The 47,702-nt window shown below is 56.7% G+C and carries 48 protein-coding genes and 2 pseudogenes; 24 read left to right on the top strand and 26 right to left on the bottom strand.

What is annotated here, in order from left to right:
- Positions 1-290 precede the first annotated feature (290 nt).
- Positions 291-695 carry a DUF3768 domain-containing protein gene (locus AC2FPW_RS04480; protein ID WP_496812687.1) on the bottom strand — a complete coding sequence of 135 codons (405 nt, stop codon included), beginning with the start codon at positions 693-695 and terminating at the stop codon, positions 291-293.
- Positions 696-1,220: 525 nt separating this feature from the next.
- Entirely contained in the window at positions 1,221-1,565 is a 345-nt protein-coding gene (locus AC2FPW_RS04475) for a WGR domain-containing protein (RefSeq protein ID WP_496812686.1), read from the bottom strand.
- A gap of 61 nt (positions 1,566-1,626) precedes the next feature.
- On the opposite strand from AC2FPW_RS04475, the gene AC2FPW_RS04470 reads away from it, so the two are divergent.
- The gene (locus tag AC2FPW_RS04470) at positions 1,627-2,304 is read left to right on the top strand and encodes an ankyrin repeat domain-containing protein (protein ID WP_496812685.1); all 678 of its coding nucleotides are present in this window, start codon (positions 1,627-1,629) and stop codon (positions 2,302-2,304) included.
- A gap of 373 nt (positions 2,305-2,677) precedes the next feature.
- On the top strand, positions 2,678-3,172 hold the full coding sequence (locus AC2FPW_RS04465; RefSeq protein WP_496812684.1) for a DUF6714 family protein: 495 nt from the start codon (positions 2,678-2,680) through the stop codon (positions 3,170-3,172).
- A gap of 196 nt (positions 3,173-3,368) precedes the next feature.
- Here AC2FPW_RS04465 and AC2FPW_RS04460 read toward each other — a convergent pair whose 3' ends face one another.
- The 3 genes from AC2FPW_RS04460 to AC2FPW_RS04450 all read right to left on the bottom strand — a co-directional run bounded on the left by AC2FPW_RS04460 (position 3,369) and on the right by AC2FPW_RS04450 (position 4,676).
- The gene (locus AC2FPW_RS04460; protein ID WP_496812683.1) at positions 3,369-3,923 is read right to left on the bottom strand and encodes a class I SAM-dependent methyltransferase; all 555 of its coding nucleotides are present in this window, start codon (positions 3,921-3,923) and stop codon (positions 3,369-3,371) included.
- A 74-nt stretch (positions 3,924-3,997) separates the two neighbouring features.
- Positions 3,998-4,222 (bottom strand): hypothetical protein, encoded by a 225-nt coding sequence (locus tag AC2FPW_RS04455; protein WP_496812682.1) that lies wholly within the window; start codon positions 4,220-4,222, stop codon positions 3,998-4,000.
- Between the two features lies 1 nt (position 4,223).
- Entirely contained in the window at positions 4,224-4,676 is a 453-nt protein-coding gene (locus tag AC2FPW_RS04450) for a MarR family winged helix-turn-helix transcriptional regulator (protein WP_496812681.1), read from the bottom strand.
- 81 nt (positions 4,677-4,757) lie between these two features.
- On the opposite strand from AC2FPW_RS04450, the gene AC2FPW_RS04445 reads away from it, so the two are divergent.
- Complete coding sequence (locus tag AC2FPW_RS04445; protein WP_496812680.1) at positions 4,758-5,450, top strand: hypothetical protein; 693 nt, start codon at positions 4,758-4,760, stop codon at positions 5,448-5,450.
- A gap of 121 nt (positions 5,451-5,571) precedes the next feature.
- Here the strand turns inward: AC2FPW_RS04445 and AC2FPW_RS04440 are convergent, their stop codons facing one another.
- On the bottom strand, positions 5,572-5,748 hold the full coding sequence (locus AC2FPW_RS04440; protein WP_496812679.1) for a hypothetical protein: 177 nt from the start codon (positions 5,746-5,748) through the stop codon (positions 5,572-5,574).
- Between the two features lie 393 nt (positions 5,749-6,141).
- Between AC2FPW_RS04440 and AC2FPW_RS04435 the strand changes: the two genes are divergently transcribed.
- Positions 6,142-7,023, top strand: a complete 882-nt coding sequence (locus AC2FPW_RS04435; RefSeq protein ID WP_496812678.1) for a sterol desaturase family protein — start codon at positions 6,142-6,144, stop codon at positions 7,021-7,023.
- A 163-nt stretch (positions 7,024-7,186) separates the two neighbouring features.
- On the opposite strand, the gene AC2FPW_RS04430 is transcribed toward AC2FPW_RS04435, so the two are convergent.
- On the bottom strand, positions 7,187-8,185 hold the full coding sequence (locus AC2FPW_RS04430) for a hypothetical protein (protein WP_102859880.1): 999 nt from the start codon (positions 8,183-8,185) through the stop codon (positions 7,187-7,189).
- A 142-nt stretch (positions 8,186-8,327) separates the two neighbouring features.
- On the opposite strand from AC2FPW_RS04430, the gene eruA reads away from it, so the two are divergent.
- A complete protein-coding gene (gene eruA, locus AC2FPW_RS04425; RefSeq protein ID WP_496812677.1) occupies positions 8,328-12,443 on the top strand; it encodes an NACHT domain-containing antiphage protein EruA in 4,116 nt (1,371 codons plus the stop codon).
- Between the two features lie 191 nt (positions 12,444-12,634).
- Here eruA and AC2FPW_RS04420 read toward each other — a convergent pair whose 3' ends face one another.
- The 6 genes from AC2FPW_RS04420 to AC2FPW_RS04395 form a co-directional block, all read right to left on the bottom strand.
- The gene (locus AC2FPW_RS04420; protein WP_170724935.1) at positions 12,635-12,916 is read right to left on the bottom strand and encodes a type II toxin-antitoxin system RelE/ParE family toxin; all 282 of its coding nucleotides are present in this window, start codon (positions 12,914-12,916) and stop codon (positions 12,635-12,637) included.
- Positions 12,913-13,197 (bottom strand): CopG family ribbon-helix-helix protein, encoded by a 285-nt coding sequence (locus AC2FPW_RS04415; RefSeq protein WP_480472954.1) that lies wholly within the window; start codon positions 13,195-13,197, stop codon positions 12,913-12,915. Before AC2FPW_RS04415 ends, AC2FPW_RS04420 begins: the two co-directional genes overlap by 4 nt.
- 141 nt (positions 13,198-13,338) lie before the next feature.
- Positions 13,339-14,388 carry a helix-turn-helix domain-containing protein gene (locus tag AC2FPW_RS04410; RefSeq protein WP_496812676.1) on the bottom strand — a complete coding sequence of 350 codons (1,050 nt, stop codon included), beginning with the start codon at positions 14,386-14,388 and terminating at the stop codon, positions 13,339-13,341.
- A gap of 177 nt (positions 14,389-14,565) precedes the next feature.
- Positions 14,566-15,534 carry a plasmid partitioning protein RepB gene (gene repB, locus AC2FPW_RS04405; RefSeq protein ID WP_170724939.1) on the bottom strand — a complete coding sequence of 323 codons (969 nt, stop codon included), beginning with the start codon at positions 15,532-15,534 and terminating at the stop codon, positions 14,566-14,568.
- The gene (repA, locus tag AC2FPW_RS04400) at positions 15,534-16,718 is read right to left on the bottom strand and encodes a plasmid partitioning protein RepA (RefSeq protein ID WP_170724940.1); all 1,185 of its coding nucleotides are present in this window, start codon (positions 16,716-16,718) and stop codon (positions 15,534-15,536) included. The genes repB and repA overlap by 1 nt, the downstream gene beginning before the upstream one ends.
- A 366-nt stretch (positions 16,719-17,084) precedes the next feature.
- On the bottom strand, positions 17,085-18,140 hold the full coding sequence (locus AC2FPW_RS04395) for a tyrosine-type recombinase/integrase (RefSeq protein WP_170724941.1): 1,056 nt from the start codon (positions 18,138-18,140) through the stop codon (positions 17,085-17,087).
- Between the two features lie 386 nt (positions 18,141-18,526).
- Here AC2FPW_RS04395 and AC2FPW_RS04390 point away from each other — a divergent pair, with 386 nt between their 5' ends.
- From AC2FPW_RS04390 to speB, 7 genes are all read left to right on the top strand, one after another.
- Entirely contained in the window at positions 18,527-19,399 is an 873-nt protein-coding gene (locus AC2FPW_RS04390; protein ID WP_496812675.1) for a DUF1403 family protein, read from the top strand.
- Positions 19,400-19,480: 81 nt separating this feature from the next.
- Positions 19,481-19,999: an SMC-Scp complex subunit ScpB gene (gene scpB, locus AC2FPW_RS04385; protein WP_496812688.1), complete on the top strand. Its 519-nt coding sequence runs from the start codon at positions 19,481-19,483 to the stop codon at positions 19,997-19,999.
- 131 nt (positions 20,000-20,130) lie between these two features.
- Positions 20,131-21,183, top strand: coding sequence for a histone deacetylase family protein (locus AC2FPW_RS04380; RefSeq protein WP_496812674.1), 1,053 nt, complete (start codon positions 20,131-20,133; stop codon positions 21,181-21,183).
- Entirely contained in the window at positions 21,180-22,310 is a 1,131-nt protein-coding gene (locus AC2FPW_RS04375) for a M20 family metallopeptidase (RefSeq protein ID WP_480489405.1), read from the top strand. Before AC2FPW_RS04380 ends, AC2FPW_RS04375 begins: the two co-directional genes overlap by 4 nt.
- Positions 22,307-23,035, top strand: a complete 729-nt coding sequence (locus AC2FPW_RS04370) for a gamma-glutamyl-gamma-aminobutyrate hydrolase family protein (RefSeq protein ID WP_480489403.1) — start codon at positions 22,307-22,309, stop codon at positions 23,033-23,035. Before AC2FPW_RS04375 ends, AC2FPW_RS04370 begins: the two co-directional genes overlap by 4 nt.
- A complete protein-coding gene (locus AC2FPW_RS04365; protein WP_496812673.1) occupies positions 23,032-23,790 on the top strand; it encodes a maleate cis-trans isomerase family protein in 759 nt (252 codons plus the stop codon). Before AC2FPW_RS04370 ends, AC2FPW_RS04365 begins: the two co-directional genes overlap by 4 nt.
- A 35-nt stretch (positions 23,791-23,825) precedes the next feature.
- Positions 23,826-24,734, top strand: a complete 909-nt coding sequence (speB, locus tag AC2FPW_RS04360) for an agmatinase (RefSeq protein WP_480489399.1) — start codon at positions 23,826-23,828, stop codon at positions 24,732-24,734.
- Here speB and AC2FPW_RS04355 read toward each other — a convergent pair.
- Positions 24,729-25,592, bottom strand: a complete 864-nt coding sequence (locus AC2FPW_RS04355) for a helix-turn-helix transcriptional regulator (protein ID WP_496812672.1) — start codon at positions 25,590-25,592, stop codon at positions 24,729-24,731. The two genes, speB and AC2FPW_RS04355, sit on opposite strands and share 6 nt — an antisense overlap.
- A gap of 190 nt (positions 25,593-25,782) precedes the next feature.
- Between AC2FPW_RS04355 and AC2FPW_RS04350 the strand changes: the two genes are divergently transcribed.
- The 6 genes from AC2FPW_RS04350 (at position 25,783) to AC2FPW_RS04325 (ending at position 33,869) form a co-directional block, all read left to right on the top strand.
- Positions 25,783-26,745: an ABC transporter substrate-binding protein gene (locus AC2FPW_RS04350; protein WP_496812671.1), complete on the top strand. Its 963-nt coding sequence runs from the start codon at positions 25,783-25,785 to the stop codon at positions 26,743-26,745.
- Between the two features lie 65 nt (positions 26,746-26,810).
- The gene (locus tag AC2FPW_RS04345) at positions 26,811-27,848 is read left to right on the top strand and encodes a quaternary amine ABC transporter ATP-binding protein (protein WP_496812670.1); all 1,038 of its coding nucleotides are present in this window, start codon (positions 26,811-26,813) and stop codon (positions 27,846-27,848) included.
- Between the two features lie 9 nt (positions 27,849-27,857).
- The gene (locus AC2FPW_RS04340; RefSeq protein ID WP_496812669.1) at positions 27,858-29,867 is read left to right on the top strand and encodes an ABC transporter permease; all 2,010 of its coding nucleotides are present in this window, start codon (positions 27,858-27,860) and stop codon (positions 29,865-29,867) included.
- 92 nt (positions 29,868-29,959) lie between these two features.
- On the top strand, positions 29,960-31,570 hold the full coding sequence (locus AC2FPW_RS04335; RefSeq protein WP_496812668.1) for a GMC family oxidoreductase: 1,611 nt from the start codon (positions 29,960-29,962) through the stop codon (positions 31,568-31,570).
- A gap of 14 nt (positions 31,571-31,584) precedes the next feature.
- Positions 31,585-33,087, top strand: coding sequence for an aldehyde dehydrogenase family protein (locus AC2FPW_RS04330; RefSeq protein ID WP_496812667.1), 1,503 nt, complete (start codon positions 31,585-31,587; stop codon positions 33,085-33,087).
- Positions 33,088-33,113: 26 nt separating this feature from the next.
- On the top strand, positions 33,114-33,869 hold the full coding sequence (locus AC2FPW_RS04325; RefSeq protein WP_496812666.1) for a type 1 glutamine amidotransferase: 756 nt from the start codon (positions 33,114-33,116) through the stop codon (positions 33,867-33,869).
- On the opposite strand, the pseudogene AC2FPW_RS04320 reads toward AC2FPW_RS04325, so the two are convergent.
- The 7 genes and pseudogenes from AC2FPW_RS04320 to AC2FPW_RS04290 form a co-directional block, all read right to left on the bottom strand.
- Positions 33,784-34,067, bottom strand: a pseudogene (locus AC2FPW_RS04320) (integrase catalytic domain-containing protein); the annotation flags it as partial. The gene AC2FPW_RS04325 and the pseudogene AC2FPW_RS04320 sit on opposite strands and share 86 nt — an antisense overlap.
- A gap of 313 nt (positions 34,068-34,380) precedes the next feature.
- The gene (gene hflC / locus AC2FPW_RS04315; RefSeq protein WP_496812665.1) at positions 34,381-35,400 is read right to left on the bottom strand and encodes a protease modulator HflC; all 1,020 of its coding nucleotides are present in this window, start codon (positions 35,398-35,400) and stop codon (positions 34,381-34,383) included.
- Positions 35,397-36,464: an FtsH protease activity modulator HflK gene (hflK, locus tag AC2FPW_RS04310; protein WP_496812664.1), complete on the bottom strand. Its 1,068-nt coding sequence runs from the start codon at positions 36,462-36,464 to the stop codon at positions 35,397-35,399. Before hflK ends, hflC begins: the two co-directional genes overlap by 4 nt.
- 75 nt (positions 36,465-36,539) lie before the next feature.
- The gene (locus AC2FPW_RS04305) at positions 36,540-37,031 is read right to left on the bottom strand and encodes a hypothetical protein (protein WP_496809054.1); all 492 of its coding nucleotides are present in this window, start codon (positions 37,029-37,031) and stop codon (positions 36,540-36,542) included.
- Positions 37,032-37,047: 16 nt separating this feature from the next.
- A complete protein-coding gene (locus AC2FPW_RS04300) occupies positions 37,048-37,506 on the bottom strand; it encodes a hypothetical protein (RefSeq protein WP_496809055.1) in 459 nt (152 codons plus the stop codon).
- Positions 37,507-37,514: 8 nt separating this feature from the next.
- Positions 37,515-37,901, bottom strand: coding sequence for a hypothetical protein (locus AC2FPW_RS04295; RefSeq protein WP_496809056.1), 387 nt, complete (start codon positions 37,899-37,901; stop codon positions 37,515-37,517).
- Positions 37,902-37,939: 38 nt separating this feature from the next.
- Positions 37,940-38,206 carry a hypothetical protein gene (locus AC2FPW_RS04290; protein ID WP_496812663.1) on the bottom strand — a complete coding sequence of 89 codons (267 nt, stop codon included), beginning with the start codon at positions 38,204-38,206 and terminating at the stop codon, positions 37,940-37,942.
- A gap of 245 nt (positions 38,207-38,451) precedes the next feature.
- Here AC2FPW_RS04290 and AC2FPW_RS04285 point away from each other — a divergent pair, with 245 nt between their 5' ends.
- The 3 genes from AC2FPW_RS04285 (at position 38,452) to AC2FPW_RS04275 (ending at position 39,883) form a co-directional block, all read left to right on the top strand.
- Complete coding sequence (locus tag AC2FPW_RS04285; protein ID WP_496812662.1) at positions 38,452-38,976, top strand: hypothetical protein; 525 nt, start codon at positions 38,452-38,454, stop codon at positions 38,974-38,976.
- Complete coding sequence (locus tag AC2FPW_RS04280) at positions 38,973-39,371, top strand: hypothetical protein (protein ID WP_496812661.1); 399 nt, start codon at positions 38,973-38,975, stop codon at positions 39,369-39,371. The genes AC2FPW_RS04285 and AC2FPW_RS04280 overlap by 4 nt, the downstream gene beginning before the upstream one ends.
- A gap of 323 nt (positions 39,372-39,694) precedes the next feature.
- Positions 39,695-39,883, top strand: a complete 189-nt coding sequence (locus AC2FPW_RS04275) for a hypothetical protein (RefSeq protein ID WP_496812660.1) — start codon at positions 39,695-39,697, stop codon at positions 39,881-39,883.
- 58 nt (positions 39,884-39,941) lie between these two features.
- Here the strand turns inward: AC2FPW_RS04275 and AC2FPW_RS04270 are convergent, their stop codons facing one another.
- The gene (locus AC2FPW_RS04270) at positions 39,942-40,676 is read right to left on the bottom strand and encodes a Crp/Fnr family transcriptional regulator (protein ID WP_496812659.1); all 735 of its coding nucleotides are present in this window, start codon (positions 40,674-40,676) and stop codon (positions 39,942-39,944) included.
- A 154-nt stretch (positions 40,677-40,830) separates the two neighbouring features.
- Between AC2FPW_RS04270 and AC2FPW_RS04265 the strand changes: the two genes are divergently transcribed.
- The 3 genes from AC2FPW_RS04265 (at position 40,831) to AC2FPW_RS04255 (ending at position 44,356) form a co-directional block, all read left to right on the top strand.
- Positions 40,831-41,073 carry a hypothetical protein gene (locus tag AC2FPW_RS04265; RefSeq protein WP_010442275.1) on the top strand — a complete coding sequence of 81 codons (243 nt, stop codon included), beginning with the start codon at positions 40,831-40,833 and terminating at the stop codon, positions 41,071-41,073.
- Between the two features lie 296 nt (positions 41,074-41,369).
- On the top strand, positions 41,370-42,335 hold the full coding sequence (locus tag AC2FPW_RS04260; protein ID WP_037321711.1) for a fatty acid desaturase: 966 nt from the start codon (positions 41,370-41,372) through the stop codon (positions 42,333-42,335).
- Positions 42,336-42,556: 221 nt separating this feature from the next.
- A complete protein-coding gene (locus AC2FPW_RS04255; RefSeq protein WP_496812658.1) occupies positions 42,557-44,356 on the top strand; it encodes an SLC13 family permease in 1,800 nt (599 codons plus the stop codon).
- On the opposite strand, the gene nhaA is transcribed toward AC2FPW_RS04255, so the two are convergent.
- The 4 genes and pseudogenes from nhaA to AC2FPW_RS04235 all read right to left on the bottom strand — a co-directional run.
- Positions 44,353-45,708 (bottom strand): Na+/H+ antiporter NhaA, encoded by a 1,356-nt coding sequence (nhaA, locus tag AC2FPW_RS04250; protein WP_496812657.1) that lies wholly within the window; start codon positions 45,706-45,708, stop codon positions 44,353-44,355. The genes AC2FPW_RS04255 and nhaA overlap by 4 nt on opposite strands.
- A 350-nt stretch (positions 45,709-46,058) precedes the next feature.
- Positions 46,059-46,415 (bottom strand): class I SAM-dependent methyltransferase, encoded by a 357-nt coding sequence (locus tag AC2FPW_RS04245; protein WP_496812656.1) that lies wholly within the window; start codon positions 46,413-46,415, stop codon positions 46,059-46,061.
- 60 nt (positions 46,416-46,475) lie between these two features.
- A complete protein-coding gene (locus tag AC2FPW_RS04240; protein WP_260027330.1) occupies positions 46,476-47,027 on the bottom strand; it encodes a recombinase family protein in 552 nt (183 codons plus the stop codon).
- A gap of 130 nt (positions 47,028-47,157) precedes the next feature.
- Positions 47,158-47,625: pseudogene (locus AC2FPW_RS04235) on the bottom strand (Tn3 family transposase); the annotation flags it as partial.
- Positions 47,626-47,702 lie beyond the last annotated feature (77 nt).

The following is a 47,702-nucleotide window of genomic DNA, read 5'->3' as shown; positions in this document are numbered from 1 at the left end:
ATGTTGTCCCATTCGGTGCCCCTTTCATGGACAGGGGTAAAGTACCCCAGTGTCCGGAAACAGGGACGAAGTCCAAATCCTTGTTTGAGTGTGTCGCTTCGTGTTAAGGGTGCCCTACCCCTTCCGGGGTAGAGCGGGGCCGCTTAGGCGGCTGCGTGTTGTTTCAAGAAGGCGAGGCCGATCTTGGCGGAGAGACCTCCCTTCTTGACCAGCTCGACGGCTTCGCGCCGTCGTTGCTGCAAGGTTTCCTGACTTATTTTCATCACCCCCTTTCTGAGCTGCGTTGGAAATCAGTATTCGCTGGGGCACATGATGGTCAGGACGCGACGCGTCACTGACGTGTCAAACGGGCGGTCGGAGCCGTATCTGTAATCCGCGTCATACAGATCGATTTTCCAGAACAGCTTTTGACCGCTGACTGTCACCGTTCCGAACGTGTGATCGCCATAAGGGTCATTGCCTTCATCAAACTGGTCATCCGACGCCACTGCAGCCAAAGCCGCAGTCTGAAATTCAATCCCTTCGCCGGACACGCCGGGCGTGACAAAAACCTGGCCCTGAATGCCTTTGGAGTGCATCTCAATGGCCGCAGTCGGATCGATCAGGGCTTTCCGAAACAGATCATTCTGTCCTGCGATCTTTGTCGCCTGAAGGCAGGTGTCGTTCTCGATGTCTGTTGTTGCTTCACTGTCCAAAACCGTCTCTCCTTTTGTGGTGCGACCTCCGGGGTTGATCCCCTTTGGTGCTGGTTTTGAGCCGAGCCCTGAAAGGACGTCGTCTCTAAAACCTGCCTCGTGGCGAACGCGGAGAGGGGCGAGACAGGACAAATCGACAAGAGTGGTGCGGCCCGCAGCGCACCGCGCGAGGACACGGTCTTGTCTATTTGTCTTGTCCGAGGGGGGAGGCCGCGCCTTCCCCCTGACGTCGAGTGGCGTTTGGCTTGTCCAAATCCCGCCTGACCAACAAAAGAAGCCAAAGGATCTTCGATCCTGCGGGAGCGCAAAAGGGATCGGCACCCGAACGGGCGGATCACCGCGGCATGGACCGAACATGAACCAAAGCCCCTGCCCCGGCTCGCATGAGACGGTTCAGGGGCTACTGGAAAGGGAGATCATGTCGGGGTGTTCTGGGTGGAAGCCGGCATGCCGGCTGAAACCTGGAGCCCGGTCACGAGGCGACAGGCTCGGGATTTGCCAAGGGACAAAGGCTGCAGCCCGAAATCACTCACCGACCGGGACATACCCTCGGCGGCGCTTTTGCTTTTCGAGTTTTTGGAGTGCAACAGTGGCCTGGGCTTCGTTGTCATATGTCACCATCATGGCCTGCCCGTTTGTGCCGATACGTCCCCAGGTCCGCAGGACGGACACTTCGCCAAACAGCGTCGGCTGCAATTCTATTCCATAGAACCGCGCCATGTTGACGTCCGGGGCCATATGGATCAGGTGGACAGGTGTGGTCGCTGACAGCTCCATGACGCGATTGTCGGTCAATTCAGCTCGTCTGTCCAATGACTTTGCAAGATCCATTCGTCGGAATGGATTCTGATCCTGAATGGAAAAGGACATCGAATAGATCCGCTGTTATTATCCCACCGTCCTGATCAATATGCAGGTAAGAGGATTGGCCATGTTTCGTCTTTTACTATTTTCGCTCGTAACAGGTCTTACTGCCAACGCGGGCACAGCGCAGACGCCGCCTTCGGTTGGAGAGATCGCGGATTACGAAGGTCTCTTCGCAGCCGCACACACCGGCAACGTAGAAATAATCCGGCAGCTGGTGGCGGCGGGGGCAAACGTCAACGCGCGGGACCTCCAAGGTCGCACCCCAGCCCATGTTGCAGCCTTCGCCTCGGAGGACGAAGCGTTGCGTGCACTCGCTGAGGCCGGTGCCGACATGAACGCACTCGAAGATCAGGCCTACGACGTTGTCACGATTGCGGCCGTTGCAAACGATCCAGAACTGATGGCGCTCGCAATCGAGTTGGGCAACGATCCCGGCCTGACGACCAGCCCTTATGAAGGAACGGCTCTTATAGCAGCCGCGCATCTTGGTCATGTCGAGATTGTCCGACGGCTGATCGCCGCTGGCGCGCCTTTGGACCATGTGAACAATCTGCACTGGACAGCAGTTATGGAAGCCGTTGTGCTTGGTGACGGCGGCCCAAATCACCTTGCAGTTCTGGATGCACTGTTGACAGCGGGTGCTGACCGATCGCTTGCCGATCGAAATGGAACTACACCACTCGAACACGCTGAACTACGCGGATTTGCTAAGATGGCAGAGCGGCTCAGAAAAGAGGACTGAAGCCCATCCAACATGCGGAAGCGGTAAGTTTCACCTTAAAGGCACCGATAGCAGCTTGGTTATCGAAGTGTCACACATGACCCAAAAAGGCCAATTTACGCCCGGACTCTGTCCGTTCAAACAATTCGCTGAGTTGACTGCCTAGTTTCGTTGCAATCGCCAGGAGTGTTCTGTCAGCTTCAAACCTTGCAACAGAGTCCAGTCATCATTGACCGGGTCGGGTGAAATCAGTTCAAGGGTGTGGATAGAGGCATCGTGGAACTCCTGATGGATATCCGAAAAAGCCTATGTTTGGACTCCATGGCACTTACTCAAATTCGGGTTGCGGCCAAAACGCTCGCTTTCAGGATGTCGGCCATATTAATATTTGGTCATGCCAAAGGATATTATAACTACAAAAGCTTTCATAACCCAGATCAAAGCTGCATTTGACGGATTTGACCCTCCCCTCAATGATGAACTTTTACATCCCGACTGCATGGACGATGTGGATATTCTTGAATTTTACGGAGGCGTCAGGTGGCCGGAGATGACCGATCAGATGATCATTCACGGATACGCTGCCCCCACAGCTTTCAGCGCAAAGGCATTTCAATACTACTTGCCCGCTTATCTGATCTGGACGCTTCGCAATTCGGGCAGCCCGGAATATGCCAATGAAAGCCATCTTCTGGCGCTGAATCCCGGTAGGTCAAAGGAAATGCTGCACGAGTTCAGGAAGTCCAAGTTCAGCCTTTTAACACCAGTTCAAGAGGAAGTAGTGGCACGGATTATGCATTATTTCACCGATCACCCCGATCTCGGTGAATTTGTGGAAATGGCATTGATGAACCACTGGATGGATGTCGAATTGCTGGAACCGGATTGATGGTCGCATCAAAACTGGGTTGCGATTTCGAAGTGTAATCTGCGATATCCGTCATCAAATCAGCTGTGTCAGCCATCCGTGTTTAATTGCGGAGGCCAGGTCGGATATTTCCCTATACTGCGCCAGGTCTGTCGCAAGTCGCCTTCAAAACTCCGTTTCGTGCCTTTGATATCAATCTTCTTTGGCTTGTTCCGCGTTAGCTTTGGTGAGGATCATTTTTTTGGCCAACGACACATGTCGCCGGAACGGCACCGTCAATGATTTTGATTTCTCTCACGTTCTCGTACCCGACAGCATGGAGCGCGTCCTCGATGCCGGAAATCATGCGGCGTGCGGCCGCAGAGGCATTCGCGTCAAGCCGCGGTTGATAAGTGGTCAGACAGAGGCCGCCCGGTGCCAGAGTATCAAACAGGGCACGAAAAAAACCGGATTTGTCGCTTTGAAACTGGATGACATTCAGCGAGTAAACGCGGTCGAATGTCTCCGGCCAAGCGGTGAGCAGGTCGATCCCCCCTTCTAATAAATCAACTCGGTTTGCGACGCCCTGTCTGCGCAGTCGATTACGGGCCTGACGGATCATCACTCCGGAATGATCAAGACCGACCACCCGGCCAGACGTCACGAGAGAGGCGCATCGCGACAGGGCGAGGCCAGGGCCACAACCAATTTCAAGCACCTGGCTGTGAGGGCGAAGATCCATTATCTCGACGGTCTTTTCATTTCGAAAGCGGTTCGACTTCCGCGCCGCCATGATCCGACCAGCCAGAGCACCCAACGGACCCGATGGATGACCGAACTGCGCTACGATCTTAGACTTCACTGACACTAGGAGTTGCCTGCCCGAGAAATCCACAGAGGCAACACCAGCAATGCGCCAGCCGAAAGGACGAGAATGCCGATGGCAATCGCATGGCGATACGCCATCTCAGGAAGACCCAAAAGCTCCACCGCAAAGATATTCCAGGACCAAAGGGCAACGACGCCCCAGACCAGCAGCGCGAAAAAGGCGATCCCGAAGGTCTTCCCGTGCCGTTTCGATTGCTGTGCCATGTCAGATTCCTTTCTCCATCATGGTTTCAATCGCTTCATTGAGGCGGGCCAGCAGGTGAACAGAAGCAGCGACGTCATACGTGGCCAGGGCCTCAGCCAACTCGGCCATCGGTGCTTCTTCCCGGGTTTGAATCTCTGCAAAGAGCTTTTTGCCCGCGGGTGTTGGAAGGTAGACTCCCGACCGCTTGTGATCCGGATTATCTTGCGCTTGGATAAGACGCTTCTCCAGCAAGGCGTTCATGTTCTTTTGGACATGTTGACGCGAGACACCTTTTGCCTTGGCGATTTCAGGAACCGTTTGCGGTGCCTTGATAACCAGCGCCTGAAGGACCGCCCGCATCGACGGGTTGATTTCCAGATCGCTGTGCAGGATTTCAGCGACGGATTTGAGCCGGTTGAATCCGGTCCGGATTTCTCTGATCAGCGCGACAAGCTCTTCTTGTCTTTCCGTCATACAAGGCTCCGAGCTTCCAATTGACAACTTGGGTGTCATAATTGAATATGACAACCTAGATGTCAAGTAGTGGAGGTGATAGTGTTCACCCAAACCCATCTTCTGGTCGGGGCTGCTGTCTTCGCCAGGCCGGGGAATCGTACAGTCGCGCTGGCAGGCCTGATAGGCGCGCTAGTGCCGGATACCGACGTGTGGGCGATGTTTGTCATCGAGCGGTTGCGGGGGGCCAGCGGATGCGAAGTGTTCCACTATCGTTACTGGGAACAGCCATGGACGACGCTTCAAATTCTGCTGAACTCGATCCCTGCATATCTCACCCTCATCACCCTGAGCGTCGTCTGTCTGCTCGTACCTACATTGTTGCCCCGCAAAGTAGTTTTGATTGTGATGGTATTTGCCAGCTCCGCGCTTTTGCATGTCGGGGCTGACTTCCTGCTGCACCATGAAGATGCGCGCGCGCAATGGATGCCGTTCACAAATTGGATCTTCCGCTCGCCAGTGTCCTATTGGGATCCACGCCATTACGGCCAGTATTTCCTGATCTTCGAGATCGGTTTGGGTCTAGCCCTCGCCATACCGATCGGTCTGCGTTTCCGGTCGAAGCGGGTATGTGTGGCGGTTACAATTCTGTCGCTTGGATACCTGGGTTCGATTACCGCTGGTCTGATGTCTGGTGGCGATCACCTTCGAGGCCCCGGGTCTTGCGAAATTCTTGAGAGCAATGCCGTCGCAAAGCGAGCGACTTCAACAAGCGAGTCGAATGCCGCTCCATGAAGGGATGACTATACCTGAAAAACAGTTCGTGCCGGTGTTTGGCGAAGCGTGGAGTGTATAGGGCGCCTTTGGACCATCCTGATTAGAAGTGCGGGGCACACGACACGCCCCGCACCAGTCTCTAACGACTGCCCGCTTTTCCGGGCATGTTCATCCGTTTGGACGCACGCGATGGTGTCTTCACACGCAGATCGCGCTGCGGCTTGGCTTTGGCTTTCACCAGCTTAGGGGATTTCGGTGTATCCTCCACAGCAGGAAGGGTCCGCCCGAAGGTGGTTTTTGGTGGTTTGAAGGGCATGATGCACCTCATGACAAAAGGAAGCTGAAGTCGCGCAGATGCTCGACTGCGAACGCCCACGATGGGCTAGCGCCGTATGTCCATTGTCAGAGTCCTCCGCAGGGGCGTTTCAATGCGCATTCTGCCAATCAAGGTCAGCGCGCGGCGGGATCAGAAAGTATGCTGGTCCATTGTTAGAATCTCCCTTGCGAATGTTGGGAACGTCTCAGACCAGGGATCATCTGTCAAACCTGCTCAATGAACGGCAGCAGTTGTTGGTAGGCAGTTGGGTGCTGGATAAAGCTGCCCTCAGATGATTTCACGTGAATATCTGCTATTTCTTACAAAGGACCAATCGTCACTAAGAAATGATGGCAGACCCGCCGCGACCGACAACCCGGAAAGACACGCTCCATGTCTGACACCATTCTTGCAGCTGAGCCGACCATCCGCCTTGTTGCCTTTCTGGGCATTCTGGCGGTCATGGCACTATGGGAAGTTGCAGCACCCCGGCGACGACGGGAATTACCACGCGTTGTGCGATGGACAAACAACCTGGCGCTCGTTGTGCTCGACACCGCGATCCTGCGGCTGACCTTTCCGATCCTCGCAGTTGGTCTTGCGGTGATGGCCGAAGACCGCGGATGGGGGCTCTTCAACAACATAGATGTACCGGTTTGGGTTGCCACCGCGGTCTCAATGCTGCTTCTCGATCTTGCGATCTATCTTCAGCACGTGATGTTCCACGCAGTACCGGGGCTTTGGCGGTTGCACCGGATGCATCACGCAGATCTTGATTTCGACGCGACCACAGGCTTGCGGTTCCACCCGGTAGAAATCCTCATCTCGATGGCGATCAAGCTGGCGGTTGTTGCAGCCTTAGGGCCCCCCGCTGTCGCCGTGCTCTTGTTCGAGGTCATCTTGAACGCGACCGCGCTTTTTAATCACGCCAACATTGATCTTCCGCGCCCGATAGATCGTTTCCTCAGATGGATCATCGTCACCCCGGACATGCACCGAGTGCACCATTCCATTGATCCACGCGAAACCAACTCGAACTTCGGCTTTTATCTACCCTGGTGGGATCGGCTCCTGGGAACTTACGTCGCGCAGCCTGCGAAAGGGCACAAGGGTATGGTGGTCGGCATCAAGCAGTTTCGCACGCGCCGCGACCTCTGGCTCGACCGGATGTTGATTCAACCCTTTCTCGGCCCAGCAAGTGGAGGTGCGCTTGATGCCCGCAGCCATCGGAAGCAATCTTCATCCATCTCATCCAAGCCGGGCGCCGACAAATAGATCCAAAGATGTGAACCGATGATCTTTTGCGGCCCTTACCGGACTTTCGACCTTGCTCTCGGATGCTGCGGTCGCACTCCGTATCGCCGCCATTCGCTGCAGATACGAAATCTTGGCCCTGGCAAACTCACATATCGCGGGCAACGCTAGCCTTTGTTTTTGTCTATGCGAGCGCACATCGTTTCATGATTTCATTGCCCAGTTTTTCAATCAAGCCAGCAAAATCCAAAACTGCCGCTTCACGGATTATGAGACGTTGACCGATTGTATATTGGGTGTCTTGACTGCGTGTTAAGTAATCCGCATCCACAATCCCCTGTTGATGCGCCAGAAGATGTCTTTGCTGATAATAGATCACCAGCCGATTCATAGCGTCGATACCTAGGATGCTTTCATAACTCGCGCCCAACTCGGCCTCCCACAACTCTGAACCTGTGTCGAGACGTTGGAAAGCGTTACGCTTAGCGGCGCGACCTGTCCGCCGTTCATAAAACTGCTCCGAGACTCTTTGGAACGACATGACGGTGTCCTGCATGGCCTTTTCAAGCAGCGTTTGCGCAATCACCTCCGCCTCATCTCGCGCCAATGTCTGTCTAAGCTGTGCTCTGAGCCCTGCTGCTGTCCGGATAGTTTCAAGCGTCTGCAAAAACGTATGGCTGGCAGAATTATTTCCACAGCTTGGACAAAAATATGCGGCGCCTACGTAGGAATATCTACACTCGCACTCCTCGCAGGTCGTTCTAAGTCTCATTGGGTTTGCGGCTGCTACCGGCAGCAAAACAGCGTCGCGACCGCCTGTCGCCTCCAAAGTTATGCTAACAAATGAATTTCGCTTGGCCCGGCGTTTAGATTCTGCCGCATCTGCCCGCATGGCAGAGTTGATACTGTTGGTAATCTGACCAAGTGCATACTCCTTGGCTGCTTCTATCTGCTCTCTGGTAAACCAAGATTGCGCATTGGCAGAATGCCCGCATGAAGGGCAAAAAACCTCTTCATCGCGAACAATATTTTTCCAATCCTCTTCAGCCACTTTGAATTGGAACAAGCAAGTTTCAGACGGGCATTCCTTGTCAAGAAACCCATCTGCGTCAGCCTCAAGAGGCACAGATATTTCTGTCGTTTCCGATAAGGCGCGTAATTGACGTTGCAGGTGCTCAAACATGTTTTACTCTTTGGCGGCTTTTAGATCTTGGCGCGAGGAGGGCATCCTTGAATTTAATCGCCTTGACAGTCCCTTACCTCAGATCCTCCTTGCTATCAAAACAGGATAGCTGACGAGCGTAGACAAGGGAAAGATCCAATGATTGATTGGCATTACTACTGTGCTGGAAATTGGTCGATCAGATCAAAAATTAGCTACTCTTGGAGCCGAACAACGAGTATGGATTAGTTCTAAGACACTAGATTTATTAGAAAACAATCCAGAACGAGAGCTGAAAATTCCAGGCGAACTTCATATTCCCCGCAGACTTCGCCATGGAGACCTGATCCTGCCGGAAGCTGAGCTTCTGGCAGCGCCTGGAGTTGTGATCCTGCTAGCTGAACCCGGTGCGGGGAAAACTGCGCTGCTGAATAGCATCGCTGACCGGGTCGGCGTTAATCGCGTCCGAGCCAGTGCTTTCCGCCTCGGGGCAGGCAGCTCGACCTTGGTGGTCGACGCCTTTGATGAAGTGGCGCGTATCGGTGATGCGCGCGTTCTAGACATTATGCATCAGATACGCGATGCGGAACCGGATCGTGTCCTGCTCTCCAGCCGATCAGGCGAATGGGAAGATGCGAAGACCCGGCTCATCGGCGATCTTTTTGGGGTTGAGCCCCAAGTGTTCCGTCTCGTCCCGCTGGCGACAGACGAACAGCGGCTGCTCTTTGATCATCTTCATTCTGATTGGTCGTTCGACGCATTCGCAGAAGACATCAGCCGGTTTGACCTCCATCACCTTCTCGGCAATCCGGAGTTTCTGCGCCTGTTCGCAGGAGCCTATGTCGAAGCCGATGGTCACCTTCCCTCACGCTCAGACGTCTTCACTCTGGCAATCGAACACCTAGCCAGGGAAGCGAACCCAAACGTGGTCACCGCAGGTGCGCCCGCCCGGCACAGACGGATATCTTGGGCAAACGAGATCTTCGCAAAACTGCTCCTGTCAGGAGCAGACGGTGTCGCAGTCGGAGACATCGCCGAAGACGACCTGCATCCGCAATTTGAAACCATTGGGCTCGATGTTGACGGTCCGGCATCCACCCTATCAACTAAGCTCTTTCGGCCCGGAACCGCAGCCAATCAGCACGAACCTGTGCATAGGATCGTTGCCGAATATGGTGCGGCGCAGCACTTGGTTGGTCTCATCGATGACCCTGCTGCGCGGCTTAATCTATCTCGCTCCATGGCGCTCATCGCCCCGAACGGCGTGGTTCGCGACGACCTGCGAGGTCTTCTTGGATGGATGGCGGCGCTTGGATCGCAGGCGGTTCAGGACGCCGCCATCGAACTCGATGCCTACGCGGTTTTGTCGAATGGCGATCCGTCCAGACTGACATCGGCCTCACGCATTTTGCTCCTTGACGCGCTCGCAGAGCTGAATGCAGACGACCCCTACTTTCGGCGAAGCGACAGATGGCGCACGTTTCGCGCATCGGGCTTCTTCACGCCAGATATACTGGAAGCACTTCGGCCAATCCTTGCCCAAGAAGGTGACGGGCATCTGCGAGGGCTTTTACTCGAACTGCTGGTCGGTTCTCCGGTCGTGCGCGATCTGCGCACCGAGCTCGAAACGGTTCTATTTGATGCAGACGCAGGCATTGGTCCACGTCTCGATGTCCTATCCTGCGTCTTAAATGATAACGGCTACGACTCCACCGGTGCTCTTCGAAGGCTCATCGCCGACGGCACAGGCGACGCGCTGAGGCTGGCATCAGAAATTCTAATGTTTCTTGGGTTCAGAGCCCCTTATGATGAAGCCCTCGCCACTCTAGGAGCCGCAGCTTCGCTCTATCCGACCGAGAATGGGCGTCGTCGTTCGGGGACCTTTGAAGAGCGGTACTTCCTGAAGCGTCTTACGCGTTCGCTTGATCAGGCGACCTGTGTCCGGCTGCTCGATGATCTGACAGCAGAATTGCAGTGCACATGCGGCAACGACCGACATGCCTGCCATTGCCGGGATGGCGTGAGCAAGATTGTCGGAATGCTCCTCGACCGCTATTTCGAGCTGTCTCCAGGTCCCTACGACCCGGACCAAATCTGGGGTTGGGTCCGCAGTCTGCATTACCACAATCAGTTGGGTACGGGGCAAAGCCGCGCGGTCGAAGTGCTACAGAGAGACGACAACTTGAGGCGGGCGCTGCATGAGCGTGCCTTCGCAGGGCTCACCGACCGAGACCAGATATTCAATGTGCTGTTCGATGTGATCGGACACTATGGGCACTCAGGCTTGAGTTTGTGTGAAGGCGACGACCGCCATCTGGTGGACCTCGCTTTTCAGAACGACAATTCGGCATTGTGGGGTCGTTTCGTGAGCGGCCACCGCTACTATGGGGAAACGTCAACCCGGGGCCCTGACGATTTTCGGCGCTACTGCCGCGAACAGGCGCTTGAGAAGCCTGCGTTCATGAGAGAATGGGCTTGGATGAACCGTGCAAGGAGAGAGAGTTGGCGGGAACAACGACCTAGGCGTTATAGATTCGAGGCGAGTCGCCAACGACGCGAGCGGCGGATCGAGGCGGCAAACACGGCGTTCTTTTTCGAAAACAGGGACTCAATTGAACGTGGCGAAAACGTTGGGTGGACCCAAAGTGTTGCCCGGGCCTACCTTATTCAACCCGACAACCTGCCTAGGGTGACCCATGGTTTGTTCGATCCGGAAACCACCCTCCGTCAATGCCTTGTAAGCCTTTCCGATCGCTGCCCAACGATTAGAGAAGTTGGTTCGGGAGATGCCAGAGCTCGGGTTCAGATCTTTCTTGCCGGTGCTCTCGCCGAATATCGGGCTTCTGGCACGCTGGATGCGGTGGCGCCGGAGGTTTTGCTTGCAATACTTCCGGACACTGGCGGCTATAACACCTATGAAGAAGGCGAGCACGAAGCGTTTCATGCCGAAGTGCAGCGACAGGTCCAGCTCTCTCCAGAAGAAAGCGAAGCCTATGCCCGGGCGTATCTTGAACCTGCGCTAGAAGCGTCTAGCGAGTTTTGTGATCTTCACATCCTCCACCGCGAGTCTGTGCTCAGTCATCTTAGGGCCACACTTCCGCTCGAATGGCTTCAGCGATTTCCTGAGCTCCCGATCCAAACCCTCGAGTCTTTATTCGATATGGCTGCGAGTTTTGGGGATCGCGACGCCCTCTTGGCACTTATCCGTGACCGCTGTGTTATCCTGGACAGAGGGGTTTTGCCTCACAGGCTCGAAGAGCAGCGCCAATTCTGGTTCTTGCGCGATTTCTGGTTTGCCGATGACATCAATCCGGAGGTCTGGGCCTACATGGCTCGTAATCCAGACCTTGTCTTTTGGTTGGAGCACCGTCGGGACCGCGGTCGAGACGGGGACGGAATTTGGTCGACGTTGTCCGCCGTAAAGATTGAACGGATACAGCTTTCCTATCGGCCTCATTGGCCTGTCGTCCCTCTTCCATCGAGCTGGGGCACCGGCAGCCCGAGAGGCGAGACGGCCTATCGCTTCCTCCGAGATTGCGTTTGGCAAATCGGTCGTGATGAGCCGAACGCTGCTTTGCCGGTTATCGAGAGACTTCTCGCACAAGACATCATGGCTCCCTCCTACAATGATCTTCGCAGCATCCGAGCAGAGCTTCGCCGCAGATCGGCAATGGCGACAACGCGTCCGGGACCGGCCGAAGTCGCACGCTTTATCGACGCAGGCTTGCCAGCCAGTGTCGAGCAAGCGCGCACTCTGGTTATGGAGCTCTTCCAAGAGCTGCAGAGAGATGTTCTGGCGGGTCACACCGGGCTCAGAGACCAGTTTTACGACGGCGGTGTTCGGCTGAATGAAATCCGGGGAATGGCGCGCGTCGCGGCATGGCTGCGACCTCGCTTGGCACCTATGGATATCCACGACGTGGTGGAGCATCAGCTCGAAGAGCGAAACAGGTGTGATCTCACAGCCACGCGCATGGTCAATGGTGCCCCGCGGATGCTCGTCATTGAGGGCAAAGGCCAATGGCACCGAGATCTATTTGGGGCAGCTGCTACGCAATTGGCGGATCGTTACGCCATGCATCCGGACGCTGATGAACAGGGTATTTACCTTGTTCTTTGGTATGGTCCCGGAGAGGTTGTTGCCGGATCAAGCCGTCACGGTTTTCAGTCTGCCGAAGACCTTCGGGCTGCGATCAAAACGCAATTGCCGGATGACTTGCGTGGCCGCATAGATGTGTATGTGCTCGATGTCTCGCCTGCAAGCGACATACCCGCTTGAGCTAGCCAACAAGGCCGAGAACGGCGGCCACTGAATGTCCACTTCTGCAGTCAGCTGCTATGTCTGTCGCAACTGCAGCTAACGGCAGCTTCCCGCCCTCTGTGCAGAAGCTAGAGGTCGAATAGCAGAATAAGTTCGATTTCTTACCCCCTACGCTGCCTGGCTGATGCCGCCAGTTTAGACTCCGGGTTTTAATAGTCTGCGCCCTGCCGGGTATCCCAGAGACGCAGAATTTCTATCTGAGTGGGCATTACACGATAGATTAGCGTAAATGGGGTTCGCGGTACTGAAAGCTCCCGTACGTCTTGGCGTGTGTCACTTGGGTGACCTGCATACGGGTTTGCTGCAAGAGTAAGCTGAATGGCTTTGAGCTGTGCTCGTGCCTTTTCGCTGCCTTCAGGAAAAACAGACGTGTAGTAGTAGCGGAACCATTGAATGTCCCGGGCCGTATCTTCGAGAAATACAATTTTCATTGGCTATTGGATTGCCCGCTTGCGACCGGAGCAGAGAGCTCATTCTCGGTATCCCAGCTGTCTATCCAGGCATTCATTTCGTCTGCCGTGATGAACTTACCTAGATCTGCTTTTTCGACAGCTGCATCAATGGCTGCTCGCTTTGCGGCCTTGGATTCCAACATCATTCTAATTGCTCGTACAGCGAGCTGCGCAGGCGGCCGATCTTCTATCGCAGCTTCTCGTTCCAGAGACTTTCTCAAGTCTTCATCAAGACGGATTGAATATGGGCTGGTTCTCATCGCAATCACCTGTTTCCGCTGTGTAGTACAATGTAATACATCCGCATTCTATTCACAATAGATCGATGGGATGAACTTCATCTGTTGCTCTGAACTCATAAGCGAGATGGGAATTCATAAGTACGGCCTGCTCGTCCGCGGTTATTTTGAGTTTTGCGCCAACAATGCGGTTGGCTGCATGTCTCCCCGATCGATCTTTGACATCAGAGAAATCAGATAAGCCCCTGGAGACTGTATGTTCTCAGCACGCTGAAAGATGTACCCGAGAACGATGAAGCGAATAGCTGGGCCAAACGTTGATTTCATTGCATACCAGGTTTGGCCAAGCCGTAGATACTCGGCGATATCATCCATAAGCCGATCACAGTGGTGCTGATCTTTTGCAAAGCGTAGCTCTGAGCATAGCCGTGGAAAACTGCGCTCCATTTGGTCTGGAGAAACTTGAATCTGATAAAGTTTTTCTTTCTTAACTTCCGGATTCAAAGAGTCCTCTTTGTGCCCCTCAATTTCATTGTCACTGTCCCTCAAATTTTCTGTATCTGTCTGTGTTACTTCTGAGATTTCCACAGAGATTTCTGCCAATAGCTCGCAGAGTACATTCGCATCTGGTTTGCGACGCAGAGCATTGCGGACGGTGGTCATCAAATCAGAGATCGCGGTGTCATTTGCTACGAGGTCCCTAAGGCGCGCCAGAGCGGCGGAAACCTTGTCGCGGAGTACAGTGAACTCGAGAACGCGATCAGCATGCCGCTGGGCTTCTTGGATGAACTCAGCGTGCCGTTCACACAAAGGCATTATGGAGAGCCCAGTTGCAGTGACCACCCTGCCCTGTCGATCCCGGCGCGCCCATCTCTTGCCGTTTGCGCTCATTACGCGGCGGATAAGTCCAAGCTCAACCAGCGTCGAGATATGACGCTCAACTGTCTGCACGCTGACATGGGTTCGTTTGGCGATCGCCGCGTTGGAAGCGAAGCAGATGTGATGATCATCTTGGTCCGCAGTAATCTGATCACCGCCCACAAAAGAAATCATGGCTCTCAGGACATTGAGAGTTGTGGATTTCAACCCAAGAGGTTCTCTGGCCTCTTCAACGGCGCGAAGAAGTATCCATTTTTTGGGCGTACTACTCCCCTGCCCTGCCGTCCCCGACAAGTTTGCTCCATTTGGAGCCAATGCTGCTACTGTTTTCATGATTATCTATCGGCAGACAAAAATTACCCGTTCGCTCAAGAGCGTTTTTTCTTGTGTGGCGATTCGGGTGCTGCTAGATTCTAGGTGTCTAATCTAAGAATTGCGCTTTGCGCAGCAGCCCTCGAAGCTCCGGTTTCGGGGGTTTTGTTTGTTTGCCTTCCTCCTTTCTGCTCGTCCTCAGTTCTTTTTCTCGGCGTTTACAGCTGTAAACTCAGCGTGTGAGCGCTTGATGATTTCAGCCATGTTTTTGTCCAACCAGCTAGCGAAGTCAGCGTTAGCTCCGGTCCTTTTGACCGAAACAGTTAGTGATCCGTTGGTGGATTTGATTGTAACTCCTTCAATTGGGCTGACTTCGGCTGCACTTTCTCTTTGTCGTGCACCACGTTTGGCAGCTGCTTTTAGGAGCATTTCCAGCCGATCATCTGACGACATTGATGGCTCAATGGTTGCAAGCAGGTTTGCCGCTTCATCTCCCGCCAGCTTGCCTGCAACGAAGTGTTCTGCAAGCATGGTCCATTTTGGGCGGCCTGATTTTGGGGCTGCGCCGATCATGTCACCAATCTTTGCAGGAACATGTTGCGTAACTTTTGTCAGGTGAGACAGCCCTGATTTCGAAAGGTTCAATACTTGCCGCACCGTTGCAGAGTCATGCCCGGAAGTCAGGATCGCCTCGGCGAAACGTGCTTTCTCGTAGAAGGAAAGATTGCGCCTCGCAGCATTCTCAAGCCCCTTGGCGAGTAGCGCCGAGGCATCGTCGATATCCTGAACATTGGCGCGGACCTTAATGCCAAGTTCACGACAGGCTTTCAGCCGCCTCCTCCCATAAATTGCCTCGTATCGACCGTCGGATTTCGATTTTCTGACAAGAATGGGAACTTGTTGGCCGCCGTCTCGGATACTCGATATCAAGCTTTCAAAGCTATCGTCTTCTTCGTCAGTGTTTACAGCTGTAAACTCACCAAGCCTATCGGCTGGCCCCCAATCGTCGATCAGAGCAGGGTCAATTTCCCTGATTGCAGCCAGAGAGCCTTGAAGCGCACCAAGTGCAGGGGCATTGGGTTTTGGGGTTTTGTCGATGGCCTTGGGGCTAGAGCGCGCGATGGTGTTTGCGATCCCTGACATCTCCTGAAGCGATTTTCTAGCCATTAGCTGCGTCCCCACGCTTGATGGATCATTTGCTCTACCTCGGAGCCGATCGCATCCATTGAGTTCTTTGCCCGATCATAAGTTGCGCGTGTCATTTCCGACCGCACGACCTCGTAAATTGATTGTTTGAGCATTGTGGCGTCACTGATTGCAGTGCTTTTGAGGGCCGTAGCTGACATAACGCGATCCTGAAACAGTGCTCGCATGAACGAAGCCAGTTGTTGAGACGGCACGTCTGTCGGCTCGTCACGCGTTATCAGGAACTTGAAGTTATCGTATTCGAGCGTAGCGCCAGCATCTTCAATGACTGCCATGTAAGCACCAGCGAGTTCGAGGAATTGAGCCGTCGAAGACACGTCCAGCATCGAAGGTGTCAGTGGCACAAGCAATGAACTAGCGGCGGCCATCCCGGCTATTGTCAAGAATCCGAGTTGAGGTGGGCTATCAATCAGAACTAGGTCAAAATCGCCTTCTACCTGGGCCAAGGCATTCCGTATTCTCGTAAAGAACGGATGGTCCGGGTTGGAGTGAACGGCAGATTCTGTCTCAAACTCGGAAAGAACAAGCCGAGACGGTGCCACAGACAGACCGGGGAAGTATGTCGGAAGCACAACGTCCGCCATATCTACCGGATCTTCATACCGAATAGCATCGTAGATCGTCAGTCCGTCAAACTCAATTTCCGGGCTGATGCCGCACATGGATGTAAGCGAGCCTTGTGGATCCAGGTCAACGGCCAATACACGGTAACCGCGAAGCGCAAAATAATGGGCCAGGTGAATTGTTGTGGTGCTTTTGCTGCTGCCACCTTTGAAGTTCATCAACTGCCAGACTTGGAGTTTCTCTCCTTCAGTCCGACGAGGGATATAGCGCCCCTTTTTGCGAGAGGTTTTCTCAAGCGTTTCGCGAGCCTCCCAAAGCTCATGGGCGGTATAGTAGCGTCGACCGCTACGCACGTCTTTTGGTTCAGGAATCGTTCCTTCTGCGTGGACCTTACGCATGAATTGACCTGAGACACCTAAGAGTTCGGCCGCTTCTGGGGCTGCAAAGTTGCGTAGTGATTTGGTGTTGTCAGGGGCAAATGCCGCAAGAAGATGTTCCCGGATGGCCGAGTTTAATCTCTCAGAAATTTCCGTGGCGAGAGCCGATGGTCGTTCTGCCGTAAGTGGTGTCACGGGAATCATGTAGTTGCCTCAAATTAAAGAATGTGGTCATTTTTGCGCCACTTGAGACAAACAGGCGTGATTCATTGTCCTAAGTCAAGGATTTTCGCTTATATTGTGGGTTCTACAAAGCTGTGAACTACATACGCTTTGCATCAAAGCAAAGTGGTTTACAGCTGTAAACCTCGTTGAAGCGGTTCCCGGGCTTTTATAGCTGATGAAGTTCTGCTGTGCAAAAAGTAGGCATACACACAAAACTCTTCCGAATGCTCCGCCTCGAGTTGAGCTTTTCATAACGAGCAGTTGGCACAAAAGAAGAAACGGCTTGCGCACCAAGACAAGAAATAGGGAAGGGCAGGGGGCCAATTGAGCTGATTGCGTATTTCCTCACCCCAACAGGTCCGTTGCCGGGTTTTCTGCGATATCGACGTCGTCATAGTACTTCTGCGCCTGGGCCATGGAGCGGTGTAGCGAGAGGCGCATGGCAGCTTGGATTGGTGCGCCGTCCAGTGCGGCTTGGGTTAGGAACCCAGAACGCAGACCGTGCGGCGAGGCGAAGTCCTCCGGCAACCCCGCCAACTGGAGGCGATGTTTGACGATCTGATAGATAGCGTCCGGCGAAAGCCGACGTTTCAGCACACGATCCGCTTTTGAGACTGGTCTGAACAGTGGCCCGTTCTTAATCTGTCCAACCTCCATCCAATGGACCAGCGCCTGGGCCGCGCGGCCTTTCAGCACCAGCCGCGGCGTTTCACCTTTGGTTGTCGTCTTGGTCTCCAGAAGTGAAATCCAAACCAGGCTTTTCTCGTCGAACTCCTTCAGCGAGACGTCTTCAAACATCAACCCGGTGATCTCCGAGCGCCGTCTACCACCAGAAGCCCAACCCAGCATCAAGATGGCGCGGTCGCGGCAATCCCGCCGGGACCCCCGACAGGTGGACAGCAACTGCTCGAGCACATCGCGGGTAATCGGGTGCTGCGATTTTGGGGCAGGGGGCCGGGCTGCAGCCCGGCGCGCCTTGGCACGGGCCTGCTTCACCTGCGGCGCCCCGAAAGGGCTGGTCAGGTTCTTCATTCGATGAAAGGCAAGCCAGGAGGCGATGCGCCGGTCCAGCGTCGAAGGGGCAGGGCAGGCGAGGGACTTGCGCAGCCCCTGAGCAATTAGCGCTTCTGCGGTTTCGCGCGCCACATCCGTTTCTGGTGCGTCATTCAGATCGCGGGCGTGATCGAGAATGAAGGCGAGGGCGGTGGCCTCAGATTCCGGCCAGTCCAGCGTCGCTGCGAACCGCGCGGACTTCCAGGCGGTGACATAAAGTAAATCCCGTTCATATGCCCGCAGCGTGTTTTCCGGTGTGCCGCGCACATAAAGATCAGTGAGCGCCTCCTGATCTGTTTCCGAGAGGGCAGGGGCGGCGGCGGGGAGGTATGGGGCAGGGGGCTTCATGTGTCGATTTTCCCTAACCTGTAGACTGTTCTTGCTTGTTTTCACCATGTTTCATGGTTGGCCTTACGCTGAGTTGTTCCTTTAAGTGTAGATGCGGACCAGATTTGTGCCGGTATTTGTTTACAAAATTGCAGGTTACTGTGCTGCATCTAATATGGTTTGCTGCCGGATCGGGGCAGGGGTCTACGGGTTACGGACCAATGCCGTCGCGAGTCCATTGGTTAAGGAAAACCGACACTTCATGGCCCGCATTCTGCGCCCATTCCCCGGTAAAATCAATCAAGCATGATAAGGGGTACTTATTGGACATAGCGGAGACCAGCGAAGCGGGGCGGTTTCTACATCATATTGTGGACGAAAGCGCCGTGGCGAGATAGTGTTGTAGCATGACATACGCCCGCAACGACTTCGAGAGCCTACCCCGGGTGCCGGCCTGGGTCACTTCTGCACGGCCCGAAACCCCAGAAGATGTGGCGTTTTTGTCGGGTGCGGCGCTCAGCCATCTGCATCTGGTGTTGAGCCAGCACAAGGTCCCCCAGACCTTGCTGCGCGAACGTCTGGCACTGCGCGCGGCTGAGGCCTGCGTAGCACGTACAGGAAGACTAGAAAGGGCAAGGGAGTTGCGGGACGCGATTGCGTTCCTGCAACCGGGCGACAGTCCCGGCCCGGCGGGAGAAACCTACCTTTCCTGGCGCCGCGCGGTGGAACGACCGGTCTCGGTCAAAGCTCTGAACCGGGCTTTGCCCAGGATCGAGGCGGGGCGGCTCGCTGAGTGGCTGGATGCGGGGCAGGGGACGCCAGTGGCTTGGGCCGCCGCGGTGTTGGAAACCGTTTTGACTGAGGCGCCGCGACAGGATGTGCCGGCGTTGATCCTTGCGGACACGGCGTTGGCACAAGCGCTCGGTTGGAAGCAAATTGTGCCTTTGCTGGCTGCGGGCCTGAAACGCGCCGACCTACACAAACGGGACGACGCGTTGCAGCTGGCCTGCCATCGTGCCGTGACGACATCCGCCATCGAGGCTTCACGCCTGGCGGTAGACCTAGTGCGCCGGACTGCACATTTGAAAGCGGTTGCGCCTAAGCTCAGGGCCAAGGGGGCCGGGGAGGCCGTTGACATGTTCTTGAGCCGCGATGCCGTGGCCCCTTCAGCCTTGCCCTTGCCGGATCGCGCCGCGCGGCGTTTGTGCGATCGGCTGGTTGATCTCGGCGCGGTCCATGAACTTACGGATCGCGATACCTTCCGGCTCTACGGGGTGTAGCGATGGCCAAGGACCAATGCCGAACCCGACCTAGATAGAGAGCTCGAGGAATTGCCCACTGAGTTGCGCTGGCGCGAATGGATGCGCCGGATCGAAGCGGTGCTGTTTGCCAGTGCCTCGCCAGTATCACGCGAGGATCTGGCGCGTGTGGTGGGGCAGGGGGCTTCGGTCGATCTGTTGGTCGAGGATCTCGCCGCTGATCTGGAAGGTCGCGCCTTTGAGATCGCCGAGGGCTCCGGCGGTTGGGTGTTCAGAACGCGGGCCAGCTATGCCCCTGCGATCCGCGCCGCGGCAGATGTGGGTGATCAGGTTCTGGACCTCAGCGAGTTCGATGTCGCGGTACTGGCGGCGATCGCATATCACCAGCCGGTCGCCCGCGACGGCCTGAAGGACATCTTCGGCAAAGAGATCAGCCGCGATCTGATCGGCCGGCTGCATGCGCGCGGCTTGATCGGGACTGGACCGCGCGCTCCCAAACGTGGGGCGCCATATACCTTTGTGACGACAGAGCAGTTCCTCGTCGCCTTTGGTCTCGAAAGCCTGCAAGATCTACCTGATCGCGAGCAGCTGCTGGATGCGGGCATGAAGTGCACCTTATAAGACTGACAAAAACGCCGATTTGTAAGCCGCGACTGTCATGAGCGTCTCAGGCATGTCCCGTTTGGGATATATCGCCACTGGTTTGTCGATCCTATCTTCGCCCCAAACTATGATTTCAAATGGGGCGATGTATGAAGGTCTTTTTTACCAAACGTCACCAAGAGCACAGGCCCCGGCACGAATTTACCGGTGGCGCGCTTATTCCCGCATTTGACTCGCCCGAGAGAGCAGATCTGATTGCGGATGCGCTGCAACAGGCGGGCGGGTTTCAGTTGACTGAGCCCAAAGACCACGGGACAGAACCTATTCTCGCGGTGCATGACAAAGACTATGTCGCCTTTCTGCAAACCGCCATGGATGTGTGGAAGACGGCGGGCATGATCGGGAGCCCGATGGCTTCGAATGTCGCAGGTCGCCCGAAAGGGGTGGAGCCGGAATCAATCGAGGGGCGTGTCGGGTATTTTGCCAATGCCTGTGATACGACCATTGACCGCGGAACATGGCAGGCAGCCTACGCCAGTGCCCAGGTAGCTGTCAGCGCAGCGCAATATGTCGGTTCGGGCAAGGCCAACACGGCCTTTGCGTTGTGTCGTCCTCCGGGCCATCATTGCGAGTCCGATCGCTTCGGGGGCTACTGCTATCTGAACAACGCGGCGATTGCCGCACAGAGCCTACGCGACATGGGGCTGTCGAGGGTCGGCATACTTGATCTGGATTTCCACCATGGCAATGGCACCCAAGAGATTTTCTGGGCGCGCAACGATGTCTGGTACGGGTCAGTGCACGGTGATCCACGTCATTGCTATCCGTTTTTCGCCGGGCACGCCGATGAGCGCGGAGGCGGTGAAGGGGTTGGCAGCACGCTCAATCTCCCGTTACCGCCGGGAAGTAAGAATGATGCCTGGCTGTCTGCGGTGGCGCAGTTGATTTGGTCCCTCGGGGATTTTGAGGCCGAGGCGGTTGTCGTCTCTCTGGGTGTGGACCCTCATCATGACGATCCACAATCCTTTTTCGACGTCACCGAGAGAGGCTTTGGCCGGGCCGCCAATTTCTTGCGCGATGCGGGCATCCCGAGTGTGGTGGTGATGGAGGGTGGATATTGCGCCGACGCACTGGCTCCCTCGGTGCTGGCTTTTCTTGACGGGTTGGCCCCGCGGTCGGACAAGCAGGGAGAACCCACATGAAAGACATATGCAATTTCGAGATCGAGCACTTTCTGTCGGCGATGATCTGTATCCCGAGCTGCGACCCACCAGGGGGAGAGCTGGAAGTTGCCAAACTTGTGTATAGCCAACTGCAGGCGCTGGGGATCGAGGCAGAGTTTGACGAGTTCGCGCCGGGTCGCGCCAATGTTGTAGGGCGGATTGCCGGTGCCGGGACCAAACCCCCGCTTGTGTTCTCGGCGCATATGGACACGGTTCCCGAGGGGCAGCAACCCTGGAGCTTTCCGCCCTTTGCCGGAGATACTTTTGACGGCATGATCCGGGGGCGTGGGGCCTCGGATATGAAAAGCGCAATTGCCGCCTTTATTGGCGCGGCCCACCAGCTTTCCATGTCGCAAACGCCCCTGGCGGGGGACATCCTGCTGGCCTTTACAGCGGGCGAAAGCGCTAACTGCATTGGTGCACGGCGCCTGGTCGAGCAGGGTTTTCAATCTCGGATCGGGGCGTTCTTGTGTGGAGAGCCGAGCTCTCTGGACCTGATCGTGGTCGAAAAGGCCATTTTGTGGCTGCGGGCCGAGGCCAAAGGCACATTGGGCCATGTATCCGGCGCGGCGGGGGTCAATGCAATCGACTTGATGACCCAGTTCCTGCCCAAGCTCAACGCGCTGGAGCTGGACCTGCCGTCGCATCCGCTTTTGACGCCGCCATCGATCAGCGTCGGGCGTATCATGGGTGGCTCTGCGGTCAACCTGACACCGGATAAATGCCTCGCTGAGATCGACGTCCGGTTTGGCCCGGGGATCTCGCCAGAGCAGGTGATTGCGCAGATAATGCCCCTCTTGCCCGAGAAGGTATCTCTGGAGGTGATGGATTTCAAACCGGCTGTCGAAGAGAACCCGAACAGCGGGTTTGTCGAGCTGTGCAAACAGGCCTGTCTGGCCGAAAACGGCCACCTACCAAAGGTTCTTGGGGTGTCATACTACAGTGATGGGGCGATCTTGCTGGATGGCCTAGACGTGCCCTTTGCCATTCTTGGGCCGGGGCTGTTGGGTATGAGCGGCCAGCCGGACGAGCTGATCCCGGTTGAAAACCTGCACAAGGCCGTGCGGATCTACACGCAGATCGCGCAGGAATGGCTGCAGCCATGACGCGCGCCCTCCCCCCCCTGATTGGGCTGACCGCCGATCACGAACCCCGCTCAAAAGGGGAAAGCGAGGCAGAGTATGTCTTGCGCAGCAATTATTGCAGCGCCATTGCGCAGGCCGGAGGCATGCCGGTTCTGCTGCCTTATGAGACACAGGATGTCACCGCCCTGATGGCGCGGCTAGATGGCATCGTCGTCACCGGAGGCATGTTTGACATCCCGCCAGAATATTATGGGCAACCCGGCACTCCTGGCCTGACCCTGAAAGCCCATCGGACAGCGTTCGAACGCGCGCTGATGACCGAGGCGTTGCAGCGGGATCTGCCGGTGCTGGGGATCTGTAATGGCATGCAGCTGCTGGCGGTCTGTTGTGGTGGCACCCTGGTGGCCGATATACTGCGGGATGTTCCCGGTGGGATCGAACATCTGCCGCAAGACCCGCCAATTGAAGTTGCCCATCAGATCGAATTTGTGGCGTCGAGCCTATTTGATCGGATCACGGATCGGCGCGAGGCCTGGGTTAACAGCCTGCACCGTCAGGCTGTGCGTGCATGCGACAACTATCGGGTGGCCGCCCGCTGCGTGGATGATGGGGTGATCGAGGCCATCGAAGTTCCAGGCAAGCGCTTTGCTATTGGGGTGCAATGGCACCCGGAATACCAATTAGGCGCGCTGGACAAAGCCATTCTGCGGGCCTTTGTTAGCGCATCAATCGAGGGCAGATCATGAGCATATCCGCCGTTCCGATTTCTGTGCCGCTTGCGGATACGAGCAGTACCCTTCGCATAGGCTTGGTCGTTCTGGCCAGCGATCCAACCATTGAAAGCAGCTTTCGCCGGATGCTGGCACCCCATGGTGGCATTGAGCTTTTTGTGAACCGAATTGCCTTTGATGGTGAAATTTCGGTCGAGAGGCTGCGGGCAATGGAGGACGACATCCGCGCCTGTGCGGCAGACATCCTGCCGGGACGTCCGCTTGATATTTTGCTTTATGGGTGCACCTCTGCGTCGGCGGCTATTGGGGATCAGCGCGTGCTGGCGCTGTTGAGAGAAGCCAAACCGGAAGCTAAGGCGGTCGCCACGCCGGTGACGGGTTTGCTGGCGGCAACCACGGTGCTGAAGCTGCGCCGGATCTCTGTGCTGACCCCTTATACCCCATCCGTTTCTGAGATGTTGGGTGCCTATATCGAAGGTCTCGGCCTCAAGGTGACGGCCCTGCATTGCCTGGGATTGGTTGAGGATTGGGATAATGGGCGGGTCACACCGGACAGTCTGTGTGATCTTGCCTCTGGTCTGGATCACGCCGGGGCGGATGCGGTGTTTCTTTCCTGCACGGCGCTGCAAGGGGCAGAGGCGGCAGCCAGGCTGGAGGCGCGGATCGGGATGCCGGTCATCACCAGCAACCAGGCGCTGTTATGGCATGGGCTGCGCGCGGCGGGGCAACAATTGAAGATCCAGGGCTTTGGGCGTTTGATGGACACCTAGGCCCGCCTAGGTTCGCTTCACAAAAGGACAATACGATGGTGCAAAACGTTGAACTTGATGAACCTTTGTTCGAACATCTGGGCACATTCCTCGGTGTCCCGGCTTGGTCTCAGCAGGTCCGCTCGGATGTCGTCATACAAGGGATCCCCTTTGACCTGACCACACCAGGGCGGCCCGGCGCACGGTTCGGGCCCGGTGCTATTCGGCTGGCGTCGGCCAATCTTAGGTGGGATCGGCCGCGGTGGCCCTGGTCGTTTGACGTGACCGAAAAACTGGCGCTTTCAGACACCGGCGACATTCAGAACCAGACAGGAATGCCGCAAACCATGGTGTCGCGGGTAGAGGCCAGAACCACACAATTGCTGCAAAGCGGCGCGCGGGTGCTGTCGCTGGGTGGCGATCACTATGTCTCACTGCCGTTGTTGCGGGCCCATGCTGCACAACATGGCAGAATGGCACTACTGCATTTTGACAGCCATACAGACACCTACGACGGCCCGGAGTTTGACAATGGGACACCCTTTCACTTTGCCGCAAAAGAAGGGTTGATCGACCCCGAGCATTCCATTCAGATCGGTATTCGGACCGTCTATGATCCGCAAGATTATCCCTACACCGTTCTTGACGCCGATTGGTGCTGTAACAATGGCCCGCAAGAGGTGTTGGCCCGAATCCGCGCGGTGATCGGCGACCGGCCCACCTATCTGACGTTCGATATTGACGGTCTCGATCCGGCCTATGCGCCGGGAACGGGCACACCTGTTGCCGGAGGGTTCTCTACCAATTTTGCGTTGCAGGTTATGCGCGGGCTGGTTGGTCTCGACATTGTTGGCATGGACCTTGTTGAAGTGTCTCCGCCCTATGATCCAACCGGCATCACCTCTTTGGCGGCGGCCACCCTGGCGCTGGAGATGCTGCACGTCTGGGCGGCAAATGCCTCATAAAGTTTCCAGGTTCAAAAGCTGTTCGATGAAAATCCCGCAAAGCTCACTTTGTGAGGAAACGTCCAGCTTTTGATAGACTTTTTTGATGTGGTTTCGGGCCGTGCCGTAAGAGATGTCAAGAAGCCCGCCGATTTCGCGCGCGTTGAACCCCTTGAGCATCAAATTGCAGACTTCCTTTTCACGGGAGGTCAAATGTTCAGCCTGAAAGGTCGCCAGAACCGTCTCGATCTGGGCGTGTTTTCGGCTGCGGTTGCTGCGCGCGTCCGGGTGTTGCTGCGCTGTCTCGTGCCAGACACGGGTTGCAAAGTTCTCAACAACCGGTGCGACACTCTCAAGAACGGTAAGGTGATAACGCTCATAGGTTGATCGATCGGGCAAGGCCACAGCGCGGGAAAAACAGACAAGCGACCGCGTGTCCGCATCTATATCCGTGACCAGCCCGACCTCTTCCATGGGTCCAAAAATTTCCTGATCATAAGACAGGTAGGCTTCGATTTCGGACAGGTCCTCGGGTGAAATATCCTTTTTCAGGTAGCTTCCCGGCGGGTCCCCATTGAGAAAAGAAGTATAAAACGGGTCCAGAAGATATGGCCCATCCGCATAGCGATCCTGCCGCGTCTCGGCGTCAAAGTAATCAAACATGATCGGCACTTCGCCCTGCCGGAAAAAGATCACATACCAGGTGTCGGCATCGAACAGGGCGGCCAGGCCAATCGCGATTTCGCGGATCGCGGCAGACGAGGACTCGGCCTGCATTCCCTTGACGACGGCTTCGCTCCAGAGGCGGTATCCCGCCCCCCATTCCCGCGCAGTGCGGCGCCCGATGGGCGGCGGGACGAGTATGGGAAAATCGGTCATTTGTGCGCTGCAGTCCATTTGGGTGTCACATCCTAAAGCATGCCGGTCAGGCCTGCAAAAAGTATGTCCCAATTGGGACATGGCCTATTTCCTTGGTCTTCGCCACCGTTGGACACAGCAATCGAAGGCGGTTTTCGCTTCGATTACATGTAGCGCCCAACCAACCGGGGCATAGCAACAGGGACGAAAAATGAACAAGTCAAACGGGATAAGAACCACCATCTTTGGGGCAAGCGCCGCCCTGGCGATGGTTGCAGGTGCAGCAGATGCGGCGGATACAAATCAGCCGATCTCGATCGCGACAATCGACAGTTCGGATGCGGATTTTATCGCCCACGTCTATGGCGGGCTGCTGCAGCGTTTCGGGTTCAACGTCGAGTATCTGCGGATTGACTATACGGCGATGATCCCGGCGCTTGAAACCGGTGATCTGGATGTGTCCACCTCGATCTGGGACACCACGACATGGCCTGCAGTTGCCAATGCAATGGCGGATCATACGGCAGTTGTTTACGGGTCGACCGGTGTCGCCGTGAAAGAAGGCTGGTGGTACCCGAAGTACCTGGAAGATGTCTGCCCGGGTCTCCCCGATTACACCGCACTTCAGGCGCCCGACTGTGTGGCCGCGCTGACGACCGCAGAAACTGCGCCGCGAGGTCGGTTCATTGATGCGCCGGCGGATTGGGAAACCGATTCCGCCAAGAGAATGAAGGCGCTGAACCTCGATTATGAAGTTATCAATTCCGGCTCGACGGTGACGATGATTGCGTCGCTACGCGCTGCGGTCGACCGCAAGGAGCCAATTTTTGGATTTGGCACGCTGCCGCATTGGTACTTTGCCGGAACGCCCGGGGATTTTGTGCAAATGCCGCCGAATGTGCCTGCGTGTTATGAGGATCCGACTGCTGGTCCGAACCCGGCTGCGACCTTTGATTGCGGGTTTTCCGTCGGGTTCATCTGGAAGATGGCCAACAATGATTTTGCAGGAAAATCGCCAGAGGCGGCGCGTCTGCTGCAGCTTTTGCAACTGGATGCCAACGACGTGGCCCTCGCCACTGGCAAAATCGAAAACGATGGCGTCCCGATCGAGCAGGTGGCCGCAGAATGGCTGGATGCCCATCAGGACACCTGGAGCAGCTGGCCGATCAACTAAACCCGCCTTGTGACCCTTTGGTCTGCCTTTTTGGCAGACCATCCCAAACAAAAGATACCCCTCACATGACAAACTCCCCAATTGGCGACGACAGCGCCAACGCGATGCTGCGTTGCACCAACCTTTGGAAAATTTTTGGCAAAAACGGTGCCGAGGCATTGGCTGAACTGGGCCAGGATGCCCCGGACGCGGCCTTTCGCGATCGTGATCTGATCGTTGGTGCCCGCGCGGTGAATCTGCATGTGAACAAGGGCGAGATCTTTGTTGTCATGGGGTTGTCAGGGTCGGGCAAATCCACGCTGGTGCGCTGCATGACGCGCCTGCATCGCCCGACGGCGGGAACGCTGGAAATTGACGGCATGGACGTCACAAACCTGTCTGATCGAGAGCTGGTTGACCTGCGTCGCAAGAAAATCTCGATGGTGTTTCAGGACTTTGCTTTGCTGCCGCACCTGACCGTGCTGGGCAACGTGGCCTTTCCGTTAAAGGTGCAGGGGCTGGACCGCAAAACCCGTGAGATGCGCGCGCTTGAGATGATTGAGCTTGTCGGGTTGCAGGGCCGCGAGAATTACTTTCCGGACGAGTTGTCAGGCGGGCAACAGCAGCGCGTGGGCATCGCTCGAAGCCTGACGACCCGCCCGGAAGTCTGGTTTCTAGATGAACCGTTTTCGGCGCTTGATCCGTTGATCCGCCACGATATGCAGGCCGAGTTCCTGCGGTTGCAAACCAAGCTGCACAAAAGCATCGTCTTTATCACGCACGATTTTGAAGAGGCCGTGCGGCTGGCTGACCGGATTGCCATCATGAAAAACGGTCAGGTGATCCAGCAGGGGCGGCCCGAAGATTTGGTCTTGCGGCCGGCGGATGACTACGTGCGCGAATTCACGCAGAACATTCCCAAACAAAAGGTCCTGAGGGTCTCGGCCATCATGGGAATGCCGATTGAGAGCGCGGCAAGAGACACGGTTGTGCGAGCCGAGGCCACAATTGACCAGGTCGCCGCGCAGGTGCTGCAGGCAGATCACCCTATCGCCGTGGTGGATGCATCCGACCAGATCGTCGGGTCCATCCACCGGAACGCGTTAATCCCGATTATCACCTGAGGCCGCACGATGACCCCGCATTCCGAAAACAGTTTCTTTTTCAGTCGTCGTAACCTGGTCCGTGCGATTGTCGCACTGTGCCTTGTGCTGGCCGCGTTCTGGGTTCCGCAAAAGGGGGGCATGTTTGATGTGTTCCCCAAGGCACAGACATTCGACATCGCGACGCCGCTTGGCGACTGGCTCAAACATGTGTCGCGCAAGGCGGAAATCGGGCCGGTCAAAGTCTCCGAGGTGACACGGATGATCGGCAGTCTGGTCTCCAAACCTTATGAGCTTCTGAAAGGGGTGTTTGCTTCGGGGTTCCGGATCTATCCCGAGGCGGGGGGGAAAATTGAATTACCGTCCTTGCCATGGATCGCGGTGACCGTGCTGTTTGTCATTCTGGCTCAGACATTCGGCGGGCGCCGGTTTGCGCTCGGGACAGGGGCGACATTCTTGTTTTTTGCGGTGTTCGGCATTTGGGAATCGGCCATGCTGACCCTGACCCTGGTGGTAGTTTCGGTTGCCTTCAGCACCGTCATCGGTCTGCTGCTTGGATTGCTTGGCTACAAGTACCCAGCCTGGGATCGGGCCTTGCAGCCGATCTACGACATCATGCAGACCCTGCCATTGTTTTCCTATCTTGTCCCGATGATCCTGTTTTTCGGGTTTGGGCCGGTGGCCTCTTTGATGGCGACGGTGGTGTTCTCTCTGCCGCCAATGGCGCGGGTGACAACACAGGCTCTGCGCGAGGTCAGCAGCAGCGTGCGCGAGTTTGGACATATTGCCGGATGCCTGCCCCGCCAGCTGGACTGGCAGGTGATGATCCCGGCCGCCCGCAAGAGCCTGCTGCTGGGTGTGAACCAGGTGATCATGCTGGCCCTTTCGGTTGTGGTTGTCGCCTCGCTGATCGGCGCTGGTGGCCTAGGGGGCGATGTGCTCAAGGCGCTGAAATCTCTGCGCATTGGCGATGCGATCATCGCCGGGAGCGCGGTGACACTGATGGCGATTGTGCTTGATCGGATGTCCTATGCGGTTGCGGTACGACGCCCCGTGCATCAGCCCACGACACAAAGCTGGGCCAAGCGCCACGTTGTGGCGCTGACAATTGCCGCGCTGACGCTGGCATTCATCCTGATGGCGCGTTTTTTCCCCGCGTTACAGAGCTACCCGGAAGCATGGCAAATTCGCGCCGGAGCCTTTGCAAACGATGCGGTCCGCTGGTTTTCCAACACCCATTATGACGAACTGAGCGGCCTGCGGGATGGGTTTATCATCTATCTTCTGAAACCGATGCGTCTGTTCCTGACCGGGCTGCCATGGGTTGGGGTCACGGTGGCGGTTGTGGTTGTTGGCTATCTGCTCAACGGGTGGCGGCTGGCGCTGCTGGGCGGGACAATCTACGCGCTGATCGCGGTGCTGGGATATTGGGACAAGGCGATGGTGTCGCTCTACCTTGTAGTGGTCTCTGTCGGGTTTGCGAGCGTTCTGGGCGTTGTTCTGGGGATTGTTGGCACGCTTTTCCGCCCACTGCGGGCAGGACTGATCCTGGCTGTCGACACGTTACAGACGATGCCGATGTTTGTGTATCTTATCCCGGTGGTCATGCTGTTCAGCCTTGGGGAATTCCCTGCCTTCCTTGCGATCGTGCTGTATGCGGTCACCCCGGCCATCCGCTATACGATTTCGGCGCTGGAGGGGGTTAAACCAACGTTGATCGAAGGCGCGCGCATGTCCGGGTGTACAGGTTGGCAGTTGCTGATGCTTGTGAAACTGCCGCTTGGGTTTCCGGTGATCCTGCTGGGGATAAACCAGGTGATCATGCTGGCCTTTGGTATGCTTGTGATCACCGCGCTGGTTGGCACGCGCGGGCTTGAGGAAACAACGCTTTCGGCCATCGCGCGGGTTGCCGCTGGCGACGGCCTTCTTGCCGGTCTTGCCATTGCTGGCATGGCAATTGTTTTTGACCGCTACATCCGCGCCGCAAGCGAGATCGCTGCCTATTACATGGGCGTCCCGCTCTCGCGCAAAGCTAACTGACAGGCATCTATCCCGGATGGGACATGGGTCTGTGAGGGCCGCCGTGCCAGTTGTCTCTCAACCGCTAAACGACACTACTACCGGAGCATCTCATGGGCGAGAACACCGAGGAATTTGACTTCATCATTGTGGGCGCTGGCTCTGCGGGATGTGTATTGGCCAACCGCCTTTCTGCGGACAAGGGCACCAGTGTCTTGTTGCTGGAAGCCGGAGGCTCGGACATCAACCCATTTGTGGCGGCCCCCGTGGGCGAAACGCAGCTTTTGGGGTCGGCCTATGACTGGGCCTTCAAAAGCGCACCACAAAGCGAACTTGGTGGCGCAAGGATGGAGCTTGCGCGCGGCAAATGTCTGGGCGGGTCTTCTTCGATCAATGGCCAACTCTATTTCCGCGGTATCGCTGAGGATTATGACGGCTGGGCAGCGCTTGGAAATACAGGCTGGAGCTTTGACGATGTGTTGCCGTTGTTCAAACGCATGGAAAACTGGATTGGCGGGGCAGATGCTTATCGCGGAGACCAGGGGCCTTTGCGCACGATCGGCAGCACCTATGACAATCCGCTGTTTGAGGCGTTCATACAGGCCGGAGAGCAAATGGGGCACCGGCGGATCGCGGATTTCAATGGCGCGGACTACGAAGGTTTTGGCCATTGCCAGCACACTCACTACCGGTTCCCCGTGCTGCGCTGCGCGACCTCCTATGCCTATCTTTTGCCAGAACGGTTCCGCCGCAACCTGAGCGTTCGAAAACATGCCGAAGTCAGCCGCGTCCTTATCGAGGATCGGGTTGCCAGGGGGGTTGAGTACCGGCGCAAAGGAACCACGCACAGGGTGATGGCCCGCAAAGAGGTGATCCTGAGCGCCGGCCCCTATCAATCGCCCAAGCTGTTGATGCTCTCGGGCATTGGCGATGCTGGGCACCTAAAAGACATGGGGGTTGAACCGGTTCTGGATTTGCCGGGTGTCGGGCAAAACCTGCAAGATCAGATTGGTTCATTTGTTCAGCATGACTGTACGCAGCCCATCACCTATTACAGCTATACCAACAAGCTGCGCGCGGCGGGCGCGGTGTTTCAGTGGCTGGCCTTGGGCCGGGGGCCGCTGACCTTGTTTCCCATGGCATCAAGCGCGATCCTGCGCGTCGCCCCAGACGCGCCGAGACCGGATGTGCAGTATTACATGTTCCCGGTTGCGGTGAACCCCCATAGCGAGGGGACATTTGAGCCACGGTCGCACGGCTACAACATTCATTGGGGGATCATTCAGCCCAAAAGCCGTGGCTTTGTACGCCTGAGCAGCGCTGATCCATTTGTCGATCCGGTGATTGATAACCGTTTCTTTTCGGATGAGGCCGACAAAGAGCTGAACCGTCTGGCCTTTCGCATGGCGCGCAAAATCCACGCGCAGGCCGCGTTGGCCCCCTATCGCGGAGCAGAAGTGGCGCCGGGGCCGCACTGTCAGAGCGATGCCGAAATTGACGCGCATTGTTCGCGTTACTTTGCAAACCACTATCACGCCTCGGGCACGTGCAAGATGGGGGTGGATGACCTGGCGGTGGTCGATCCCGAGCTGAAGGTGCGCGGCGTGGATCGTTTGCGGGTGATCGACAGTTCCATCATGCCGGTGGTCCCGACCGGCGGCCTGAACGCGCCGTCGATGATGGTTGGTGAAAAGGGCAGCGACATGTTGCTGCAAAGCTGGTGAGAAAGGGGAACGGCATGACAGATCCTGTTGCCAAATACTTGAATGCCCATGGGGTTGGAGCGGAAAGCCAGGCTTTGCTGCGGCGGGACGTCGGCCATTGGATCAATGGATGTCTTTCACGCGCCGGGTCACCGATCCCGGTAATCGAGCCCAGCACGGCAAGTGTTCTGAGCCATACCTACGAAGCCGGGCCCGCAATCGTGGATCAGGCCGTTGCTGCCGCGCGGGCCGGATTTGAGGACAACGCCTGGGCCGGAATGCGGCCACTTGACCGGCAACAGATGATCCTGGCTTTGGCGGATCTGGTCGAGGCCAACAAAGATGAGCTGGCCTTGATGGAATCCGTCGATGTCGGCAAATCGGTGGATCAGGCGCTTGCGGTGGATATCGCAGGGGCCGTGGATGTGCTGCGATACTTTGCCGGTTGGGCAGGCAAGATCAGCGGCAGAACTGCGCCGCTTTCAGCCTATGACAGGAGTTTCTTTGGGCTGACACTCAAAAAGCCGGTTGGAGTCGTGGCGGCCATTACGCCCTGGAACTTTCCGCTGCAAACCCTCGTCTGGAAATGCGCCGCAGCCTTTGCCACCGGCTGTACCGTGGTTGCCAAGCCAAGCGAAATTGCCCCGCTGAGCGCCTTGCGGTTTGCCGAGCTGACGCAGGAGGCGGGATTTCCGCCGGGGGTCTTTAACCTGGTCAATGGAACCGGGCCTGAAACCGGCGCTGCTCTGGTTGCACACAGGGATGTGCGCAAGATCACCTTTACCGGCTCGACAGAGGCCGGAAAGGTGATCGGGGCGTCGGCGTTGGGCACGATGAAACGCCTGACGCTGGAGCTTGGAGGCAAGTCTCCGGTCCTTGTGACGGGCACGGCCGATCTGGATCAGGCGGTAGACGGTGTTATCAACGGCATTTTCTTCAATGCGGGTCAGGTCTGTGATGCCGGGTCCCGGGTGATTGTAGCAGATGAGATATATGACGCGTTTACAGATCGCTTGGTGCAGAAGGTGAGCACGCTCAAGGTTGGCCCTGGGCTAGAGGACAATACGTTTCTTGGCCCTCTGGCGTCGCAGGCGCATTTTCAGAAAGTCACCTCGCTGGTCCAAAAAGCCAAAGATGATGGGCTCGCCTTATTGCTGAACAAGTCTGAACAGGCGGGGTCCGGTTTCTTTCATGGCCCGGTGATCATAGGGGATTGCCCTTCGGATCACGCCTGTTGGACGGATGAGATTTTCGGGCCGGTTCTGGCCTGTCGGCGTGCAACAAGCGAAGCGGATCTGATTTGTGCGGCCCATGATACAGACTATGGGCTAGGGGCCGCGATTTTTTCCCAAGACCACGCTCAGGTCCTGCGGCTAATGCGCCGCCTGAACGCAGGGACGATCTATGTGAATGGCCATGGCTTTCTTGACCCGGCCTTTCCGTTTGGCGGACAGGGAATGTCCGGATTTGGCAAGGACCTTGGGGAAGAGCAACTAGAGGCTTACCTTGAAACCGTCTCTGTTTTGTTTTCCCAATAACACTGGGGTACAGGCGAGAGGTCTTTATGCGGATTCTGGTGTTTCAACACGCGCTTCATGAAGGGTTGGGGCTATTCCAGCCATTGTTTCAACAGGACGGCCACCAGATCACGATCTTTCGGCCCGACTTGGGCGGGCCTGCCCCGGATCTGGCGCTGTTTGATGGCCTTTGGGTGTTGGGTGGCGCGGTTCAGGTCTGGCAGGCCGAGACGCTGGATTGGTTGCAACATGAGCTCGAGTTGGTGCGCCGGGCCGTCGTGGATCTAGAAATGCCCTTTTTTGGAATTTGCCTTGGCCATCAGATGCTGGCGCATGTTCTGGGCGGGACGGTTGGACCGGCACGCTGCCCTGAAATTGGCATTTCTTCGGTGCAGTTATTGCAAGAGCGCCCCGAGTTTTCCGGGCTTGCTCCGAGCATCAAAACGTTTCAATGGCACAGCGCCGAAATCACTGCGCTGCCGCCGGATTGCCAGCTGACTGCATTGTCACAAGCTTGCAAGGTTCAGGCCATGTCCTGGGGGTCAACCGCTCGGTCAGTGCAGTTTCACCCCGAAGTTGATCAGGCAGGCTTGCGCACCTGGGCCAAGGATCCGGCCGTGGGCGAGGCCTTTGATCAGGCCAACGGGGAAGGGGCCATGGAGGCGTGCCTGGAGCAGATGAACGCATTGAGGTCGGAAACATTGCGGCTGGCAGAGCATCTATATCGCAACTGGATGGCAGAAAGCCGGTCTGCCTGCAGACCTTTTCGAGAGTCTGCACGGCATCGTCGCCCCGGTAAGTGAAGCGTGGGTCAGCCGCCGGACAGTGCCGGGAATGCGTGTCAACAACGGTCAGGATGCGCAGTTTATTACTCAGGGCGAGCTGGCCGTGGACGAAATCCATCGCCCAGACGTCGTTGGGCCGATCGCTTCCTGGCGATCTTCACGTATCTCTGCCTTCACCCGGCGCTTCAGATGCTTGTTCCTGAACTGTAGACCCAACTAGTTGGCCCAACTGACCCGAGCGTGCATATTTGGGCGTCATGAAAAAAATAGTGAACATGTAAACCAGTTGCCATTCGTTGTGCCCTATGCGAACCGATAAGACGCGGACAAACTGGACTTTTGCGTTTGCGGCGGATGCACGTGCCGAAAACCCAAATCTTTGAACCTATTAAACGCGGATGGAGTGGATGGCGTCTGCTCCCAAACACCGCATTTGCGGCAACGGGTGTCGGTCGCAATCTGGCGTTCGGCGCTTCGCCTTTCGTCTAAATCCACCGGTTCAACCGTCATCTCTTTGGCCTCCGATTCATCAGCGTTCGGCCGCAGCCGTCAGGCCGGGGGGGAGAGGAGACGTACTTCCAGACGGCTCTCCGGCCTCCATTCCTCTCAGAAACCTGAAAAGTTCGCTATCGGTTGTCAGGACCAGCGTCGTTCCGCCTGAAATCATGTCCTTGTAGGCCTGCATTGTCCGGGTAAACGCATAGAATTCGGCTGCTTGGGCGTCGATGTTGTAGGCTTTTGCGTAGATCGCAGCCGCCGAGGCGTCAGCCACGCCGCGGATTTCCTCGACGGCGCGATACGCTTCGGATTGTATCTTGTTCAGATCGCGAACCCGGTTGCCGCGAATTCGCGCGGCTTCGCCATTGCCTTCGGAAAGAAAACGTTCAGCGATCTGGCGGCGCTCGGAGATCATGCGGTCATAGATCTTCGGACGCACACTCTCGTTGTAATTGATCCGCTTGAAACGGATATCGAGAAGCTCGATCCCAAATACACGAACCTTCTCTGAGGCGGCTGCGAAAATCTCTTGTTCCACAAGTGCGCGGCCTTTCTGGATAGGAACCAGAGAACCTATGTCCTGCGCACGCTCCTCATCAGTCAGAAGCGTGTCCCGCAGCGGGATCCGGCCTTTCGTAGTCCGGATAATCTCTATCAACTCGTGTTTGGCGACGGCATTGCGGGTTTCGCTGCCGAGAATATCGTCCAGACGGGATTGCGCGCTGCGCTCATCGCGCAGCCGCAGGAAATATTGCAACGGGTCGGTGATTTTCCAGCGGGCGAAAAGATCGACGGAAATGTAGAGCTTGTCCTTGGTGGGCATGTCGGACGGATTGCCATCCCACTCAAGAACCCGGCGGTCGATCCGGTTGACTTCCTGAACGATGGGCAGCTTCAGCTTTAAACCGGCCGTTATAACTGGTTCTCCCACGGGTTTGCCGAATTGGGTGATAATAGCCTGTTCGACTTCGCCAACTGTGTAGAGGGAACCGGAGGCAATCACGCCAACTGCAGCCGCAATCCCTGCAATGAGGCCCAGTCTGATGCTCATGACGGGTCCTCCTGAAGCCTGTCCAGGTTCAAAAGCGGCAGGATGCTCGTAGTCGATCCTTCGACAATGATTTTTGACAGGATTGTGGGCAGAACATCCTGGAGGGTTTCTATGTATATCCGCCGCCTCGTGACCTCTGGTGCCTTGACGTATTCGGCCAAAAGCGCGGTGAACCGCGCAGCGTCGCCTTCCGCCTCGTTGATGCGTTTCAGGCGATAACCGTCAGCCTCTCGAATCCGCTGATCTTTCTCGCCCTCGGCCAGCGGAATGACTTTGTTGTACTCGCGGCGCGCCTCGTTGATCAGGCGTTCCTTTTCCTGCTGGGCCTGGTTGACCTCATTGAATGACGCCTGAACAGGCCCCGGCGGGTTGATGTTCTTCAGCTGCACCTGGTCGATACTGATGCCCATGGCGTATTTCGTGGACAGAGCCTGCATCTTAAAAAGTGCCTCGCTCTCAATCTCCTGCCGGCCGATGGTGATGACCTCGTCAACCGTGCGGTCTCCAACGACCTCGCGCATCACGGACTCAGAGACGTAGCGCAAAGTCGCGCTTGGCTCGCGTACCTCGAACAGGAACTTCAGGGGGTCCGAGATCCGATACTGCACCACCCATTCCACAAGCGCGGCGTTCAGATCTCCCGTAACCATTTCGGTTTCACGTCGGCCGTCTGACGGGCTTTGGAAGGGATCACTCCTGCCCGGCGTGGTGAATCCGAATTCCTGCTTCAGCTGCCGTTTTACGGGCACCAGTGTGGCAACGTCGATGCCAAACGGGAATTTGAAATGCAGGCCAGGCGGAACCTCAGCAGTGTATTTGCCGAAACGCTGGACAACGGCGACCGAGTCGCTCGGGACTGTGTAATAAGAAGACCAGGCTGCAACCGCCGCCAAGACTATCGCTCCTGCAACCAGTACCCCTCTCAGAGGCGGCCGCCCTTCAGGGAGTAATCCGCTCAGGCGGTCGCGGCCTTGACGAAGAAGATCGTCAATCTCGGGAGGATTGCTCTTCTGTTTGCTTTGCCATGGCCCACGGTCTTCCGGGCCGCCGTTCTGTTCGGGCATATCGTTTTCTCCCTTGCTCGTGCGAACCGGCACCCGGCGCAGACTCTGGCGGTCCGCGGGGTGGATCCACGTGTCTTATTCCCTCTGTGTCGGCATTCCTTCGTTCTCCGCAGCCTGTATTTGTGAGTTTTCTTGTGGCGATGTACCTGCTGTATCCGCATCCCGTGCCTCTTTGTCCGCCTGAGATGCGCGCCCGCCCGCGTAGAGATGCCGAAGCTGCATCTCGGAAACACCGTCGGCCTCCATCACCAGCCGAACCATCGGGTCTGCCAGCATTTCTTCGAGGAAAATTTCGGCCAGATCTTTTCCGGTCAGCTTGTCCTTTGCCAGGGCATCATCGAGGTCGGCCAGTGAAACCGCCAAGGTTCTCGTCAGGCCGGGGTGGGATGCCCGAGAATGCAGTCTCACCGCTACAGATGCTTTCCAGGCTTCCGGGTGCAGATGGTCGGGCGGTGAACACAGTTCCGTTTCAATATCGTACTCTCCTGCCGGAAGCGTCTCGTCGAAGCCAGGCACACTGAAAGGCCGGGCGAAAACCGCAATGGACTTTCTGACTAGCTCGTTCATAGGAGAAGTCCTCTCATCAAAGCGACAAGCGCGCCAAAGCTGCGGCTGCCAGAGCAATGCCCTTGTCGTGGTAGTCTCCGTGGAACACGCCATCCACCTTGACCTCCCAAATCCCATTCCTCTCTCTGACACAGACACGATCAGCTTGCGCAGTGGGATAATAGGGGTGTGCCGAAGTTTGTCTCTTTTCCGGTTGGTGCAATGGCTTAACGAGTACGCTGGAGCTCACTGTCTTTGGCAATTGCGTTTCTCCAAGGGCCATCACGGCGCGAATAAACTCCTCCGCGTAGTCATCCGCGTTCCGGTGGTCATGCTCGTGCCGCACCATGGCCATCGGCTCAACAAAACGCTTCTTCAGGTGCTCAAGAAAACGCGGTTCCGTGTGCGACATGTAAGCAATGAGCGACTGGAGAACCCGTTCATGGGCTAGAACGCGCCGTTCAAGATCGGTTGTTTCAGTCAGTTGTGGTGACATGGCGCTGCTCATCCTTCAGTGATCGTGTTTTCCGGACGCTCCGGTGACTTGTCTACGTCAAGGGCTGCAAGGCAGGCTTGCGCGATGTCCCGGTTCGGGGTCTCTGTGCCTGGTACCGTCGCCCAGCCAGCCGCCATGAGGGCCTCTCGCTGCCGGAAGGTAGAGGCTGCCCGGATCGCCGCCATCTTGGCAGCCCGTTCCGGATCGGATCGGGCCATGTCCAGACAGACTGGCACCAATGCGGTGGCAACATGTTCACGGGCCATAGCCACGGACCTGTCGTTCGAGGTTCGGCCGGTTACCCAGCCGCCCCAAGAAAATCCAGCTACACTGACAAGTACCGCGCCGATGACGGCGCCGTAGAGGCCGGGTTTAAGCCATTCGGGAGTGTTCATCGTAGTTCCTCCAGCGGCAAAGCGCCGCCTCGCTATCTTCAGATGTCATATTGAATGCCGCGGCCAAGTGCCGTTTCCAGGTCGGTCCAGGTAATTGGCCGCATTTCTGTTCGGCCCAGCGAACGCCCCTTGCCGTTTATAGTCAGGAAAATCGCTGTTCTGCGGTAAGCCGGGAAACTCAGCGTCTCGATAAGTTCTTCCTCAACCAATACTTCGTATTCACCGGCAGGCAGCTCGTCCGAATATCCGGATAGGGTAAACGGGCGCGGGAAGGTCACGGTGGATCTGATTGAACGCAGCGCCATCTCCGGTCTCCGCGATGTATACGTGCCTTCCGCGCTGCAAAGGCTGCCGTATCCTGATTGCAGAGAGGTAGCCTGCATTTGCGGTCATCATACATTATCCCAGAACCGGGCGATGCGCGCTGACCCATGTTAGCGCCGCTGGGCCCTGGGCAGTGCTGGCGAACCTTGGAGCTGCCCTGATGCTTGACTTCAGAAGTTTGGACACCGGCTGATCTGCGTCAGCGCATGCTCCAGGCGATGCGGGTATGATCAAAACAATCCGAAACATTTTGATCCTGCCAGAGGAGGCCCCGGTCATTCGGCACGTTCGCTCCCAAGATCCGAAAACAATTGAAAAGGAGGAAACGGTGATGCCCGCAGGTGGCATTCTTTACCCGCATAGCCCTGAGTTCGATCGTTTTTTGCAGGCCTTCGTTGGTGAAGACCGGAAAGGCAATGCTGTTACGGTACTTTCGGCCCTTGCAAGGCTAAAACTCGAACCTTGGGAAGAGGCAGCCGCGCTTGCCGCTTTGGAGGAAAAGGCCGCTGGTTCGCGACTGGAGATGCTGTTGTCGCAATTCCGTGACGTGCCCGAACTCAAACAGGATAGCGGAACGCTCGCGCGGGAACTGACCCGTCTTCTTCCCAAACGACGTAAGCGTTTAAGGGCTGATTCTGGTGGTGTGGAAAACCGGCCGGCAAATTTTCCTGGATTGATATGGGCGGTACTGACGATCTTCTTTCTGATTGTGCAATTAATACTCGCTGGCACTCCGGGAACGGGCCAATGACCTTGGGCAAAGCACAGGACGGCGACCGCAGGCAGGGCGGCACGCCCGGTCTGGACAATGCGATCCTCTGGGATCTGGAGGCGCGACACTGGACCAGCGGCGCGGACAGCGCTCGCACGGTGACTGCAACAAATGCAGTGATGATACTTCCCTATCCGCCAGGCATCCTTCAGGGCGGACAGATCCTGGAGCATATGAAGAAAAACACGGGCTGGCGAACCGTGGAAATGAAAGACCGTAGCCAAATCAGGCAAGGAGCCATTGCCGTGCTCGCCTATCGCGTATTCGCTGAAAAGTCGGGTTCACCAATCTATGAGGCGCTCTGCGCGTCCACATATCTTCTGGACAACGGTCGGTGGCTGCGGCTGTCACATCAGCAAACCCCCACCACCTGACTCCAGCAGGATGAATCTTCACCTTGGGGCGAAACCTCTAACGAACTTATTGACATGTGAACCGGCCCCTGGGTCTGGATTCAGAACCAGAACTTGACCACTACAGCCGATGCCCAAGCGGACAGTACAACTTTCGAGTGTCCCAGGCTAACCTGCGTCAGTGCAGCGGAGCGGAGAAGATGAGTACATATATTTGTGCCTGCCGAATCTCCGGCGGCACTCAGTTCCGAGCGAAATAGAAGCGCGTGAAGCGTGCGGTTCTTGAAACGAGCCGCATTGCCCAGCGTCTCCTACTCTCGGAATGTCCAGGAAAGGACATTCTAATGACACCTGAACAAACCAATGCCACCGAGAAGATGACCTCGGTCAAAGCAGCTTGTGACAAAGCGCCTGCCGGTCCCAGAAAGGATCGGGCGCTGGAACACTACCAGGCTGCCGAGAAAGCGCACGAGGCGAATAACTACGACGAGACGAACAGGGAACTCGACGCGGCTGCAAAAGCGATTAGCTGACTTATCTCGTCTTAGAAGAAAATCAGGCCGCCCCAAGTTTAGCGAAGGGCGGCCTCCTTCATTTCAAAAGTGGGTCGGTCTGATCCAGATACGCCAGATCGAAACCCGAAAAGCCCACCAATCCGTCATAGTCGTCGAACGTCACGCGGCCGTCCTGAAAGGTCAGCAGACCGCTTTCGCGAAGCTTCCGCAAAACACGGTTCACATGGACAGCGCTTAGGCCGAGTGCATCAGCAAGATGATACTGTGTCAATGGGCAGGCGTACCCTTCCTTGCTCCCCATTCCGACCAACTTCAGCCTTGCCCCCAGTTCCAGAAGAAAATGCGCCATGCGCGCATCCGCGGCGCGTCGGCCAACTCCAACGAGGTGTTCGACGACCATGGCTTCGTCCCGTGATGCTGCCCAGAGAACGGCTGCCGCCAGGCGAGGCGTTTTCTCGAATGCTTCCAGAAGGTCGTCCTCCAGAACCTCCACCGCCTGAATGTCCGTGACCGGCTCGAAACTGTGGTCGGAGGTGCGCAGCAGGACGCTGCGCAATCCAAGAAAATCCCCTGGTATCTGGAAGTCTACGATCTGTCGGGTTCCGTCCGGCTGAAGCTTGTAGGAACACACCCAGCCGGCGGCCAGAATGTAAGCGGCCTGATCAGATTGCCCCTGATGCACAAGATCACGCCCCGCCGTGAAGGACCGGCGGCGCAGATGCAGACGCTTCAAAACATCCAATTCATCTTCAGACAAGGCGAGGAAGACTTGTAACTTCTTTGTAAGCGGGCTTTCTAAGATATCCGTCATCGGGGCCTCACAAGCCGAAAAATCTCCAGACGCAATCGTGCGGAGACTGCTTTCGGTTAGCCCAGCTTAGCCTTTTTTCTGCGAAGATGCTGGTGAAAAGCGAGGCCGCCCGGTCGCGCGTAACTCTAAGCGTTACCTGGAAGGAAACCACAAAATGCTTAGCGAGAAGGACTTCCCGGGAGTGGCCGCCCTCTCGATCTGCGAAGCACTGCTGCTGGCTATGAACGATAACAAAGTCCTGCCTGAACACGAGATCGTGGGTATCCTGCGCGATGCGGCAAAGACACATGAGAACGCGGCTGGCACTGACAACGAGATAGAGGCGCACCTGGCCGTGGCGGCTCTGATCAACCGGATCATTGCTGGCGGGAACTCCGTTCGGAGGCCGCCGGGATGACATGCTCAATTGCACCGGGTTGGACATTGCCTATGCCGTTTTCGTCCAACTCGTACAAGGCACAGGGCCAACAGCCCGGTCATCAAGACATGCCAGTTGGCACATGCCACCAAGACGGCAGCGTCCAAACTGACATGTTGAAAGCCGGATCTGCCTCGACCGCGCGGCAAGCGCGGGTCCAGCCAGGACCCTTGCCCGTCACGGGTGGGGCACCCGGCGCGGGATACCCCTCCGGTGTAACCGGTCCGAGACAGGAAGAGGCGCAGCTGACCGCATCAGACTGGACACGAACCCTGATGAAGTACCGGCAGCCAATCCCCTCCCGCAGCATTTTCGAACTGACGGTCACGCTCGTGCCTTTCGTGGCAATATGGGCGGTTGCCTGGTGGGTGCTCTCGATCAGCACCGTGTTGGCACTGGCTCTCGCGTTGGCGAATGCAGCCTTCCTGCTCCGGCTGTTCATAATCCAGCACGACTGCGGACATGGTTCCCTGTTCCGCGACCGGCGTCTGTGCGATTGGATCGGTCGCGTGATCGGCGTTATCACGCTGACGCCCTATGACGTCTGGCGCAAGACCCACGCGATCCACCACGCCACGAGCGGAAACCTGGACCGGCGGGGCATCGGAGACCTGCCGGTGCTGACAGTCAGAGAGTACCGCGGGAAGGGATGGCCCGGCCGTACGCTTTACCGCCTGTTACGCCATCCGGTTTTCCTGTTCGGGGTGGTGCCGTTTTACACGTTCTTTCTGCACAACCGGCTGCCCGTCCATCTGATGCGGTCCGGCTGGCGCTACTGGTTGAGTGCGATGGCGACAAACGCTGCCATAGGCCTCACTCTGACAGTGATTGTCTTGCTGGGCGGGTGGGAAGTACTGCTGTTCGTCTTCCTGCCGACGATGCTTCTGGCCGCAATAGCCGGCATGTGGTTTTTCTACATGCAGCATCAGTTTGAGAAAACCAGCTGGCGGCACGAGGAAGACTGGAACATCCGGGACGCGTCCCTTCACGGCAGTTCGCACTACGCTCTGCCCGGCATCCTGCGCTGGATCACCGGGAACATCGGAGTCCACCATGTGCATCATCTGGCCAGCCGCATCCCCTTTTACCGTTTGCACGACGTAGTCAAGGATCACGACGCCCTGGCGCAGACCAGACGCATTACGCTTTGGGAAAGCTTCCGCTGCGCGCGACTGCACCTTTGGGATGAGAAAAGCCGCAGATTGCTATCGTTTGCAGAGGCCCGGGCACTTCCCGTCTGAGCCTTGCGAAATATTGCCACTGGTCAGTGAATTGGCGCGTTGGATAGGAAACTGGGGGCACCTAAATAGGACATTTGTCGTTCCACGGACGGCCACGTCTGTGCCAGTTGGGTTTCTTTCTGAGCCAGTATTGTCGGGACAATTGGGATGATTACTCAGTTGTCGCTCTAATCAGGAAGGTGGATGCTGTGACCGCCATATCGTCAGCGGCAAAGGTATGAATGAAGGAGGGCGGACTGATTGATCTCATCGCCGACTATGAACCCTATCTTGCGCTCGCAGTTGTCGTCCTTCTGTTCGCAGCATTTCTTTCCGAGCGCTTCGAACCGGACGTAACCGCTGCGGGGGCCGCCGCGCTGTTTGTCGTCTTGGGGTTTGTCCCCACGAATGAAGTTTTGGCAGCGTTTTCGAACCCTGCACCCATAACGATCGCTGCGATGTTCGTGATCAGCGGCGCGCTGGTCCGAACCGGGCTTCTCGACGCACTTGCGAACAAGGTTGTCGCCGCAGGGAGCAAGCGCCCGGTCGCCGGTATAGCGGCGTTTCTCATCGCGACGCTAGTCGCCTCGGGTCTGATTAACAACACTCCGGTCGTCATCGTCCTCATACCGGTGGCCATTCGTTTGGCGCAGAGCCTGGGCTTTGCTGCGACACGCCTGTTGATTCCGCTATCCTACATGTCCGTCCTGGGCGGGACGTGTACTCTGATCGGCACGTCGACCAACCTTCTGGTGGACGGCGTTTCCCAGGCGTCTGGCTTGGAACCGTTTTCAATTTTCGAGATCACACCGGTCGGTCTGGTGGCCGCGGCCACAGGCGGTGTGGCGCTCCTCCTGCTTGGACCTGTCCTGCTGCCGGACCGAAAGGATATTGCGGAACAGGGCGGCGACGATGAAGCGACTTTTTTGACCGAGGTACGCCCGCGAGAGGACTACCCGAATATTGGTCGAACGATTCATGAAATCGCCGCCCTCAGCCGAAGAGGTGTTGAAATCGTCGGCATCCGTGCGCGTTTTGGAGTCAAGAGAGAGGGATTGAGTGAACACATACTCGAACCGGGCGACAGGATCATTGCCAAGGTTGCGACATCAGAACTGCTCACCCTCAGGAAACTTGAAGGGATCGAAGTCGGGTTGCGCCAGGGGCCAGCGGCCGAAAACACCTCGGAGCTGATCGTCGCCGAAGCTATCGTGACGCTTTCACGCCGAAGCCGCGGAGTGCGCATTGCCCAGCTTGCCATGGGGCACCGATACGGCATGCGTGTTCTTGGTGCCCACCGACATGGGGAAGTGCTTGGACCCGACCTGTCGACGGCGCTATTGCGCCCCGCCGATACGCTGCTTTTGGAAGGAACGCCTGAAGGCTTTGCCCGAATGACCGAGGCGGGCGATCTTGCCGCGATCACGGATGCCGGGGGGCGCGCCTTCCGCCGCGGGAAAGCGCCGCTGGCTCTGTTCGCGCTTTTCGCGGTTGTGGCGCTCGCCGCAGCCGGGTTCGCCGAGATCAGCGTGCTTGCCCTTGTCGCGGTCGCTGCCATCCTCGTGCTCCGGTGCATCGACAGCGGCGAAGCCTGGGCGTCCATCGACGCCAGCGTCCTTGTGCTGATCTTTTCCATGCTAATCGTCGGCAGCGGTATGCAGAATGCAGGAGCAGTCAACCTGATCGTGGAGACATTGGTGCCGACTCTCGTAGAGTTGCCCCTAATTGTCACGCTCGCTGTGATCTACATACTGTCTTCGGCGCTCACCGAGGCGGTTACCAACAACGCCGTAGCCGTCGTCGTTACACCTCTCGCGATCGGTGTTGCGGAACAACTCGGTGTCGACGCCAAGCCGTTCGTCGTCGCTGTGATGTTTGGCGCAAGTGCAAGTTTCGCCACTCCGGTCGGCTATCAGACCAACACATTGGTATATGGCGCTGGGAACTACAAGTTTTCCGACTTCCTCAGGATCGGCGTGCCGATGAATCTTATCGTCGGCGCAGCCGTGGTTGGGGTGATCCCGGTATTCTTCCCATTCTAGGGTACCCGGTCTTGTTCTGCGGTGCTTGTGGCGCTTTTTGTGCGCGCTGCGTGAATTGTCAGCAGGAGCAGCATGAGGATCCCGGCCGTTGCGGCAATAGCTGATCCTGAGAGAGTTCCAAGCTTTGCGGCGTTCAGCGTCGCCGGATCGAAGGCCAAGCCCGCTATGAACAGCGACATCGTGAAACCGATACCAGTGAGAAACGAGCCGGCCAGAATTAACGGCCCCGACAAGCCCGGCGCTAACACTGCCAGGCCTGATCGGACAGCTAGCCAGCTGAACCCGAAGACGCCGATCGGTTTTCCTAGCACCAGACCGACAATTATCGCCAAGGAGACCGGTTGTTCGAAATCGGCACCCTGAACCGTGATGCCGGCATTTGCCAGCGCGAAAATCGGCATGATTGCAAAGCCGACCCAAGGGTGCAGCATTGTCTCGAGCCGTTCGACTGGCGAGAGTGCCTCCGTGACCGCTCTGCTTGCTTGACGCAGGTTATGGCGGGTTGCGGTATCTCCCTGCTGCCGATCGCCGGCCGGAACGGCGCGTAGGCGTCCAAGGATTGCATGCAGCCGGGCATCGCTTACCCATATGCGCGTCGGCGTCATAAGGCCCAGAATGACCCCTGCGATGGTCGCATGAACGCCGGAGGCATCGATGCATAGCCAGACTGCCGCACCGAGAAGAAAATAAACCGGGACACTTCTGATCCCGACGCGCGAGGCGCCTGCGACGACACCAATTCCCAGCAGACCCAAACCGAGCGCCGACCAGTTCAACGCTTCCCCGTAACCGAAGGCGACGACGAGAATTGCGCCGACATCGTCAAAAATGGCCAGAGAAAGAAGGAACAGACGCAAGGTGGACGGGATCCGCCTTCCGAAAAGCGCCAGGCATCCAATCACGAACGCCGTATCGGTTGCCATCACGGTTCCCCAGCCGTGCGCCTCGGGCTGCCCGGACATCAACAAATGATAGAGCCCGACCGGCACCACCATGCCACCCAAAGCGCCCGCGAACGGCAGGGCGGCCTGTCGCGGGTTTTGCAATTCGCCCAGTACGATCTCGCGCTTGAGCTCCAGAGAAAGCACGAAAAAGAAGAGGGTCATCAGCCCGTCGTTGATCCAGTGTCGCAGCGAGCGGGTGAAATCGAACGAACCGAATGTCAGGCCAATTGGGGTCTTCCAGAAGCCCAGGAAGCCTTCTTGCCAAGGCGAGTTTGCCAGCGCCACAGCCAGCAGAACAGCCAGGAATAGGAGCCCACTCGCGGCCGCTTGGATCTCAAGGAAGCGTGCGAAGGGTTTTGTTATCCTGTCGGCGGACTCTTGGGGCAGGCTTTGATGATTGTCTATCATGGGACAACTACGCCAATTCGGGTAAAAAGAGACTACGCCATTGAAGCGTGGACGCAATGACCACGTGGACCAGTGTCTTGCTATGCAGGAGCCATCCACGCAGGATATTCACCAGCAGGTTTTTCAGTTTCTGAGAAACGGACAATGCGGAAACGGTTGATTAGGCTTCACAAATTAAGGAACAGGTTAGCATCCGGCATTCATGAAGCCCCGGAGTTGGTTCTTTGTCATTTCCCCGGGAACGGCTCCGAACAATAGCTGGATCGTCACCAGAAGTCGTTTGTCAGGCTTCGGTGCTTCGGCTCTTTCCTTGAGCCAGCTGTAACTTTCCAAAGTTGAGTCCGCTTCACTCAGAATTTTGAAACCAGCGGCCAATAGATGCGTGGACATTTCCTCGGGTGTCGCGAGATGACTGATCGAAGGTTCTGAAGCCTAAGGTGCCGGATACAAAACTCACCGCCTTCTCCCTGCAAAATGTCATAAATTCTAAACCTTGCGCCGGGTTTGAGAAAACTTCGCGCCTCGGCATAGACCGTAGCCTTTTCCGGGACGTTCATAGCGACGTGAACTGGAACCGCACCATCGAAATGGTTGTCGGGAAAAGAAAGGTTTGTTGAATCACCCTGAAGGAACACGGTTTTGTCGCTCAAGTTGACCCCTTCCGAAATCTCGTTTGCCGCATCGTATAACTCTTGCGTCAAATCCATCTTCCTTGGCCGGTATCTTCGATCCGAAGACTTCCACAGCGCGAAACACGAAGGGCTGGTTCAGACGTCTGTATCAGCAAGCGCCCGGTATACGGTCATTCTTGAAATCCCTAGTTCACGCGCGATCTGGGCTTTTGCGGTGCCCTCGCTCGCCAATCGCCGGATTTCCTCATCATCTACGGATTTCCGCCGCCCCTTGTAGACACCCTTACCTTTGGCGGTGTCGATCCCAGCACGCTGACGGTCGCGGATAAACTTCAGCTCCATATCGGCGACCATACCGAGAACGGTGATGACCATGCGACCCATATCTCCGGCGGTGGTTACGTGCGGTTCAAGAACACGAAGTGATGCGCCCTTGGCGTCCAACTCATATACCAAGTTCAGCACGTCACGCGTGGAACGACCGAGGCGATCTAGGCGATGAACAACCAGCTCATCCCCTTCGCGCAGAAATTCCATCACTGTAGCCAATTCAGAACGGTCATCACGGGAAGCACCAGAGACTGTTTCGGATCGGACGATCTGACAGCCTGCTGCTCTCAGCGTGGCTTTCTGGATATCAAGATCCTGGCTTGATGAGCTGACGCGGGCATATCCAATCTTGGGCATAGCAAACTGTCACATTAGGGTGGTTCCCATTCTGATAATGTAACAATATGCTGTTGACTACTCATTTGTGACATCTTGGCGTGCCACATCACCCTGTCTCCTGCGGGTGTACCCTTTTGTGACGCACAGATCACGCGGCCATTGCCCCAAAGTCGATCCGCTTTTCCAAATCGACATCGAACCGACCATACGGATTGATGTGGGAATAGATCAATGGAGTGAGGCCGTGGTAATCCCGCTCGGACAGGCGAGTTGCCCATCCTGGTTCCGACAACACGGATTGCACCATGCGTGTGTTCACATAGACAAGGGATGCCTGAAGCAGATGCAAGGCATGGGCGGAGATTTCCTGATCGGCAATCCGGTTGCTGGAAATCTCGCCGCCTTTGCCAAAGAACACGAAGCCATTGGCGCTGTTCCAGTTCTCCACTACATTCAGTCCTTCATGAATCTCGCGGCGGAAATCTTCGGATCGTAGATACCTGCACAGAAAGATAGTCTTGATCGCACGCCCCAGTTCAGCGAGTGCCTTGTATGTTGGATGCATCACATCGGCGCGTGCAAAGCGACGCAGGATGGCTTCCGGATCGGCCGTGCCTGGACTTCGTCCCTGTTTCCGGACAGTTTCACTATTGACCCTATGCGGCCATTTTCCAAGTCATATTGTTAAAGGCC

The sequence above is a fragment of the Ruegeria sp. SATB027 genome (assembly GCF_059613825.1).
This window is presented reverse-complemented; position numbering and strand designations above follow the sequence as displayed.

Coding starts and splice junctions, on each gene's coding strand:
- AC2FPW_RS04475 (WP_496812686.1), bottom strand. CDS start 1,565: ATGTCCTTTTCCATTCAGGATCAGAATCCATTCCGACGAATGGATCTT.
- AC2FPW_RS04470 (WP_496812685.1), top strand. CDS start 1,627: ATGTTTCGTCTTTTACTATTTTCGCTCGTAACAGGTCTTACTGCCAAC.
- AC2FPW_RS04465 (WP_496812684.1), top strand. CDS start 2,678: ATGCCAAAGGATATTATAACTACAAAAGCTTTCATAACCCAGATCAAA.
- AC2FPW_RS04460 (WP_496812683.1), bottom strand. CDS start 3,923: ATGGCGGCGCGGAAGTCGAACCGCTTTCGAAATGAAAAGACCGTCGAG.
- AC2FPW_RS04455 (WP_496812682.1), bottom strand. CDS start 4,222: ATGGCACAGCAATCGAAACGGCACGGGAAGACCTTCGGGATCGCCTTT.
- AC2FPW_RS04450 (WP_496812681.1), bottom strand. CDS start 4,676: ATGACGGAAAGACAAGAAGAGCTTGTCGCGCTGATCAGAGAAATCCGG.
- AC2FPW_RS04440 (WP_496812679.1), bottom strand. CDS start 5,748: ATGCCCTTCAAACCACCAAAAACCACCTTCGGGCGGACCCTTCCTGCT.
- AC2FPW_RS04435 (WP_496812678.1), top strand. CDS start 6,142: ATGTCTGACACCATTCTTGCAGCTGAGCCGACCATCCGCCTTGTTGCC.
- AC2FPW_RS04430 (WP_102859880.1), bottom strand. CDS start 8,185: ATGTTTGAGCACCTGCAACGTCAATTACGCGCCTTATCGGAAACGACA.
- AC2FPW_RS04420 (WP_170724935.1), bottom strand. CDS start 12,916: ATGAAAATTGTATTTCTCGAAGATACGGCCCGGGACATTCAATGGTTC.
- AC2FPW_RS04415 (WP_480472954.1), bottom strand. CDS start 13,197: ATGAGAACCAGCCCATATTCAATCCGTCTTGATGAAGACTTGAGAAAG.
- AC2FPW_RS04410 (WP_496812676.1), bottom strand. CDS start 14,388: ATGAAAACAGTAGCAGCATTGGCTCCAAATGGAGCAAACTTGTCGGGG.
- repB (WP_170724939.1), bottom strand. CDS start 15,534: ATGGCTAGAAAATCGCTTCAGGAGATGTCAGGGATCGCAAACACCATC.
- repA (WP_170724940.1), bottom strand. CDS start 16,718: ATGATTCCCGTGACACCACTTACGGCAGAACGACCATCGGCTCTCGCC.
- AC2FPW_RS04395 (WP_170724941.1), bottom strand. CDS start 18,140: ATGAAGCCCCCTGCCCCATACCTCCCCGCCGCCGCCCCTGCCCTCTCG.
- AC2FPW_RS04390 (WP_496812675.1), top strand. CDS start 18,527: ATGACATACGCCCGCAACGACTTCGAGAGCCTACCCCGGGTGCCGGCC.
- scpB (WP_496812688.1), top strand. CDS start 19,481: ATGCGCCGGATCGAAGCGGTGCTGTTTGCCAGTGCCTCGCCAGTATCA.
- AC2FPW_RS04380 (WP_496812674.1), top strand. CDS start 20,131: ATGAAGGTCTTTTTTACCAAACGTCACCAAGAGCACAGGCCCCGGCAC.
- AC2FPW_RS04375 (WP_480489405.1), top strand. CDS start 21,180: ATGAAAGACATATGCAATTTCGAGATCGAGCACTTTCTGTCGGCGATG.
- AC2FPW_RS04370 (WP_480489403.1), top strand. CDS start 22,307: ATGACGCGCGCCCTCCCCCCCCTGATTGGGCTGACCGCCGATCACGAA.
- AC2FPW_RS04365 (WP_496812673.1), top strand. CDS start 23,032: ATGAGCATATCCGCCGTTCCGATTTCTGTGCCGCTTGCGGATACGAGC.
- speB (WP_480489399.1), top strand. CDS start 23,826: ATGGTGCAAAACGTTGAACTTGATGAACCTTTGTTCGAACATCTGGGC.
- AC2FPW_RS04355 (WP_496812672.1), bottom strand. CDS start 25,592: ATGACCGATTTTCCCATACTCGTCCCGCCGCCCATCGGGCGCCGCACT.
- AC2FPW_RS04350 (WP_496812671.1), top strand. CDS start 25,783: ATGAACAAGTCAAACGGGATAAGAACCACCATCTTTGGGGCAAGCGCC.
- AC2FPW_RS04345 (WP_496812670.1), top strand. CDS start 26,811: ATGACAAACTCCCCAATTGGCGACGACAGCGCCAACGCGATGCTGCGT.
- AC2FPW_RS04340 (WP_496812669.1), top strand. CDS start 27,858: ATGACCCCGCATTCCGAAAACAGTTTCTTTTTCAGTCGTCGTAACCTG.
- AC2FPW_RS04335 (WP_496812668.1), top strand. CDS start 29,960: ATGGGCGAGAACACCGAGGAATTTGACTTCATCATTGTGGGCGCTGGC.
- AC2FPW_RS04330 (WP_496812667.1), top strand. CDS start 31,585: ATGACAGATCCTGTTGCCAAATACTTGAATGCCCATGGGGTTGGAGCG.
- AC2FPW_RS04325 (WP_496812666.1), top strand. CDS start 33,114: ATGCGGATTCTGGTGTTTCAACACGCGCTTCATGAAGGGTTGGGGCTA.
- hflC (WP_496812665.1), bottom strand. CDS start 35,400: ATGAGCATCAGACTGGGCCTCATTGCAGGGATTGCGGCTGCAGTTGGC.
- hflK (WP_496812664.1), bottom strand. CDS start 36,464: ATGCCCGAACAGAACGGCGGCCCGGAAGACCGTGGGCCATGGCAAAGC.
- AC2FPW_RS04305 (WP_496809054.1), bottom strand. CDS start 37,031: ATGAACGAGCTAGTCAGAAAGTCCATTGCGGTTTTCGCCCGGCCTTTC.
- AC2FPW_RS04300 (WP_496809055.1), bottom strand. CDS start 37,506: ATGTCACCACAACTGACTGAAACAACCGATCTTGAACGGCGCGTTCTA.
- AC2FPW_RS04295 (WP_496809056.1), bottom strand. CDS start 37,901: ATGAACACTCCCGAATGGCTTAAACCCGGCCTCTACGGCGCCGTCATC.
- AC2FPW_RS04290 (WP_496812663.1), bottom strand. CDS start 38,206: ATGGCGCTGCGTTCAATCAGATCCACCGTGACCTTCCCGCGCCCGTTT.
- AC2FPW_RS04285 (WP_496812662.1), top strand. CDS start 38,452: ATGATCAAAACAATCCGAAACATTTTGATCCTGCCAGAGGAGGCCCCG.
- AC2FPW_RS04280 (WP_496812661.1), top strand. CDS start 38,973: ATGACCTTGGGCAAAGCACAGGACGGCGACCGCAGGCAGGGCGGCACG.
- AC2FPW_RS04275 (WP_496812660.1), top strand. CDS start 39,695: ATGACACCTGAACAAACCAATGCCACCGAGAAGATGACCTCGGTCAAA.
- AC2FPW_RS04270 (WP_496812659.1), bottom strand. CDS start 40,676: ATGACGGATATCTTAGAAAGCCCGCTTACAAAGAAGTTACAAGTCTTC.
- AC2FPW_RS04265 (WP_010442275.1), top strand. CDS start 40,831: ATGCTTAGCGAGAAGGACTTCCCGGGAGTGGCCGCCCTCTCGATCTGC.
- AC2FPW_RS04260 (WP_037321711.1), top strand. CDS start 41,370: ATGAAGTACCGGCAGCCAATCCCCTCCCGCAGCATTTTCGAACTGACG.
- AC2FPW_RS04255 (WP_496812658.1), top strand. CDS start 42,557: ATGAAGGAGGGCGGACTGATTGATCTCATCGCCGACTATGAACCCTAT.
- nhaA (WP_496812657.1), bottom strand. CDS start 45,708: ATGATAGACAATCATCAAAGCCTGCCCCAAGAGTCCGCCGACAGGATA.
- AC2FPW_RS04245 (WP_496812656.1), bottom strand. CDS start 46,415: ATGGATTTGACGCAAGAGTTATACGATGCGGCAAACGAGATTTCGGAA.
- AC2FPW_RS04240 (WP_260027330.1), bottom strand. CDS start 47,027: ATGCCCAAGATTGGATATGCCCGCGTCAGCTCATCAAGCCAGGATCTT.